Origin of the sequence: Psychrobacillus sp. FJAT-21963, from assembly GCF_001420585.1 — a bacterium.
Taxonomy (GTDB): Bacteria; Bacillota; Bacilli; order Bacillales_A; family Planococcaceae; genus Psychrobacillus.
In genome coordinates this window covers 57672-114941 of record NZ_LJIY01000007.1, presented here as the reverse complement: position 1 = coordinate 114941, position 57270 = coordinate 57672, and the positions used below count along the sequence as shown (strand labels likewise).

The window sequence follows — 57270 nt, the reverse complement described above, 5'->3', positions numbered from 1 at the left end:
CCCCGTTAGCTATATTGAATCTTTTATATTGCTTTACCGTATATAACGTAAACAAGAGCAAAATATTTGGAGGGATGAAAATGGGTTCGTTAATTTTATTATTTATTCCCCTATATGTAATAATGATTTGGCAATTTTTTAACCCTAAAGAGTCAATTTTATGGGGAAGACGTTGGATGTATAAAGAAGAACCGAATGTTACCGAAAAGGCTATTACACACGCCAAAGTTACTTCAGTAATTGGCATTGTATTTTTAACAATTGTATTAATTATTCTTTTTTTTATTTAAATTAATGTTACCGTAACCACCTACTTGTTGTTCATGTAAAAAAATAGACCATCGAATGATGGTCTTGTTTAACTAAAGCACCCGTTAGCTTAAGTACATTTTTTCACAATCTTTACAGAAATGCTTCCCTTAGTTCAATGAGAAAAAACTACCTTAATTGCAGCCATTGCCTCTCCTTTTGTGCGTGGTGGGTGGTACTACCATTTTACCAAAGGATGGTTTCTTTTTGTTTTTCTTGACATAAAAAGGGGCAAAATCCCTCAGCCAATTTCCCATGGCTTTTGGGATAGCCCCTCTAATTCCTTAACTGATAGAAAACCTGTTCAATTTTGCCTCAGTACCAAGTATGACAGTGTTAAGCACATTCCCTCGGCTATCTTGTCCCCTTCTGAAATAGAGACTGCGTAAAAAATTCTTGCTGTTCACGCGAGCAATAACCTGACTACGACTACTCGGCAAATTGCAGCATTGCGCTAAGCCGCTAATCCAATCAGTGATTTCTTGATGTGGAAGTAACTCTTTGTCAATCATCGTATCTACGATGTTGACTAACCGCTCATCATCCTCATCGCTAAAAATGTGTCTCCCATTATGAAGCATGTCAGAAATAGCAACAAGAACCTCACGCAGCATTGCGACGCTGCTTTCCTTGCACTGCACCAGCTCGACAAAAACATCCGCACCGTGAGACGCGCTGTGAGCCCAGCCTCCTACTAAAAGGTAACCTCGCAGATCCTTCTCCTCTTTATAATATCGGAGCATTGCATGCATTAATTGCTCAATTTCATCTTGATCAAAAAATGGATTCTGCCTGTGGCGTTGCACAATCAAAGCGATAGGTAAGGCAGAGAACGTCCTTGTAAAAACTGACTGATCATCCTTGCTGCCAATACTATAGAACAAATGGTTCTCATCAGTCAGAACAGTTAAGAGGCTTCGTAACTCCTCTTCACTGAACCTATTCTCTTCCTTAATCCACATATAAAACATCGGATAAATCAGGTTATCCCGTAATTCTGGCTGAGGATCGCCAATATATTGAAGTAACAAAGGTAAGAAATCTTGATGCTGCTCACCTTCGCGTAACTGATACTCATCCTTCTCAATTCTTTGCAAATCCAGCATCAATTTGGTCCTTGTATCGCTCATTTCCCCATCTCCTTCATCATTAACATAATCTCCTCTATAACAACGTCTGGCTCATCATGATGAATATAATGTCCACTTCGACTAGCAATCCGGTACTTGCTTGACGTTGATAGCCATTGGAATTCTGCTTGGAGTCTTTGCTCAATTTCCAATATTTCTTGAGATGGCCATCCCTCTTCAACATTGTCAGGTAAACCTCTTGTAATAATTGCGAGAGGGAGGTTACTTTGCTTTGAATGATCAACGATTTGCTTATAGCTTTGTATTTTATCAATCTTCTCACTATTCAACATAGGATTCTTGTAATATTCCCTATTTCTTGCAAGCAGATTTTCGGGTAGAACCTTTTCATAGGCAAGTTCTTTATATTCTGGTGCAGCGTCAACCAAAACCATACCGCAGATGTTCAGTGGATAAAGGCTGGCATATAATCTAGCGACCAAACCACCAAAAGAATGTCCCACCAATATATAGGGCTTCTCCACTTCTAGCGCTAGTAACAATTCGTTGAGCTCCTCGACTAGATCATAGCAAGTCGTCGGGACGGATGCGACTTGACTCCTGCCAATACCCGACCTGTTATAGGAAAAGGTTGATGTTTTTTGCGATATTCGGTCTTGGATTTTTTTCCATGTCTCAAAGCTATCGCCTAACCCTGCTATGAAAATTACGCTTGGGGTACTTTTACGTGAATTATTATTGAATAGTCTGCGGTTATCACAGATATCAATAATCTTTTTATTTTGTATAGTCACTTTTAATCACCTAGTTCAATTATAAGGTTCACACTATTAATGTTTCCATAATAATTGGATTATTATATAGTTTTGCGAACTTTTCCATTTTTTATTTTGTAACTTCAGCTGAAACCACTCCAAAAGAAATCTGTAGAATACCAATTGATAATTTGCTTACTTCCAAGTTTTTTGTCGTTTTAAACATTTCACACTGGATCGTCGAAATCTACTTGATGTCCTATACATAAAAATAAACCATCGAAATGATGGTCTTGTTTAACTAAGCACCCGTTAGTTGAAGAATAACCTATTTTTCAAATTTCACTAACGTTTTTTCAGGCATTTTTATCTGTTCAACGTCAAATTTATTGATGCGAAGAGTTATCTCACCTTCTCGCTTATCGGCTTCTTCTCCAACCCAGCAACTATACAATTCAAAATAATCACCTTTATCAATGTAACTGTCCATAATTTTACACAGTGCGATTAGCTTCTCTTTTGATTCAGCACACGTTTTTGGGTTCATATATTCCGAAATCTCTATTCCCCAGTCACTTGATACTTCATAAATAAAAGGAGTGGTAAATTAATGTTTTTTCACATCTCGTCGGTTATACTCGTTCGAAAAACAATCTCCAATAATAATTAAATCGTCTGACTCTTCATTAATAAGAGGTATTTCTATATTGCATCCAATATAACTTGCTAAACTCATATTCACAATCTCCTTTTAACCCTGACTAAATTTTACAAGCTTATTCAACTAACCTGCCCCGTTAGTTGAATAAGATATTTCTTTTAAATAAAATATGGGTTATCTATTTCATTATTATTAATGACTACATCTGCAATAAGTTGAGGTGAGTGTTGTTCTAAATAAAGTTTTGAAGCAACGTGATACCTTTTTAGGAACATTTCTTCAGCTTTTTCATAACTTCCAAATGCACGTTCTTCTCTTTTAGCTCCTCTTTTTCTGGCTAACTCAAAGTCAGTTTTAACAAATATTTTAAAATCGTATAGGTCACTTATGTCCTTTTTAAATAAAAAAGTTCCATCAATAATAAAAATCGTATCCCTTTTTGCTATTTTTAATTCTGGGTTCACATACTCGTCCTTTGCTAAATCTAAAGAACTTGTTTGATAATGCAGGTTTCCCCCTGGACCTAAAGGTATTAATAGTTTCTGCTTAAAGGAATTGTAGTCGTGAGCATCCTCGTAATAACCAATAGCAGATTCCTTACCCTGTCTGTATCGAATAACCCTTGGATTATGAAAATTGTCTATGCTAGTCCTAATCACATCCATCTTTCTCTTTCGAAGTTCTTCCATAAGCTCATTAGCAAGCGTTGTCTTACCAGATGAAGTTATTCCACTAACTCCTACTCTAATTGGATGATATGTTTCTATACACAAGATTCTATTTGCTATTTCTGAAATAAGTTCACTCCTTAACATCTAACTCCCCACTTTCCAATCATATTCTTTTATCATTCTTCAATCTTCATTAGGAAAATCCTTATTCAACTAACCTGCCCCTTAAAAGAGCTGCCAAAACAGCTCCATGATCTTCAATTAAAGCACCCATTAGTTTAAGTACAATACATCACAATCTTTTTTACGCATTTATAAACTTAATTCCTAAAAAATCAAGAAAATTATTTATTTTATACTGTGAAAAATAAAAGATTTTGTATTTGAAGTTGCTTGTTTAAACTCCCAATCTCCATAAACTTGAATCTGTGAAAAACCTGCTATTTTTAATGATTCATAGATTGTTTCCTGTGTTCTAAATTTTATTTGCATTTTTTCATGAATAACTACTTCCCCCGTACGTGCTTTTTTCACCGTTTCATAAAACGTAAAAACATCGTCTACTAATCCTTCATATTGCGTCCATATTTCAAGTGGTTCACCGTTCACCAAATCTGTTGCAACTTCCAGTGCCGTGTCCTTTTCCCACTGTTCCCACGCCTTTGCTAATGGATTACGTGTATCAAAAATAAAGTGTCCTCCGGGTTTTAATGCTCGATACGCATCAGCAACGACATTTTCCCAACTTTCCTGTGTAAGAAACACTTGTGCAACATTCGCTGTCATAATGATAGCTTCAAACGCATTTGTTTGTAAATTTGTACTATCACCAATAATCCATATCACTTCTCCTGGATACTCTTTACTTTTCGCATATTCAATCGCTTCTTCATTCGGGTCAATAGCTGTAATCTGATATTCTGCTTTCGCAAAATGAGTTGTAAATCTCCCTGTCCCACAGCCTAAATCAGCTATAGTTTTTACATTAATCTTCTTCAATAGTGCTAAAAAAAATTCATCGTCTTTGCCCCAGCCATTAACTTGGTCATACACTAGTGGAATCATTTATTTACCTGCTTCCTAAATCATACTTGTTTGTCCCCAAAATGAATCTATTCTTTCGTTCCCAGACCACTTTGTAAAACCTATACGAACTAACTATTGCTTTGAAAAGAGAAACTATATCTACTTTTCAATCACCTTTGTTACCTGTTTCATATTAATCAATCCTTTGTAAATAAAGTCACTCTTATTATATCTTAATTTTCTAAAATAATAATCTATTAGTGATATGTAGAACAAAAATGTGCCCAAAGCGTAGTTTAGTAACATTTCTTTACTTAGCGTTGTAAATCTGTCGATAGTCCTTGTTGCACTAAACTGCTACGTTAGTTCTATAAGAAAAAGCTACCCTTACAGGCGGCAGCCACTTGTTTAACTAGAGCAACCGTTATTTGAAGACGATAAATACAAAAGAGCTCACTTTTTGAATAAGTCTGATAGTTCAATTTTCCATATATCATTTTCTTTTTTTAATCCCATTAATGTTGACACTGTGTACCTTCCATAATTAACCATCAATTCGACTAATATGCCATTACTATCTTCTTGTTTTATTTTGATTGAATCATAATATCTGAAATCTAGGGCTATTTCCAAGTTGGATATATTAAGATTTTTGTAATATTTTTCTTTAAAAGTATCAAAATCAGGTAGTTCACCATCAATATAAGTCAACGAATAGATTGCTTCTATATCATCGATAACTGCTGAATGAATATATATAAGTATAATCTTTTCTGGTGAGAAACCTTTTAAGTAATTTGTGTCATATTCCTTGCCAAATAGTTCATATGACTTTAATTCTTCTTCCGACAAGCCGGTTAAATATGAAAACTCTTCTTCTGAGTCATCAATTTTAATACTTTCTCATCTACTATATCGATTACATTTTCCTTTTTTGTTTCATATGTTTCTACCGAATTACTAGGCTTACAACCAGTTATTAATAATAATGAAGTTAAAAATACAAAGAGAATATTTGATTTCAAATGAGTTACTCCTTTTATGCCTCCCCCCAATGTTAAGGAAAAGAGACACTTACTTGAAATTTAAATAGTGTTCTATTCAAAAGTATAGTTCTTTAACTATATATTCAGCTTTTCCCTAATTATTCCTTCTTCAACTAAGCTGCTCCTAAAGTTGAAGAAGAAAAAAGAGCTGACTAAACAGCTGAATGATCTTCAAGTAAAGCACCCCGGTAGTTGAATTAGATTTTATTACCTCGAACTTTTAAATAGACACATTCCAACCGAACCAAATACACTTGTTACAGCAATCACAGTGACAGCAAATATTACTTCTGAAGTTGAATGAGCTCTATTAGTCAACAAACCAAACCACAGTAGCTCAATAAATAAAATAAGCCCCCATAATATAAAGAATGCTTTCAATATATCATTTTTCATACTATCACCATCCCACAAATATAATAATCCATCTTCAACTAACCTGCTGCGTTAGTTGAATAAGAAAAAGAACTGTCTAATCAGCTCAATGATCTACAACTAAAGCACCCGTTAGTTGAATAAGAACAATTTCATTATCCATAGCCAAATCCTTTATAATGAGATTTATTCATCCATCTTAACTGTCCACTTTTTACGGAGATTGTATCTATGTGTAAGTGTAACCTCTCTATTTGAAATCCACTTTAAATCCCCTAGTTTTTGAACAAATGATAATTCATGAGGTCTATCTTTAAATAGTAATTCACTTTTTCTCATCTCATTTGACTTTCGTTCTCTAATAATCATCGAAATAGTAATAAAGTCAATATCATGCTGGCAAAAAATCTCTGCCTTATGTTTTCTATCGGGTGAGGATTTTGGTTTCAACAAATATTCATTAACATAGTTTCGATCCATTATTTCTTTTGAAACTCGATTAAAAGGACTAATATCCCAAGAATAATGATTTGCAACCTGTATTATTCCTTCGTTAATTTTTCCAAGTACAACTTTTTTCTTTTCCATATTGGATAGCTTCCAATAGGATTCTAAGTCTATGTATACATATACATCTGTAAATCCAAGTGCAGTTTTAGGTACACTATTTATCTTATCTAAATCAGTTACACAATAGATGTTTATTTTTTTTGTCTCTTCCGTTTTAAACTTTCCTAATATATCTGTATACAATCTAGCTATACATCGTACTTGGTCACCAAATAAAACATGAAAATCCTTACAATTCTCCAAATAATCTAGTCTCATTGCCTCTTCTTTAGTTAAATTTTGAGTTAACATTACTTCATCTATATATTCTTTATTTGGTTTATACTCCAAATACAAACCTATATCCCTCAAATACATTGGAATTCCTCTTCTTTCTTTATTTAGGTGAGATATGTATTTTATTGAACTAACCCGCCCCTTTAGTTCAATAAGAAAAAAGGCTTTACTCCTTCTTGAAGTAAAGCACCTGTTAGTTCAACAAGAACTAATTAAGAGCTAGCAAGTATTGAAATAGTAAAAACAATATAGGCTAAAGATAAACTAACAATTATAGTATTAGTAGAAGTATCTTCATTATTTTTTACTTTCTCCATAATAGAAACTAAATTTACGCATATAATTATCGCAAGTATTGGATTAAAGAAAATTCCTAATTCTGCAAAGCGAATCACAATATTCACTTCCTTCCATTTTTCTTGTTCAACTAACCTGCCTCGTTAGTTGAATAAAAAAAGAGGCTGCCTAAACAACCCTTGGTCTTTAACTAAAGCACCCGTTAATTAAAGAATTTCAATTTAAATAGCATCAACTCTTATTGTTATTATCTCTTTTTTTATATTTTTCAAGCACGTCTTCAATTGTTAAACTTTCATTCACTCTTTCATTTACTCTTTCTCCGTTTTCTTTTTCAAGTAATTTGCCAATAGCTGAATTGTTAATCCCTTTTGTAACTGCTATCTGAATCACATAATATAATATAAGAAATCCAATAATCATAAACCCAATACTTATATATCCTTCCATAATTAACAATACCCTCCCAAGTAAATATTTTTAAATAGACTCCAACAAATCTGCGCTTTACTTGAATACGTTTGAAACGAATTGAGGTTCCAGTTTTAAACAAATTCCCCATTTGCTTGTTGAACTAACTTGCTACGTTAGTTCAAAAAGAAAAAGCTACCCTTACAGGCAGCCCCTTGTTCAACTAAAGCACCCGTTAGTTGAATAAGCACCTTCTCTTTTATTACACATTATGTTTGTACTGCGCTGCTGCTGCTATAAAAAAAAATAATAAAAAGCTGTTTTTATTGACAAAATTATTCATATATGCTATAATTTACAACTAAATAATTTTGTTTTATAATAAGATTCTCCTGGCCAGGGGAATCTTATTTTTGTTTATAAAGGAGGATAAATATTTGAAACAGAATGAATCCAGTATCACTTCTTTAATATCAGCTTTTGGGAGAGCATATCACAGTAAATTTGATTACCCTAAAATTTTCGATGATTTTATTGTAAATGATCTTATTTCTGATAAAGAGTTTTCCGACATCAGAGAGAATATGATTCAAGGAATACAGTTTTTCATCAAAGATATTGCACAAAGGTTTAAAGATGATCCAGATGAAATTTTAAAATGGATTACACAAGTACAACTTTCTCCGACTACCTTGGCACGAACGGCATTTTGCGAAAAAGTATTAATAAACGAAATAAAATTGGGGTTAAAGCAGTATGTAATTCTAGGTGCTGGAATGGATACATTTTGTTTCCGTCATGCTCAATTTAAAAAAATCCTAGAAATATTTGAAGTTGACTATCCAACCACTCAGGATTTTAAAAAACAACGGCTGGCAAATGCTCAACTCGAAATTCCAAATAATCTTCACTTTGTCCCAATGGATTTTACCCAACAATTTTCAGATGAGAGATTGGTGAAACAAGGATTTAAAAACCAAAAAACTTTTTTTAGCCTGTTAGGTGTTTCATATTATTTAACTAAAGATGAAATCATTAATTTAATTAAGAATTTGTTTACTAAAGTCCCGCCCGGTAGTTCAATTGTGTTTGATTACGCAGACGAAAAGTTATTTCATGAAAAAGGTTTATCCAATAGAGTAGAGAACATGGTGAAAATGGCATCTGTCGGTGGAGAACCAATGAAATCGTGCTTCTCCTATTATGAAATCGAAAACTTATTAGATGAGCTAGGATTACTCATTTATGAACACTTATCTCCTGATAATATAAATGACCTTTTCTTTAGTAATCGAACCGATTATTTGACCGCATTTGAAACGATCCATTATATTCACGCTGTAAAAAAATAATATATCTTTCAGCTTGCCGCTCATTCATTACTAAGAATAGAGCGGTTTTTAGTTATTTCTATTTATTACACATTTTGTGTCAAATACGACATTACAACTCCCATTTTCTTCTTCAACTAAACTGCCGCGTTAGTTTAAGTGTAACATTTCACAATGCATATCTGAGATCAATTTAATATTTTGGACATAAAAATAGACCATCAAAATGATGGCCATATTTTGCTAAAGCACCCGTTAGTTTAAGTGCATTAGTTCACAAAGACTCTTTATAAGTAACAAGAAAAGGTGCCAACAAAGAACCAATTATTAAAATAAAAATAGCTATACCAAGTGTCACAAGACCATTGTTAAAAGGAGACAGAAAATAACCGAAGGTAAGCATTGGAAGAATAGTAAAAGAGACAAAAATTAACCTGCTTGGTATTGTTATCTTATGTGTTGTATCGCATTCGTTACATTTAATAGGTTTATAATTCAGCCAGAAGGATTCATAGATTTTACTCCAACTAAAATGTGCATTGCATTTCTCGCATTTTTGCAAAGCTAATAACCTCCATTATAATTTTCGAATTTTCTAAGGCGTTGATTTATTAACCTGCCCCGTTAGTTCAATAAGAAAAAGCTACCCATACAGGCACCATGTTTAACTAAAGCACCCGTTAGTTGAACAAGGGGTACCAATATTGTTTAGCCAATAAATTGACTAATTTACTACTTTCCCTTTGGCATTCAATATTTTAATTTCATAAGAGTCAATATTAGATACAGAATTTAGTTCCTTAGAATGTAGGATTTCATGCACTGTCTCTTCAATTTCCATTGCTAACTTATGTGCATCTTTATCTGAACCTATTATTGTTGTTTGAATGGTAATAGATTTTTGATACTCATTTTGATACTCAGTATTTATATTTCCGAATACGTCGTAATCTTTAAGACCTTCCATTAAAGTCGATGCTATATGTGAAAGTTCTTTGTTTATATTTTCAGTTTCTTCGGTAACAAAAGATAAATCCATTCTTTCTACAACAACTGTATAGTCTTTTAATGTGGAAGATCTAATTGCATTTTTTGCAATGGACTCAATATCCTTTTTTACTGAATTAAAATATTCTTCATTCTCTTTAACTTGTACCCTCAATTCTATCTCCGAGTTTGAACTTACACCAAATTCCAACTCATCATATTTCTCATGGATTTTTTCAGTTACCTCGTTCAATGTAGAAAAATGTAGTTCTCGTTCTTTAGTAGATAAAGGTTTTGGTTCCTCCTTATTAGCAATAGCGGTATCAACTTCTGAAGGTTTATTTAACAGGCTAAATGATCCTATTCCCACTATAAGTATTCCAGTAATAATCAATATCCTTTTTAACATATAATCCCTCCTGTTAAGAAGGTATGTCATAAATCCACCAAAAAGTCCCCAGAAAAACACAATGTCCTTCTTGAAGTAAAGCACCCGTTAGTTTAATAAGATTTTTTTAAGTCAGAGATAATGATTACATTTTCTGCAACTTGCTTTTGGTCAGTAGAATTTGGGTTTTCAATTAAATCAAAGGATACTTTTTGACCTTGTTTAAGGAATATGAATCCATTCGGAAATCTTTCTTTATCAGGTAAAATCGAACTGAAATGAACAAAAACATGATTTCCATCCTCACCGTCAAGCATAATACGACCATAACCCTTTTCTTCTTTAAACCATTTAACAATTCCCTCTCGTTTCATATCTGTTCGACCTCCAATTCATTTTTTTACTCAACTAAACTGCCCCTTTAGTTCCATAAGAAAAGTGCTTCACTACTTCTTGAAGTAAAGCACCTGTTAATTGAATAAGGATTATAAAAACTCAACTTTTTTAATTACACCTTCATATTTAAGGGTAATTTGAAAGTTGCGTTCTTTATTTAGCTTTTCAAGTTCTTCCTTGGAGTAATCTCTATACATTGTTTCAAAGACAAGGGTTTATAAGTAACCATCAAGTGTGTCTGTTTGTATTGGTCCCAATGATTCTCTCAAACCCAAGGGTTGAATTGGTCCCAATGATTCTTTCAATAAAGAAGAATCAGTTACAACTTCAAAGTTAAAAGATATTCTTTCCTCATTTGTGAGTTCTTTTTCAGAAAACAACGATACTTCATACCTCACCCCTCTAAGAGGAGTATCTGAAGCACTATCATTCAAGTTAGCAAAATCACTATTAATTTCACTAATCTTAAATGGAACAGTATAGGTTTCGTTTTCTCTAACATTTAAATGGTCACTTTCCACTTCTTCCTCAATCTTTACTGATTGCTTAGTATCATTAACTACTTGTTGATTGGTACATCCTGATAAAAATAATAGTCCGAGTACAGTAAATAAACTAGTATAAATTACTTTCATGATTCTCCCCTTTGTTCAATAATTTACATATATTAACTTATTCAACACATTCGCAAAAAAACCTTCTTCTTCAACTAACCTGCTGCGTTAGTTTAAGTGTAATATTTCACACATGAACACCGAAATTTACTTTGTTTTGGACAAAAAAATAGATCATCCAAATGATAATCTTGTTTAACTAAAGCACATGTTTTTTGAACAAGTACCTTCTCTTTTTTACACATTATTCTGGATATGAGACCTAACAGATAAAAACAATTTTTCCTATTTGTGCTATAATCCTCTAAAATACGAATTATAATAATATATACAATTGTTATTTAACCTATTATATGAGGAGATGGATTAATGAGTATAGAAAAACTAATTGTTTGGGAACCTATTAAAGCAAAAGAAATTCAGTTTAGCAGATTTTATAACGAGTTACTTTTTTATGAAATGCACTATCGCAAAGATTTTGTACTCGTTGTTGAAGATGCAAAGCATTCAAAGAAATATACTTTTACTTACGAAAATAAAAAGTCCCAAAAATATGCAATCATCACATTTCGTTTCTTTGATGAGATGACAAGGCCAGATATTGAAGAACTAATATCAAAAGTGGGTAAAGATAGAGAAAAAGAAGGACTAAGTAAACTTACTTTTGAACCTACTTTTTATAAAGTTGAAAACTCTAGTTTTTTATCTTGGTATGACAATATTTTTCCCGCTAGGGCTGTTCTACAACCCAAAGCTGAACATCATTTATATATTACTTCAGACTATATAATTGATGTGCTGAGTGAGTACGAACCAACAGTCGCAGTAGAATTTCAATAATAGTGAGAATTAAATTTTTCTCACTATCCCTCCCCTTATTCTTCAACTAAACTGCCCCGTTAATTCAACAAGAAAAAGCTACCCTTACAGGCAGCCAATTGTTTAACTAAAGCACTTGTTAGCAATTATTGTATATGAAAATTAGTATCATTTGGCATAATTGATTTAATGAAAGAAATATCATTTTTATTAACAGCATGTGCAAAGAATTCCGTTCCCCAATGCTCTGAGCTAAAAATGGATTGCCCCTCTTTACTTAAAAAAATGGAGAACCACTTTAGTCTTCCGTTGGTGGTTACGTTGTTTCTCAAAATATGCTCTACAATTATGGGGTTTAATTTGCCTTTATAGCAAGTTAATTTATGTTCCGTTGGTATTTCCGTGAGATTGGATAAGTAAATGATTTCTTCTATTACATGTTTTTCATCGTACCATGAATGTATTTCTATGGTGTCTGATCCTTTTAAGAAATATTCCATCAATGGAATCCAATATACATAGTTATCTGTCATTGGAAAGCTGTCATTTTCATCAAACGTAAATGTAGGTACAGCAAAGTACAAACGATAATTCATAAATTAACACCCCTACCTTATTTTACTTTAATTACTTATTCAACTAAACTGCTTCGTTAGTTGAAGAAGAATTATTTAGCCTACTCTAATTCACCAATAAACCAAATATCTCTTCTATAAACATCACTGTCTTCATCGGTTATTTCTTCTTCAAATCCTAAGACATCCATATCTTTGGGGATATTTATTCCCCAATCATTCTCAAAACTTCTTTCTTTGGACAGGGGAATCCATTTTTGAAATTCGTCATTTCTATTAAAGAACCAGCCGAAGTGAGAATCACCAACAAACACTATAATTTGAGAATCAAACAATGCTTGAAAACTAATATAAACAACCACTCGACACTTATCAGGTGTATTTGGTTTGATTTCAATCAAATGTTTAACTCGTTCTAATAAAGTTTGAACACAAAGTCTCTTAATTCCAAAAGGAGTCCTGTCGGAATCAATAAAAGCTTGGGCAACTGGTAAATGAAGATGCCAATACCCATTATAAAAATCCAAAGGAAAATCAGAAGTTTTCTCCCAGATTCGCTTTATCATATTTCTCGTTTTTCGCTTTAAACCCCTTAACTTCTTATTACGCATTTTTATCTCCTATCTATTTTCCATTCAAATTTACCTTTTTTTGTTTAGTAAATAATTTTTTGTCCCCGTTTCCTTCTTCAACTAACCTGCTGCGTTAGTTTAAGTGTAACATTTCACAATGGATCACCTAAATATACTTGATGTTTTGGACGTAAAAAAAAGACCTTCAAAAGAAGGTCTTCTTAACTAAAGCACCCGTTAGTTGAAGAATATCATTAATTTCAACTTCCTTCTCAAAAATTCCTTCTGATTTTTAACAATACGACCCAATTACTGAACAGAATTAATTAGTTTCTTAACATACTAATACTCCCTATGTCTTTTCAATTAAATTCATAGCGCATTGTATGGCTCACATCTATAAATCCTTGCTTTTCATATAAAGTAATAGCACCAATATTTTCAGACAGTACATTCAACTCTAAGTAATCTAAATTTCGATTTTCAGCCCATTTTTTTGCTTCTAATAACAAAGCTGAACCAATTCCTTGAGATTGATATTTGGTTCCAACAATTATATCTGGAATAAATGCGTATTTATGTTCAACCAAACACGTATATGATGGTGTGATTAGTTCTTGAATAAGTAAAAAACCTATAGTACAGTTATCAATTTCAGCTAATAAAATATCCGAATCCTTTTCATTGATTGTTTTCCTTATAAACTCTACATCCTGCTTTGCAGGCTTTATATATTTGGGCTGAAAGTTTGACATTTTAAAAAAAAGCTCTTGATATAAAATTTCTATTTGATTAACTTGCTCTAGCGTAGCTAACTTTATATTCATATTGTTCCTCCAAAGTTCTTTTAAAATTATTTAAAGCAATATACTCTTATGTGAAATAATAACATATTTCTAAATTTAAAATAAACTATTCAAAATCTGATATTTATTAAGCTAACCTGCCCCGTTAGTTCAATAAGAAAAAAGAGCTTTACTCCTTCTTGAAGTAAAGCACCGATAGTGAAAAGTAGAACTAAATTTTCCTTTTTAATAAATTTATTAAAAAGTACATGATTGAAATCAAATATGATAGAAGTAAAACGATTATTGTACCAAATGTATAAACCGCTACTTCGGTATTATCACCGCCATCAAATACACCAGCAAATAGAAAAAATAAAATTACACTAGCCATTAATGTTAAGAAGAATATACTAATATACTTGGACATATAATACCCCTTTACAATTCAACTTTATTTACTATTTCGCCGCTCTGTCAAATATCCCTCCTTGTTGAACTAAACTGCCGCGTTAGTTTATTAAGAAAAAAAGGGCTGCCTAAGCAACCCATGTTCTTTAACTAAAGCACCCGTTAGTGAAAAGTGTTAAGCCTCTTCTTGATATAAATTAAATCGAAGTGGGGTATGGTTCAATGGAATTTTGAATTCATCTAGTTTTTCTATTTCATTAAAAAAATCTTCTATTTCACCATCTGTGTCAAAATACCATTCTGATGCTTCTAATTTCTTTAACTCTTTAATTGGTTCAAAAACGAATTCACAATGTAGTTGTTGAATATCACCATTTCCATCAGTGAACTGTCTAATAAAATCATAATAAAATAGCTTTTCACCTGTGAAGTCATACACCCCACACTGAAATAATATGGTTTTTTCTTCTTCACCTACAACAGCTTCTTTTGCGAATGACTTAAACTCTTCCCATATTTTTTGCCCATCATTTGTGATTTCACCAATTCTATTTTTAAGGTGGTTTTCAGCATCTGCAATTGTAATCATTAACCTACATCTCCAATCAAAAAAATCATTTAAAGGTTATTATGCCGGTATGGCTTATTAAAGTATTCTGCTACGTTAGTTTAAGTGTAACATTTCACAATAGATTTCTGAGATCGACTTGATGTTTTGGATAAAAAAATAGAACATCAAAATGATGGTCTTGTTTAACTAAAGCACCCGTTAGTTCTATAAGAAAAGCGATTCTTATTAATGAATCGCTCCCGATTACGGAAAATATGTAACTACTTCCTTTTATAAGTTGATCCAAAGAAAGTAACTGAATTATTGGTCTAAATCCATATGTTATTTTCAGCAGTTAGTTTTAAATTAGTTTCACCAGTGTTGACTACACCTTTAGGCTCTACCAGCATGCGAAAACTAAGCGATGAAATACGACGTTTAGCCAAAATATCCTGCCGTTAACAAAAGAGTTGAATCTTATCATATAAAAATAGCTATCTATTGTCGCATTTCTGCCATTACTTGTTTTGCATAAGCAGAATAGATCAAAAATAGAGTTAACCTCTCAAAAAGAGCCAAATTTCTCTATCAGGAAATTTGGCTTATTAGTTATACCTCGAAAGTCCGTTAGCCAAATTGCTGACTAGGCTGTTTACAAAAAAACTCACCACGTTGTACTGGGCTTCCATTGTTTGTTTTGTATCTAATAATGAGGTCCAGTGCATTAAGGAATGCTCTCTAATACATTCTTCACCGCTGAAGTATTTCCTCTAATTAAACTAAACTACCCCGTTAGTTGAAGTATATTCCTTCACAAAAATTATTGTTATTTTAATATAAATATCTATTTGAGATGAAACTTCTTTTATTTGATGTAGGGGAGACGACAGCAATAATACCATTTACAAGTTGCTTTAAACTTAGAAAAATCATTCTGAATTTTTTTTGTTTTTAAGTAACTGAAATGCACTCAGATTTTTAAATTTCACATTTAAGTCTTCATCTACAGTTTTTGCTACCCGCTCATCTGTTAACAAAACATTTTGTAATCCATCTAATATACATTTTGCAGCTAATATTAAAACAGTTAATAGGATTATAGGTATTAACGATATCCAAGGATATGAAGTCCATAGGAAACTCCACCACATTCCTAAGGTACCTGCCCATTCACTTGATGGAGAAACAGGTCTAGATATCCCAAATAAATCTTCTTTAAAAGTGATTCCCCCAATAAATACTTTCAATACACCTAAGTGAGCCATGAGAATGAGTGACTGCATAAACTCTTTTATTAAAATTAAATATAACTTTGGAACTAAAAAAGTTCTAATATGCTTTGAAATGATATGCCATGTGGTTGCCCCTAAAGTTCGAGAGCATTCAATAAATTCCATCTTACTTATTAGTTGGACTTCATTTGCAATTAATACTGAATTGAAAGGAATAAAAAAAACAGATAGAACTAAAATATATATTAATACTAATTCCCAAATCGAATAAATACCTTCTTGCATTAATATCGATTCAAAACTTATCCAGTTTAATATTAAAAAAGCAAAAAGGGTAACTGGAAAATAATTAATAGAATCAGCAATGTATTTAATTGGTTTCTTGAATTTTCCTAAGTAATAATGAATAAGAAATCCAAAAAATATAGAAGGGACAACTCTTATTAGTGTAATAGCAATAGCTGCAAATATAGTATATTTCGCACCTATAAGCATCACTATTGCAATATTTCTTCCAAAGTTATCAGTACCAAAGGGTGGATAAAGTATTCCACTATACGGTGCTGGTATTGGTTTCCCGTTATTATCAAACAATAATGGAGCCGTAGGTATACGATCATGATAAATTATAAAATATAAAATGCTAGCTAACAATAGGCCGCTGATTATGATAAATCCAAATAGGAATAGTTTATTTCGAAAAGTTCTCTTCGCTATACTCATTTAAATCACCATTCCAATCTTTGCCCTGTTTTTCTATGAATATATTCAATCAGCGATGTATTAACTATAAAGATAGGCAAATAAATCATAATAAGTGTAAAAGCAATGATTTCAGGTTCTGGATAAGTTATTAAAAACGTGAAAATTCCATTTATATTAAAAAGTTTTTCAAAGATTACCATGGAAGATAACAAAATTATGATGACAGACTTACTTTGCAGAATAATACTTGGAGTAATATTTCTTAAAACATGAATGAAAAATACTTGAGATTTGTTGAAACCTATACTCTTTGCTAATTGTACGTATGATTTCTTCAATTCTTCATTCACCAGGAAAAGAACAACTTTATAAATCATTAAAGATGGGATTAACGTCAAAGCTACTGTTGGTAGTATATAGGATCTATTCTGGGCCGTACCAACAATTGAAAACAATTGGATCCCAGTTTGTTTAAAATAAAATAAAACAGAAAACTGAATTACTATAATTATAAACAAGTCTGGTAACGACTCTAATAGTGAGGCAGTTCTTATAGTAAACAAGTTAATTTTTTTAGGTAATAATGTAGTTAGATAAGCAACGAAGATACCTAGTACTATTGATAAGAATAATGCAGCAAGAAATATATATGCAGAATATAAGTAGGAATCCCAGAAGTTTGTAAATATAGAATACTCAAATCCTGTTGGTCCTGTGAATTCTATAGTTTGTGGAAGAATTAATGATTTAATGATAAGAAGAACTATGTCTATATATGAATTAAAATCCAATTGAAGTCCATTCATAAATACCCCTACAAAGGCACTTAGGAGAATTAAACCAATAACTACGCAAATAAAACGACAAATATTATCCCATATAACACTGATCAGAATCCCCTCATTCCCAATAATAACCATTATGTATACTTTCAATTATAAACTAAGAGATAGTATTTTCAACCTACTGATTCAACTTCATAAATTACCTGTTTCGATTCAATCACTGAATATTTACTTGTTAACACAATTTATTAACTGCTTCTTTTAAGTCGACCTTGTTGATACCTTTACTCACCGGACATTTAAAGTGTCCCCTTAAATTTCATTGGCTTTTTGACATAGCTTTCAATAATAATTCATCACTTAAAGTACAGCAATGCAACTCATTTGTGAGTGATGGAGCCCTTAGGAAGTCATACAAAGTCTTATGAGTCATGAGAAAAGTGAAACTACCAGGTTTTACGCTCAGTTATACGGAAGATTAATGAAGGAGTATTATCAGGAGTAAATTTAAATGTAAAAGGAGCAACGTATTAAGGACGTTTCTCTACTTGAATAATGCACCCGTATAGCAATCCATGCAGCTCAAAATAGTACTGCACCACAGAGAATGAAAGGTTAAAAGTTGTCTATAATAATAGTCCACCGAAACCCATAGACTTATTAATGCACGCTCTCCTCATTATTTAACGATTTAGAAGGAGAAATTTATTTTCATGGTAGCTCAATCTCTGAAACTTATCCTAAGTTCATTCAAAATTTTTATATATGGTTTATTTAACTTGTCATTAACTTAAATTGCTATTGCCTCTTCGATATTTATATCCTTTACAGGCTGATTCCTACCAACCCTTGTTCAACTAAACTGCTGCGTTAGTTCTAAAAGCTAACTAAAAAACAACCACCTTCCGAATTATTAACGGTTGGTGGTTTCTCTTTCATCTAGTATACGGCAATATTCTGCCAGCTCATCAAAGTTTTCATTAGGCATATGTAGTATTTGATTTAATCTATCCATTACTTTTCCTCGAGGCATCTTCTACAGCAATGCCTCTATTAATTGATTTACCTCTTCTTTTTGATTATTGTCCATTTATAACACTTCGACTCTATTAGTATGGACGTTCTCAATTATATATTTTTTTCGAATAACATTTATTCATCATCATTAATCACTTTGATTCCCGTTAATAAAGTTTTTGCATCCTCATTAAGATAGTACTTTATATCCTTTCTCACTAACAGTTCAGGATTATTTTTAATAGAAAGTTTTAATGCCCTAATATCAAAATTGGAAGCATGAGCATTAATAGAATAAATAACATTCATTTCTTTACGAGACAAAGTGTTGATTGCTGACTCCGTATTATTTTTTAGTATTTCAAATAGCGACCTTGCATTCCTTCTAAGAAGATGCCTGTTATCACTAATTAAATCTAAATTGTTTTCGATTAATCTTCTGGCAGAAATCAGATCCAATTTCTCCATGCTTTCATTTATTGTTTTCATCAATTCATTTATATCCATTAGGAATCCCCTTTAACGTATATATAATATAACTATCGGTATAAGCAGATAATTATTAATTGTTTTTATGATTTTCCAATTTATAGGTATAAATACTTTAATTGTAGAGAAAAAAGATATATCTATTTAAACACAAAGAAGACCATGGGCGCTAAAAGGCGTACCTTAATGGACGCCGTGATAATTGATAAGCTGATAAACCTTGCCAAATAAAAGGGACTGCCTGACCCTGACAGTCCCCAGATGTATGTTTTAAAAGAAAACGAAAAAAAGACATTTTAACGTTTGCTTTCAAATTATACTATTCTGATACATACAAAATTGATATAGAAATTTTACCCAAAGTTAAAAAAATATTTAGTTATGAATTTTTTCACAACCACTATGCGGCGTAGTGTATCTAACTTTAAAAATGTGATTTCTCTTTTGATTTATTAGAAAAACACCATCATAAGAGATGCAAAAACAGATTCACTATTTAACCACTAAATTTAACAAACTTAAAAAGAAATTAAATAAGGATGCGACTCAGTGACAGTAGATTAACTACTTTTCTCATATCCACTTTTTTTCTCTAGTATCTTACGAGAAGCTTTTTTGTTTTGACGAATGTTGCACTTTGTGCCCCATCTTGTTCGAAATGTGACACTTCCTTTAGGCTCTTGCCTAAATACAGCTTAATATTGGGAATACTCTATAAAGCAACTATGGGGAATCACCTAACCTCATGATTCGTCCTCCAGTTGAATTAAACACCCTTTTGCTGCCTATACTTTAATAACTAGATCCATATCAGTCGGGAAAGTCTGATATTGGTTCTAGTCTTTTTTGTTCCTTATACGTGATTATTTTAGTGTTCCTTCTTCAACTAAAGCACCCGTTAGTTGAATAACAATGTAAATAATTTTATAAAATCAGCCATTTAAAAGAGATGAAAAATTATAAAAAGCATTTAATACATCATCACCTAATGGATGACCCGTTTTTTGAGTTTTTAAAGTTTATGAGCAACTTATGGCGTATCAATTGTTTCAAGATCGTACATATGACAAGTTGGTAAGTCCCAAAAATTTCAAAGATAAATATATACAAGGTATTTGCAAAGAAGTATTAAGTAATATTTACTCCTATAGCTAAGCTTCAAATTTCCTTTCATTTATTTGATATAAGGGGCTACTGTTGAATATGACAAGTGCGAAGAATACTACTTTCTAATCTCCGGTTTCGATTAATTCTTCACACTTGTTCTTTTTTGTAAGTACAATGCGAAGCATTATTTACAACTTGGAAGTTTCCTAAAAGAACACCTTATTTTCCTGTTCGTATATTAGGCTAGTTTAAGTATAAATCTTCACAATTTCCATAGAAAGAAGCTGATTTATAAATCAGCTTCTTTCTCATTTCTAACAACTTATATTTATTAATGTTTATTAAAATGATGCTCCAACAATAATTAACAAAATAAACAATACAACGATCAATACAAAGCTAGAACCGTATCCGCCGCTATTAGTCATAATTCACACTCCTTAAAAAAATTTTGTAAGCTTACTTTATTAAACTATTCTTGTTAAACAGAAATAATATGGACAACTATCTTGCCGAACAAAAATAATTAAATTTTCTCTTCATTACTATCGGTATATATACGCCAAATAAATGTAGCAACCTTTATAATTTTCTCCATATCCAATTCTAAATCTTTCAAAATATTAAAAAGTGATTTTGATGGTCGAGGATCTTTTCTAATTTCCAATAGAATTTCATTCAATAGTTCTTGTTGCTTTTCCATATTCTCATATAACTCTTCTAGTGTTGATACTCTTTTATCTAATGCATTTAGTGTTTCATGTTTATCATGTTTATCATGTTTATCATGTTTATCATGTTTATCATGTTTATTATGTTTATTATGTTTATTATGTTTATTATGTTTACTGTCATTATCCATTTTCTCCCCTCCTTTGCTTAATAGTANGTCTAAATCTTTCAAAATATTAAAAAGTGATTCTGATTGTCGAGGATTTTTTCTAATTTGCAATAGAATTTCATTCAATAGTTCTTGTTGCTTTTCCATATTCTCATATAACTCTTCCAGTGTTGATACTCTTTTATCTAATGCATTTAGTGTTTCATGTTTATCATGTTTATTATGTTTATTATGTTTACTATGTTTACTGTCATTAGCCATTTTCTCCCCTCCTTTGCTTAATAGTAATAAAATATATAAATAGTCAAATAGCGATAGGAAATTGTTTAAGATAGAGAATATTCTTTGCGATGAGGTACATAGAATATAGGTGTTAATTTGGTTTCACTTACTCATTATATTTAGAATTTCTCCCACTAACTGTACGTATGACCTTACTTGTACATAATAAAATTAATAAATTATATGTAACATTCATGTGTAGTTCACTATTTCAAATATAATTCCTACGAGAATTGTGTTAAAGACAAAAGTAGAAATACGTATTCTTGATAAAAAACAAATAATCTAATTCGAAACTTTTAAATGGAACCTGGTAAATATGGAATCTATTTCTTAAAATTTATTTGAAAAAAGAGTAGCAAAAGCTACTCTTTTTTTTCACTATTCCATCTAAAACTGATTATCAACTTTAGGTATAAGAGGAAGGTCTTTTTTATTTGTATTTCCATTTCCAATCCAGTTATCTATATTTGAATCGCCTTTACATTAAAAAGAAGTATGTAAAATACCTTTTTACTTTTTCTTTTAAGGAAAATAGTTCATACTACTAACTAAGACCTGCCTTGAAGGAGAATAAGCTTATGGAACTCTTAACAAAGGAACTCAATCAATTGTTATTTGACTATGACAAGTGTCCTAATGAATCAGTAAAAAAACAAATTCTTCAAGATATAATTCTCCTTCGTGAAGCACTGGCTCTTTTAAAAGACGAGAATGAAACATAAAATTTTTGATCCAAGTAACCTTTAGAGACGAAATAGCTTTAAAGCAATGAATCATCTACTATAATTAAAATATGTGATACTTCATTTAACAATCCATTAGCGTCATTTTCAATTGGTTAAATTTTTTTGTCAAATGCGAAATTCCATCTCCACTTCTCTTATTCAAACTAAACTGCCCCGTTAGATTAAGCATTGTTTTCCCCTCCGATGTCATTCACATATCCCCCTTATTTTCTCTATCTAATACAAATAAAAAGAACGCCCGTGTGGACGTTCTAAACAATCATTTATTCATCAGCGTTAATGACATTCATACCAGCTAATAAAGTTTTTGCATCTTCATTTAAGTAGTGTTTTATACCTCTTCTAACTAAAAGTTCACTATTATTTTTAATTGCAAGCTTTAATGCCCGAATATCAAAGTTAGAAGCATGAGCATTAATTGAGTAAATAACATTCATCTCTCTACGATTTAATGTATTGATTACTGATTCCGTATTATGAAGTATTTCAAATAAGGATCTTGCGTTTCTTCGAAGAAGATGTCTGTTTTCATTTATTAAATCTAAATTATGCTCTATCAATCTTCTGGCAGCTACTAAATCCATTTTGTCCATGTTTTCATTAATTTTTTTCATAATCTCACTTATATCCATTAGGGCCTCCTTTAAATTATATATAATATAACTATCGGTANTATTTTTATTGCAGGGTTTTGTTTTAAGCAAAAATAAAAAGCATTCCTCATTCAAAGAAATGCTCTATAACTTTAAACCATTAAATTATAACTTGTACAGCTAACCTGCTGCGTTAGTTTAAGTGTAACATTTCACAATGGATCGCCGAAATCTACTTGATGTTTTGGACATAAAAACAGACCATCGAAATGATGGTCTTGTTTAACTAAAGCACCCGTTAGTTGAAGAAGGTGTGCCAATATTGTTTAGCCAATAAATTGACTAATTTACTACTTCCCCTTTGGAATTCAATATTTTAATTTTATAAGAGTAAATATTAGATACAGAATTTAGTTTCTTAGAATGTAGGATTTCATTCACTGTCTCATCAATTTCCATTGCTAACTTATGTGCATCTTTATCTGAACCTTTTATTGAAGTTTGAATGGTAATGGATTTTTGATACTCAGTATTTATATTTCCGAATACGTCGTTATGTTTAAGACCTTCCATTAAACTCGATGCTAAATGTAAAAGTTCTTTGTTTGCATTTTCAGCTTCTTCGGAAATTAAAGATAAATCCATTCTTTCTACAATAACTGTATAGTCTTTTAATGTGGAAGATTTAATTACATTTTTTGCAATGGACTCAATATCCTTTTTTACTGAATAAAAATATTCTTCATTCTCTTTAACTTTTACATTCAATTCTATCTCCGAGTTCGAACTTACAGCAAATTCCAAATCTCCATATTTCTCATGAATTTTTTCAGTTACCGTATTCAATGTAGAAACATGTAGTTCTCGTTCTTTAGTAGAAAAAGGTTCTGGTTCCTCCTTATTCGCAACAGCAGTATCAACTTCTGAAGGCATATTTAACAGGCTAAATGATGCTATCCCCACTATAAGTATTCCAGTAATAATCAATATCCTTTTTAACACATAATCCCTCCTGTTAAGAAGGTATGTCAAAAATCCACTAAAAAGTCCCCACAATATCCTTCTTCTTTTAGTAAACTGCTGCGTTAGTTCAATAAGAAAAAGCTACCCTTATAGGTAGTTACTTGTTCTACTATAGCACCCGCTAGTTTAAGAAGAAATCTTTAAAGTTGGAAGTCAAATCATTTAAAGTACCATTCAATATTTATCTGATTTTCTCCGCCAACTCTAAAATAATTCCCTCTGGACCACGAACGTAGCATAACTTATAACTTTCTTCATATTGCTGTATCTCACTAAAGATTTCCGTACCCCTCTTTTTCAATTTTGCAACAACAGCTTCAATATCTTCAACAGCAAAGCAAATATGTCGGATACCCAGCGTATTTGCAAAAGGTTGCTGAATATCTTTTTCATCTGACGGCGTATAAAATTTAACTAGCTCTATCCATGCCTCACCATCTGGCATCCCCAATCCTACACCTGCCGTTTTAACATCATTAAGGCCAACTATTCTGTCCAACTGTTCTCCATCCAATTCCCATTCCGCTTGCACTTGAAGTCCTAAATCAAGAAAAAAAGCTTTAGCCTCTGAAAGATTATTTACGTTTATACTCACATGATCTATTCTATTGATTTTCATATCTCATACCTCCTATGTTCCTATTATTTTCAATATCTGTATTCATGTAAAGTTTGTTTGAAATTCTATTTCACTTAAAACAGAAAATATCCTCCTTCAACAATCCTGCCCCGTTAGTTCAATAAGAAAAAAGCTTCACTCCTTCTTGAAGTAAAGCACCCGTTAGTGAAAAATTAAAATTCAGGCTTACTACTTAGTAGCATTCTTTAAAATCTGAAAGAAATCACTATCATTTTCCATTGTATAGTTTTCATACGTATCAAGAATAATTAGTGATTTTTTATCCGAATCAACAAACATTGCATATCCTGTATTTAATGTAATATTGATTCGGTAATCGTAGTCACTTGAAACATCACTTGCTTTTTTGAATTTTGCATTTTTAAAAGCCTCTATAAGTTCCTGTTGCGTTTCTTCTGGAATTTCAATTGATGTGAATATATTCTCTGTTTCATGATCAATACTTTCAATGTCTACAAATGGGTTTTCTGAATTTAAGTCAGCATAATCACCTAATATGTCTGATGCTGAATAAGTCCTATTAGCATTAGCAAAGATAAAGAAACCCACCATAATAAGCAATAAAACTATAATTACGATTCCAATTTTTTTGAAATCCCACAAATTTTTCTCCATTTGACACCGTCCTTTTTTATTCTTATTGGACTAAACTGCACCATTAGTTCAATAAGAATAAAAATGCTACCCCTTCTTGAAGTAAACCACCAGTTTGTTGAATAAGCACTCCTTGGTACCATTAAAGCAATCACTCTCTAGCGGATGTCAAATCAACTTCAAATTGTCCTATATCATCAAACCCTTTTAACCTAAATAAATGTTTCCCATAATTATCAGTTCCGGTTATTTCTAAAACGACTACTATCTTACTAGGTTTATAAGACGGTACATAAGCGAGGCTCACAACATCTGTCTTATTCTTGTTAAGTGGATATTGTAAATACAGACTTCTATCATTACCAACGTCTTTTATTTGATGACTATATAGAATAGTTGTTTCTCCTGGTTCTAATTTATTGATATTACCTAAATTCTGATGTACATGAGTTTTATAAAATGAAAAATAAAAGTTTAAATCTGTTATTTCTTGTTTACTTGAATTGTAAACCTCAATTGTCACACCATTATCGTACTGAAAAAACTCTCCTTGCCAACTTCTTATTATTAAGTAGTAAAAACCGAGCAAAATAAGAAGGAAAGTAGCAATACCGATAATTGTGTATTTAAATATTTTTTTCACTAAGACACTTTTGATCTTACTTTTATTCCACTTATTAATTGCTAATAAAATTCCTCCTAGAGCAAAGAAAACGAACCCAATTAATTTTATTATGCTTAGGGTGAATAAAAGCCCTAAATGTATAAAAAGAGCACCAATTACAATTAAACCTGTTGTAAAAATAAAACGGTGTGATCTGAAATCATTGATTGCTAATTTTTTATCATCAGAATTCATTTTTAGATAACCTCTAACAACAATGAAAGTTGGTATTCCCCACAAAATTATAAATGAGATAAAAGAATAAGTATCTATTTTCAATATACATGCCTCCTATCTACAGCTAGTTATTCATACTATCCATCTTCAACTAACCTGCTTCGTTAGTTGAAGTGTAACATTTCACACAGCATCATCGAAATTTGCTTTGTTTTGGACAAAAAAATAGACCATCTAATTAATGGTCTTGTTTAACTTAGGCACCCGTTTGTTGAACAAGATCAATGAACAGTTTGTTCCTATTGTGTAATAAAAATGAACCTATAAATGTTGATTTTAATTGGAAACTTCCTCTTACTTAATAGAGATAACCTAGAAAATCTAAGTCTCCTTCAGTCCATTCATTCATACCAATTTTCTTAATCATCAATTCATTTCTTTCTTCATAGCCTATGCCTAGTATAGTTTGATTTCTAACATCGATTTTCAACCATTTACATTTGTTCTTAACAGATTTGTAGCCGTTCTTTAAATACAATGTCTTATTGTCGGCAAATAAAAGTAAAAAATCTATATCCTTCTTTTCACAGTATTTATCAATTTCTAATAGTAAAAGTGAAGCTATTCCTTTTGTACGTGATTCTCGTGAAACACATAAGTCAATTATCCCTAGCACTTTTATAATTTTTCCACTAAGATTCATAACTCGGTAATCTAACCCAACCTGTGCAAGAAGGTGTTTCTCCTCGTTAAAGCTAGAATCTAAAATGAGGAATTTGTTTAAAATAAATCCTATTATTTGGATACATATCCTGAAAACTCTCAGTCAATAACTTTTGAATATTCTCAGTCAGTTCATTATCAATTTCGCACTCTATAACCATTTTTAACTTCAAATTCTCTTCATTCTTTATCATAGATAAAATAATCCTTTCTTTTAGCTATCCTTCTTTTAGTAAACTACAATTATTTTTCCAATCCACATTACACAGTTATGTCAGTTTTCAAACTATAACTTGATAAAGCAATTACAATAATCGCTAAGATAATTCTAACTATTTTCAAAGAATATTTTCCTTTTAAAAATTTATGACCCACACAATTTTTTCTTTATCATTTCAACTAACATTTTGAATAAATGAAAATCCCTTATTCAACTAACCTTCTTCTTTAGTTCAATAAGAAATAGAGTTGCCTTAGCAACCCACGAGTTTCAACTAAAGCTCACCGAAAGTCAAGTATTTTGCAACCATAAATTCATTATATAATGTTCACCTTTAGGACCAATTATTCTCTTACCTGTATCTTTAAAACCTACTTTTAAGTACAGTAGCTGTGCAGGAAGATTTTTATGGTTTACATATAAAACGACTTCATCACAATTAGGAAATTCAGATTTAACAAAATCGCTTAGCAAGAGCATACCTTGTTTAGCATAACCTTTTCCTTGCTTCTCATGATTAACAGATAAGGCAGTTAACAACATAGCTTTCGGATTATCTGAATACTCCTTTACTCGTTCAGTTGAATGAAATAAAAAGAAACCTACAGGTTCATTCTCACTTAAAATAACAATCCGATGTTGTCCTTCTGTCGCCTCTAAGATTTTGCTTGGTAATGCAGTGAAAAACACTTGTTCTTCAGGAAGTTCAAAAGAATTTAATACATCTAAATATTCATTCGAAAAATGTTTTAACTCAACGTACTCAATTTTTTCCATAGACGTTGTTACTCCTTTGTTTTTTATTACATATTACTTTAAGAACATACATTCAAGAGTCATTTTTATTAAACCTCTTTAGTTAAAGAAGCTTGTTCATCAATATGGCCCAATTGTTGAACAAAGAACAAACAGCACTCTTTAACTAACCTGCTTTTTTACACTAAACTGCTCCGTTAGTTCAATAAGAAAAAAGCTTCACTCCTTCTTGAAGTAAAGCACCCGTTAGTGATGTAATTACTAATTATTAGGGTTTAATATAGGTGTATTTTTCTCCCAATCTCCGCCACCAATTTGTTCCCAGTAATCTCCCGTTTGTTTATCAAAAATTCTAAAATAGTCAGTAACTATCATTATATGTTCGTATCGGTTTTCGTTTTGTACTTTCTCATTTTGCCTTCCAACAATCTCACTATTATTAGTCTTCAAAGCCTCAGAAATGAACCAAGAACTAATAACAATACATACACCTAAAAAGATAATCGAAAATGCCTGTAAATTCTTATTCATTCAACTTTTCCCCCTTTATTTTACCTTCTATATTTTACCACAAATATCCAATCCCTTGTTGAACTAACCTGCATCTTTAGTTCAATAAGAAAAAGCTATCCATACAGGCAGCCACTTGTATAACTAAAGCACCCGCCAGTTAGTTGAATTACGAGTACTGTTAAACTTTTCATTTATTTTTCTACCTAATTGGCGGATTTTCATAATCATTATAATGAATCTACGGTTTTGATTTGAATCCCAGTTTTCGGCTTATTATGATCCTCTTTAAAATGAGGTTGAAAATACGATGATAACTGTTGTTTTATTTCTAACTGAATGGGTAACTGAGTTATTCCTTTTGAAATATATACTTCCCCAACATTATCGCCATCTACAAAGAAACAAAGATTACCTTGGTATAATGAATTGACAGATAGAAATTGTATTTTCACTCTGTCCTTATTATTTAAAGAGTGAAAATTAATTGAGTGTACCAGTGTGTATGCACTAGTTAGATACATAGTATCAACTAATTCAGGATCTGTATTAATTATGTCTAGCTCAACATCCCTTAAATCATTTTTCATTATTTCTCCACCTTTCTAAAATAAAGAACTGCCTAGTATATAGACTCGTTATACTTTCTATGTATTTCCTCATAATTTCAATAGCTTTTTCAACAGTTAGTATATCGTTCTTCACCCAATTCTTCCCGATTTCCAAAACTAAGGATTGAACAAAACCAGTTGTTCTTAAAATAATTTAAAGTATCGGAAAAGGAAAATCCTTATTGAACTAACCTGATCCGTTAGTTTAAGTGTATACTTTCACAATCATCCCATCTATTTAAAAAAAAGAGCTGCCAAAACAGCTCATTGATCTAAAATTAAATTTATTTTTTCAAAACTGGAATCCAAATTTCGCTCTTCACAGACGGTGAAGTTAAGTCTTTGGTTTTAATCGACAAGATTTCGGGTCCTTCTGTTACTTGATAACTGGAAGATGGAAACCACTCGGAATAAATCCTTCCCCAAGTTTCCTGTAGCGTACTAGGAAAAGGTCCCGTTGATTCAAATATCGCCCATGTTAAGGCAGGAACTTCAAGTTTTGAAAATTTTTCGGGGCATTCTTGTGTTGTTGCCACTCCTATATACTGATCAAGCTCTCCTTTTTCTTCCATGCGTCCTTCAGAAAAGTTTGTAGAGGCTTGAATCATCCCTTTAGGTTCGATATTAGAAAGTTTTTTTAATTGATCTATTTCTTCCATAGTCAAAGATTTCCACATTGTCGTAATTTCTGGGTTTTCTCCTTCAAAAATAATTGGAACTCTTTTCATGATACCAATTATGTTAAATGCCTCTTTTTGTTCGACTTGGTAATTCATTTCATTTCCTCCTCTTATTGATAATTGAAAGGTCATTAGTGGATAGGCTTTTAATTGATGTCCATTTTTCCTTGCTTCTGATGGGGTTACACCATGTAAATTTTGAAAAGCTCTAGTAAAAGAGTCCGGTGAGTTGTATCCATATTTAATCGCAACATCGATTACCTTTATGTTACTATTAGTAAGCTCTAATGCTGCCAAACTAAGTCGTCTACGGCGGATGTATTCTGATAATGTAATACCTGCAAGGAAAGAAAACATCCTTTTAAAATGATATTCAGAACAATGTGCTATACTTGCCACTATCTTTAAATCTATTTCGTTAGTAAGGTTTTCCTCCATATACTTCATTGCATCATTCATGTTCTTAAGCAAATCCACTTCATGACCTCCTTCCTTAATAGAATAGCAGGAGCTGAATCTATCCACCCTACATTTTGTGCACAGTTATGCAGGATTGATCTTTTCTTTGGCTAAACTGCTGCTGTTTAAGTTCAATAAGAGAAAAGCTATACTCCTTCTTGTAGTAAAGCACCCGTTAATTGAATAGTTCATTTGTGAAAAAGAAAATCGCCTTTGAACAATTCTCGAGCTATCTCTTTATTTTCTCTCTAAATCAATTTTTTCCTCTTGGCCACCCCAAGTTATGAAAACTCGGAAAGAATCATCTTTATTGTCAGGTCGCGGCACATCTAAAAAACCTGAAAAAATTCGTTTATACCCTTTGTTATCTAGTGTAAAATTGTGTTCGCATGATGAACTAGGAAATTCTGCTTTGAAGGTTACATCACTTTTTGGTTCTCCCCCAACAGACTGAATTTCAACTACTTGCCGCCTTATTTTCTTTTCATCATTGCTGATTGTGTAAACAACTTTCCAATCAGACTTTCCGCCTTCGTAAATCAAAGTCTTTTCACATCCGGCTAAAACTAATATAACTAAGCAGCAGAATACTAAACTGACTAAAGTCTTTTTATTCTTGGTCACCATATTCACCCTTTATGATTTTCTGCTCACTCCCTTATATTAACTACTTCGATATGATACCAAATATACCTGCTAATTGAACTAACCTGCACAGTTAGTTCAATAAGAAAAATGAGTTTCTGATGCAACTCATGATCTTCAACTAAAGCACCCGTTAGCTTAATAAGAAATTAAACTTACTAAGTAAGATGTTCTTTAAAAATCTGTTTAAAATAAGGCTTAAAATCAAGTTCAATCATTTGTTGAGAATCCTCATTATCAATTCTTAGTAGCACACTTGTCCGTTCTTTCTTATCTGATGTAATTTCAAGTTTTTCAACCCGTTTCAGCTCTAAAAGTGATAACAATCTATTTGAACTATGCATAGATACTTGTATTTTAACTTCACCATAAGAGGGACAAAGCTTAATAACAAAGTCTTCCTGTCCATTGGAGAATCGGTAGGTTGCTTCATTATAATAAAATGGCAAGTCTTTTGTAGTTGTATCTAATAACATTGGTTCCGATTCGAATAACGAAAGAAAGTCGTTTTCATCTGGAAATATTGACATCTTCACATCGCTTATTCAACTAAACTACCCCGTTAGTGGAACAAGAAAAAAGAGCTGTTTAACAGCCCCTTGGTTTTGTACTAAAGCACCCGTTAGTTCAAGAAAAGTTTATTATCCTAACACTTTAGAATATTAAATAACTATTTAATATGTTTATTGTACTCTAATTGTTTTTGAACCCCTGACCTATCAATTTGAATCCAATACTCGGAAATTTTTCCATCTTCTATCTTATATACTGCACTTGTCATTTGAGTTATTGTAAGTCCTGTAGGTTGATATCCATCGACTACTCCTACGTGTGCACCTACTTGTTTCCAACGGACATATACTTTATGTCCTTGTACCAATAATTCTTGAATTTCTAAAGAATAATTACCATAGGCTTCAATCATTTCTCTTACGTGTTCAGCATAATCTTTAGGCGTCCTTAAAACTGTTTGTTCTTCCTCGGATACAATTTGATGAGCCAATACTTGTTCGGACATTAATTGATTTGAGTAGTCTGGATTTTTTCCTGATCGTACTTCTTCAAAAAATTTTCTAATTATTTGTTCTGGTGTCATTGGAACACCTCCATATTTATTCCATTGCTGTTACCGTCAAATGCATGGTCTTCGTTTGAAGCTGATAAACGAATAGAGATTCTGTACTAGAATTGATTTCCTCTAGACTGGTTGCTATGTATCTCAGATTCATGATGGTATCAGAGATACATTAATACATATGCATACTTTAATGCGGAAACTTTAGGTTCCTTGTCATTGCCCAAAATAGAAGAGCTAAAGCACTAACAGACGCCCCGAGCAAGCATACTCCTTCCCAGCCGAAGTGCGCATACATTTGAGTAGAAGCAATTGATCCGCTAGCACTTCCGATAGAATAAAACACCATATACCCTGCAGTAAGCCGACTACGTGCATCCGGTCGCAAAGGAAGTATCATCGTTTGATTAGTAACATGTATGGCTTGCACAGCCAAGTCAAGCAGTACAATACCTATAACTAATGCGAATAGCGATTGCTCTGTATAGCTGATGAATAACCATGAAATCAACAATAAGATCAAAGAAATGCCCGTTGTTCTCTGTCCGTAACCCAGATCAGCAAGCTTCCCCGCGCGTGTTGCAGCTAAAGCTCCTGCAACTCCTACAAGACCAAGTGCACCAATTGCGCTGTGTGAAAGAGATAATGGCGGTGTGCTAAGAGGGAGTACTAGTGAAGTCCACAAAATGCTGAAATCAGCAAAAATCAGTAGGGCAAGTACAGAGCGGATGCGTAAGATCCGTTCTTGTTTAAACAATATAAACACCGATCTAAGCAATTGAGGATAGGACAGTGACTTTACCTCTCGTTCAATATTGGGCAATACCCTAAAAAACATACAAACCATAAAAAGCATTAGTGCAGCAGAGACTAGATATACGGAACGCCACCCCGCAATATCCGTTAATATTCCTGCAAAGGACCTCGCAAGAAGTATGCCGACTACAATTCCGCTTGTTACAATACCAACCACACGCCCTCGTTCTGCAGGAGCCGCCATAGATGCTGCGAACGCCACAAGAGTCTGAGTTACGACCGCAAGAAGTCCTACTAAAGCCATTCCTGCAAATAGTAACGTGCTGGTGGAAGCAGTTCCAACTATAACCAAAACTAATATGGATAATAACATCTGGCCGATAATTAATAGGCGCTGGTTCAGCAAGTCACCAAGTGGCACTATCAGTAGCAATCCTACTCCATAAAAGATTTGAGTTATGGTAATAACAATTCCTATGATGGAATAGTCTATACCAAACTCACTCGACAGCTGATCAAGTAGCGGCTGTGCGAAGTAGATATTTGCTACTGACATCCCACAGGCAGCCGCAAATAATAATGACACATTACGAGACATAGAAGAGACACGGATTGAATCAGATGAGATAAATGCTCCCTGAGTCGAATTCGCCTTTATCTCTGCATTGACTGCTATTTTTTTTTTAATTTCCTCCACTCTGTCACCCCTTTTTTCCCATTAATTTTAGATACAGAGAAATATACTGTACCGAACAGTATGTTATATTGCTTGGTTAATATAACTTACAGAAACTAATTCTGTCAACGTTTAAATTATATTTTGGGCAATAACGTCTTTGTTAGCGTTAAATCTCTTATTAGGATTAACTAGTCAACATTTGACATTATAAAGTGAATAATANTACTATTCAGTACAAAAACAAAGACAAGTGGCATTTTTATATGACAAAAATAATTAAACATAAAAATCAAAAGTAACGAGAGGTATTGATTATGGGACGAACCCGCGAATTTGATGAAGAAAGAGTATTAGATGCAGCTATGCAGCTATTTTGGGAGAAGGGATATGAAGCAACCTCGTTAAGTGATTTAACTTCCAGAATGGGAATTCAACGACCCAGTATATACTCTGCCTTTGGTGGTAAAAAAGAATTGTTTGAAGCCGCTCTACGTAAATACACGATGTCCCATGCTTCTGAAATCCGAAACAGACTTCAAAATTTTCCATCTGTAAAGGAAGCTTTTCACACTTTTTTTGAAGAAGTGGTTGCTGAGGAATACACAGAAAGTCTTAGTAGAGGATGCTTTTGCATTAATACAATGGTCGAACTTGCGCCTCATGATGAGAAATTTGAAATTCTTACAAGGGAACATCAAATGTACCTTTCGATCATATTTCAAGAAACCATTGAACGTGGTATACAATCAGGTGAACTTGAGACCAATGGAAACGCAAAAGCCTTAGCACAAGCGCTAATCTTATCGTTAATTGGACTTACAGTAATAATGAAATCTCGTCCAAAACGATCATTTGTTGATAATGCAATAAAAGAGATACTTACATTGCTTAAGTAGCTCGGAATGCTTCAATCTTATTTGTCTGGTTATATGAATCTAAAAATTCTAATTTCATTTCCCTCTTCTAATTCAAAACTAAAAGAAAAAACTCCCTCTTGTAAAAGAGAGAGTTTTTTAACTTGCTGTGTTAGTTGATGTGTAACATTTCACAATGGAACGCCGAAATTTACTTGATATTCTAGACTTAAAAATAGACCATCAAAATGATGGTCTTGTTTAACTAAAACAGCCGTTAGTTTAATATGAGGATGTATAAATTCTATCTGTGTCTGAGTCTATGTCTGTGTCTATATTCATTACAAACTTATAGCTACTATTTCATATGAGGGTTCGTTTTGGGAATTTGGTAGATCTTTTATTGTAGTTTGCTATCTGAATTGTTTCTTGCACAGGTACCTGTTTTTTATTTTAACTGACAAAAAAGGCAGCTCCCTAATGAGGGATAGCTACCTTCGTTTAAGATTATTATGAAAAGGTAGGAGCAGGGAATTCATCAATTCTCATACGAAGTAAACTGTATGGTTTTTCCCGCAGGTCTCTTCCATAATGAAATCTCGCCTGCCGATGTAATTGATTCACTATGACATATAAGTATTGATCGCGGCCAATCGAAAAAGTATCCGGCCATAAAATTCTCGGGTCATGTGCGATGGTTTCCATTGCGCCATTCGGCAATATCTTCCGGATACTGTTGTTCTCATAGTCTCCCGCATAAACGGTTCCTTTTGCGCCGGTGATCATTCCATCAGACGCACCTTTTTCCCCCCAATACTGCACATATTGGGATAAATTCAAGTCCTGTATCCTTCTATCTCTAAGGGCTTCTGTTGAGATCGAGAACAGCTGACGGCTGGTTAGCGGAGCATAAAATAAAACCTTTCCATCAGGAGAAATCGCTAAACTATCGGAAGCCAATCTAAATGGGAAAGTCGTGCCGTCCGGGTTTCGATTCATCAAAATTTCACCTTCTACTTTCGGTAAAAAATAGGGATCAGGTGAAGTTGATATTGCCCCATTTAACCGTCTAAACGCGTTCCCACTTTCTAAATCTACGACGATAATACCCCCTGGCCCTCTGGAAGAAGAATCCGTTATATATGCATAGCCTGCTCTTCCAACCCGAAAATCCAAACGGACATCATTCAAATAAGTTGTTGGCAAGACAACATCTTCTGTAAAGGTATATACTCTCCTTATTGTATTCGTGCTTAAATCAACAGCAACTAATTTTGCTCCCCCTTGAATAGGTTCAGAAAAATTTGGTGCGCCTGTATCTAGTACCCAAAGTGTTCCTCTTCCATCAGCAATGATACTTTGCACACTGACGAAAGACATCGTAATTTCTCCAGCATTATCCAAATTAGTTTCTAAACTCGGATAAGGTTGCAATTCACCCTCAACAATTTCCGCCACAGTAAATTGAACGTCGTCTCCCCATTTCGGAAAGCAAACAAAAATACGACCAGTTTCGGAAACGCTGACACCTGTTGGCATAGCCCCATAAAAAGCATGCACCAGTTCAAACTGCCCAAAATATTTTTCCATAGGTAATATAGGCTGCATGATATCCTCCTCATCAAATTCGATCGGATATCACCTATATATGTTGAAAAAATTTTTTAGTGCCTGGTTCTTGATAAATTTTTCTATCGTGATTGGATGGAACAATCCATGTATATACAACAAATTGATAAATGAATCAGATTGAACATGATGAAATACTATTTCATCATGTGCATTTTTCTTTTTATTTAGGAATACAATTTTTATTCTCTCAAAAATCTAAAGAAGCACCTCATAAGAGATGCTCAAAAACTAACCCGGTATATTTACGGTTTTAGTACAACTTTTATACAGTCTTCCATTTTGGTGTCAAATATTTCATAGCCATGCTTAGCTTGATCTAAAGGAAGTACATGAGTGACAATATCGCTTGGATCAACCTTACCTTCCGCAATTAAATTATATAAATGCGGCATGTAGTGAATAACTGGAGCTTGGCCTGTCCTAATATTCACATTTCGTTGAAAGATGTCACCCAATGGGAATGCATTATAACGTGCCCCGTAAACTCCTGTAATTTGAATTGTTCCACCTTTGCGAACAGCTTGACTTGCAATTACTAGAGCTCCCATTGCTCCTCCTTGTAATTTCAGACCAGATGCAAGAAATTCCAGTGGAGTCATTTTTCCACTCATTCCTACGCAGTCAATGACTACATCTGCTCCCCCCTGTGTTATTTCTCTTAAATATTCACCACAATTTTCATGATCTTCAAAGTTAACAATCTCCACGTTATTCGTACGTTTTGCATGTTTTAAACGATAACTAACGTAATCAACTGCAATAACTCTTTTTGCACCTTTTAACCACGCGAATTTTTGTGCTAACAGACCAACTGGACCGCATCCTAAAATTACGACCGTATCCCCTGCTTTCACTCCCGCATTGTCTACACTCCAAAATGCTGTAGCTGCAGCATCTGCAAGTAACACTAAACTTTCATCCGCTACTTCACTGTTTTCTGGAATCTTAAAAGGTGTAAAATTAGCATATGGAACTCGCATAAATTCCGCTTGACCACCTGGGAACCCTCCCGTCGTGTCTGAGTAGCCAAAATATGCGCCCATTTCTCCATTTTCATTCGCATTGTCACATTGACTTTCTAATTCATGATTACAGTACCAACACTGGCCACATGCTATATTAAATGGGATGATTACGCGATCCCCTTTTTTAACTTTCGTTACATCCTTACCGACTTCTTCTACAATTCCCATAGGTTCATGCCCAATAACATAATCTTCTCCAAGGTTTGGTATCATCCCATGAATTAAGTGTAAGTCTGATCCGCAAATGGCAGTAGTAGTCAGTTTAACTATGATATCATCCGCTTTTTGGATGCTTGGGTCTTTCACGTTTTTTACCTGAACATTTTTAACACCTTGAAAAGTAACAGCTTTCATTATTTAAATCTCCTTCTTTATTCATTAATTCTTCGGTGGACTTGGAAACTTTCCTTTCCGATTTGTAACGCCCGGAAAGAGATTTAAACTAGCTATATCTACTGCATTTTGAGCAGATTTAATATCCAATTGTTTTTGAAGTTCCAAATCGTATGGGTTTAACCATTGTTTTTTCATCATGAGATCTGCAATTTCGAAATATAATGCAATGGTTACATCAAGTTGTTCCTGTAATAACTTTCTAATTGTAGGTGTTGCTGTTTCTGTCAATGCAATTGAAAGATTTCTAACTCCAGTTTTTGTTGATAACAAAAATTCAAGGGCTATACCTGAATCAGTAAGTTCCGGCATGCCAACAGAATTTATAGGATCTAAATAGTCATTCATACGAACCGACCTCCGATTATTTTAACTCAGAATTTGAATATAATTTAATCATTGCAGTTAAAGCTGGTATAGATTGTTTTACGTCCTTCTCCATTAGTGCTTTAAGATCTTGGTCAAAAACGATACCTTGCATCATTTTAGATTTAAGTAAACATACTGTCTTAAAATTTATTACTTCATGAAATTCCAAAATTTCATGAAGTGCTAATTTTTTTTCAAACATTCCTCCACCTCCGAATTTTTTCATCCATTGAAGATTGCCCCAAAAATGAGGTTTATATTCAGTATAATTGAGGTTTTTAAATGGTTGTATGATAAAAAAGTTTTAAAATCTTTCTGAGAAATCTCTCATTGGATTTTTATATGACTAATTTTTTTCCATTTTGTTTAAAAAGGTTCTATCATGAACAAAATGGGTTGAAAAAGAAAGGTATTTGAGCTATGTTTTCATTTTTAAAACGAAAGAAACAAAAAAATGATAGAAAGATCCTAGAGATAAACAATCAAAATCAATCTAACAACAAACTACCGAACCTCATTGAAAGCTCCTTGTCCAAGAATCTTGAAGTCATTAAACAAAAAACAGGAAACAGTTCAGATATCGTAATCCGCCCGTTAAAAATTGGTCATAATTCCAAGATAAAAGTAGCTATTTTATATGTAAAAGGAATGGTTGACAATCAATCGGTTAACGATTTTGTTATAGATTCAATTATGAATAACCAAAATTTAAGTGAAAAGCTCATACCAAAAGACTTGTTGGAAGTTCTCACCGAAGATGTTGTTGCTGTAGGCGGAATCAAAGTAGTTAGTGACTGGGAAAAACTATTTACTGCATTAATGTCGGGTGAAACTATTACACTCATCGATGGAATAAGCAAAGGGATTTGTGCGAGCACACAAGGTGGACAGAGACGGTCTGTTCAGGAATCTACTACAAATGTTTCTATTCGAGGCTCTAAAGAAGCGTTTAACGAGTCAATAGAGACAAATATAGCCATGGTTCGTCGAATAATTAACAATTCAGATTTATGGGTTGAGTCCATTAATATTGGCAAAATGACAAAAACAGAAGTTTCAATTATGTACATAAATGGCATCGCAAAGAATGGAATCATAGAAGAAGTACGTAAACGTTTAAAAAGAATAAACATTGATGGCATCTTAGAATCCGGATATATTGAACAGCTAATAGAAGATCAAACAAATACTACTTTTCCTACGATACATCATACAGAGAGGCCGGATAGTGTGGCGGGAAATTTATTAGAAGGAAAGATTGCCATTTTTGTAAATGGGACTCCTTTTGTATTGCTGGTACCTGCCCTATTTATAGATTTTTTTCAATCAGTTGAAGATTATTATGAACGATTTGATATTTCAACAGCTATTCGCTTTTTACGTACTGTAATCTTCTTTATATCCCTTGTCGGCCCTGCAATTTACATCGCAGCTACCACCTTTCATCAGGAGATGATTCCAACAGAGTTGGCTATTATTATTGCTGCACAAAGGGAATCTGTTCCGTTTCCTGCATTTATTGAAGCACTCATAATGGAAATAACTTTTGAAATTTTAAGAGAAGCCGGTATTCGCATGCCCAAAGCTATGGGTTCCACTATATCTATAGTAGGAGCACTTGTCATTGGACAGGCAGCAATACAGGCTGGGATTGTTTCACCTGCTATGGTAATAGTAGTCTCTTTGACAGCAATCGCCAGTTTTGCAACCCCTTCTTATGCAGTTGCAATATCTGCCCGTTTGGTTAGATTTATTTTTATGGTAAGTGCAGCGACATTCGGTTTTTATGGAATTATTCTAGTGTTTATTCTGCTGATAGTTCACTTATGCAGCCTGCGTTCGTTCGGTGTTCCATATATGTCACCTCTTGCACCATTTATCCGTGAGGAAGCAGGTGATACCATTTTCCGAAGACCAATTTGGGCTTACAAGAAAAGACCACGATTAATGAGTGGCAAAAATAGGGTAAGTCAAGGGGAAAATCAGAAACCACAGCCTCCTCGTCCTCGTACTCGTATTATGAAAAATACTACTAACATGGAAAAAGGTGATCGGAATGAATCATAAATGGATTCTTCTTTTCTTGATTATGACAAGCACAGTTTTCATCTCAGGGTGTTGGAATCAAAAAGAGTTAAATGAACTGGCGATAATATCTGCAATGGCGATTGACAAAAATGAAGAGGGTAATTATGTCAAGACCATTCAACTTATCAATCCTGGAAACGTAGCGGGAGGACTTCAAGGTGGAGGAAGTGGCCAAAGCCCAGCAGTTACCGTTTACACAGCTATGGGAGACAGTGTTCTGGAAGCACATTTTCATGCGACATCTAAAATCTCAAGAAGGCTATATCACGCACATGCAAATCTAATTGTTATTAGTGAGGAGTTAGCAAAAGAAGAAGGCATTACAGATATTTTAGATGCCTTTGAACGTGATCCAGAAATTCGAATGACATCAAGGGTTGTAATAGCCCATCATACAAAAGCAGGTGATCTTCTTAAATCTTTGACTGCCATTGATAAGATTCCAGCCGAGAAAGTGAACGGAACTTTACAGACTACCGAAAGAGCAAGAGGAGAAAGTATGGAAGTTACCCTTCAGGACGTTATTACTACTCTCACCTCTGCAGGGAAAGAAACCGTTATTAGTGGATTTAGCTTAAAAGGAGATATCCAACAAGGAAAAAAGATGGAGAATATTCAACAGTCTGAACTGGATACCACTCTTGAATCTGACGGACTGGCCATTTTTAAAGAAGGAAAGTTGGTTGACTGGTATCAAGGTGAGATATCTAGAGGAGTAGTATGGATATTGGATAAAATCCAACAGACAGATGTGATAATAGACTGGGAAGGACAGAAAAACACCTTGACTTACAACGTGCTCCGTCAAAAAACAAAAGTCTCAGCTGATACATCAAACAACCTCCCTGTCATTACAGTTAGAGTACGAGCGGAAGGTGATATTCGCGAAGTAAGGTCACAAATTGATCTAACCGATCCATATGAGATTTTGGATATAGAAAAGGAATTAGAAAAAGAAATTAAGAAGCAATTGGAAAATACTGTTATACGAACGCAACAAAACAAATCAGATGTTTTTGGATTTGGGGAAGTGGTTCGTCGTTCTGACCCAGAAAAATGGAAAAAGATGAAGAACGATTGGAATGATTCATATTTTCCAAACTTAAAGGTAAATGTGAAGGTAGAAGCATTTATACGACGTTCTGGTAATAGAACCAATTCATATCTTTCAGATATGAAACAATAAGTGTCAAGAAATGGAGTGAAAAACATTGGAAAAGGCAAAAATCAGCACCTATCAGCTATTCATTCTAATTGTCTTGTTTGAACTTGGTAGTGCCATGTTGGTACCTATTGCAATAGAAGCAAAACAGGATGCATGGCTTGCTATATTAATTGGTATGGTTGGTGGTTTTTGCTTATATTTGGTCTATCATGGTCTCTACTCATATTATCCAGATATACCTCCAACTGATTATATACAAAAAATTATGGGAATTTTTTTTGGGAAAATATTTGCCTTCATTTACGTACTCTATTTTATATATCTTTCTGCAAGAGTGTTGAGGGATTTCGGAGAAATGCTAATTACAGTCTTTTATTGGGAAACTCCTTTGTTTATTTTAAATACATTGATGGTTCTTTTAGTTATATATACAATTCGTAAGGGCATTGAGGTATTAGCGCGAACAAGTGAATTACTATTTGTTCTAATCTTTTTACTTGGGATTAGCGTTCTTTTTTTAATAGTTGTTTCCGGGATAATACAAATTTCTAACTTAGAACCTGTGCTTGAAGAAGGTATCAAGCCTGTTATAAAAACGACATTTACTCAAACCCTATACTTTCCATTTGGAGAGGTGATTATATTTGCTATGATCCTCCCCTATTTAAATCGACCGGAAAAAGTGAAACGAATTGGTTTATTAGCAATAGGATTCAGCGGACTCATATTAGCTTCAGTAATGGCCATAAATGTTAGTGTACTAGGTGTAAATAACGTTACCCGTTCACCCTTCCCCCTTCTTTCTACTATACAAACAATAGAGGTAGCCGGTTTTTTAGAACGGTTAGATGTTTATTTTATACTAATATCGGTTATCGGTGTATTTATTAAAATGTGTGTGTTTTTCTATGCATCTGTAGTAGCAACAGCCAATTTATTTAAAGTCAAAGAATCCGCACGATTAGCTTTCCCATTAGGATTAGCAATCCTGATTCTATCCATAACAATCGCCAGTAATTTTTCTGAACATGTTAAAGAAGGGCTTCATGTTATCACTCTTTATTTGCATCTTCCGCTTCAAGTAATTATTCCAAGTCTGTTACTTCTGATTGCATTTATTAAGAACAAAAAAAAGAAAAGCAAGCATAGCAAAAATTTATTTCCAAAAAGGAAGTATCGATTAGTGGAGCGTGATAAAAAATGAAAATAATCGGTATTTCTATTCTGATGTTCGTCTTTTTAACTGTTTTTTCTCTATGCATGGACATTCTTTTAGGTTTTGACCTAAACACCTCCATTAATAATGCTATTAGACCTTTTCTAGTGATGGAAGTAACAGAAATAGTTATTTTCTTTCTCTTAATTGTTCTTATGGTTGTTGGTCCAGTTCGTACCTCTTATAATAAAAGAAAAAAGAAACAACAAAGATAAAAAATATGTAAGTATATTACTGTACAGTTCTATTGCTTTGTTTGTACATAAACTTCTTGGTTTTAGCTCGCGGTTTGCCCATTCTCATTTCAAAGTAAGACAACAATTTTAGGTTATTGCCTTACATACATATCAATCTTTCGATTAAGATATAAAACAACATCGAGGTAAGTCAATGCTTGGAATAAATTACTGAGTATTAAACACCCCAATTTCCGTTCATACTTTACAAACTAGATTAAATTTATCGTAATAAGATTTAAGAGTGGTGAACAAGATGTAAATGGTTCACCACTTTTCTTTCAAAAAGCTATTTCAGTTTTCGAAGGGGAAAACAAGAAAAATTCACCCTGCACCAATTTCCATAAAGATAGCTATATAAACGGCAAAAATAGTGTTTGCAATACCAACAGAAGTAACTTCATTTAATCCTAACCGAGCAATAAAAAGTGTATCCACGAAACCAACCACAGTCTGCAATATATTTTCGATTATTGCGGGAATAGACAAAGATAAAATAATCCCTACCTTCTGTTTGGTTCAGTGATCTTGAACCGTGTCATTTGAGGGCATTTGCTGTCACTTCCTTATTAAATTTAAAAAGAATAATAGAAATACAGCTGACATTACAGAGACTGTTTATCAGTTTCTTTTTCCAACTAACCTGCCTTGTTAGTTGAAGAAGATTTAACAGCTCATTATTTACATTAGCTTTCCTCTAGTCTTTTTGTATATTCAACGTAAGCCAATAAAGTCCTTGTTCAATTAACCTGCTGCGTTAGTTTAAGTGTAACATTTCACAATTGATCACAAATATCAAATTGATGTTTTGGATATAAAAATAGACCATCGAAATGATGGTCATGTTTAACTAAAGCACCCATTAGTTGAATAAGAAGTTAACGATTAGGTAATATTCTTTTGGATTTGTTATTCCATTTTCTATTAAAAATTTAGCTTCAGATTTAATTATTTCAATGTAGTTACCTTTTTAAAAGGTTTTGTTAATTCATCAATCCTTCTTAGATTTCCTTTTATCTTTGTTTTATTATTTTAAACATCCACAATTACAGTTAAATATGCTTTACCATTATATTTTACTACCCCTGTAACTTGTTTTTTCTCTAAATCTATATTTGTATATTCGGGTACGATTCTTATTGGAGCAAAGGTTGTCCATCCCACCGAACTTTGTTTTGATTTCAGTCCAATCTTAAATATTAAATAACTAACAAGTTTTTTTAATTTAGATATCATTTTTTCACTCCTAATTTACATGGAATATTTTATCACACCTTTTTGAACTAACCTGCACCGGTAGTTTAAGTGTAACATTTCACAATGTATAGCAGAAATCTTCTTGAGTTTTGGACATAAAAATAGACCATCGAATTGATGGTCATGTTTAACTATAGTACCCGTTAGTTGAAGAACAATAGTGCTTTCCCATCATTTAATTCAATCACTTAAATCTTTCTGTGAATTCATCAACGTGTTCGCTCATTTCCATATAATGAGTCCAATGTAAATAATGGTGTCCTTCTATAGTTACTAGATTATGAACATCTATATTTTGTATTTGTGCTTTATAAAAATTTATATTTGATTTACCATCTCCATTTACATTTTCTTCTTTCGTAGTAAAGATCATAACAGGTAGATCATGCGGGAATGTCATATCTATTGTTTTATCAATGTTATTATTTATCTCGTTCGCTTCATTAACTACATTTTTGTTGTAGCCTTTCCAAGAGGAGATAGCTTTTGTCATTCTTAGATTTTCTTCCGTATAAGTGCCTTTCTCAGAAATAGGTAGAAAATTATCTGGAGTTAAGTATAATGCTAATCTTGCAATTCCAGTTGGTGCCACATAACTCAAATATTTAGGCATAGTAGGAACAGTTTCACCGAAATATTCCAATGCCTGTGGTAGGGTAGAATCTATTCCTATGATTGCTTTAACTTCTTCGGGATATCTATTAGCATAATACATACTATAGATTCCGGAAATTGAATGAGGCATCAATATATATGGGCCGTTTATGTTTAATTTTTTTAGAGCAGTCCTTGTTTCTTCTACTATGTTCTCCACTGTTCGTGCCTTGTCGGTTATATCGCTCCACCCATATCCGAACGACTCTACCACTACTACCTTATTATTATTTGCCAATTCATTTATCAAAGGCTCAAAATCCAGTGCTGGCGCTGCGGTTCCAAGGCCACTTAATAAAACTATTGTATTATCCCCTTCACCCTTTGTATAGACGTGCATACTCTTACCATCTACTTCGACTAATTTCCCTATTGCTGGATATTTTTTTTGTTCATATGTAGTCATTACGTTACTGAAAATGAACCAAATAACAAGTGCTGCAACTATAGCTAATAAAATATTCCTTAAAACAGTCCAAAATCTAAACTTTATTTTGGTTTTCATTATTTTCACCACTCCTGTAGCTTTCATTCTTCTTGATTCCACTTTACTGTGTGGGGGAATTCCTAGTAATGTACCTAAGAATTATTTTAAGCTAGGTCTTGGGGCGTATTAAACTAAACCGCTGCGTTAGTTCAATAAGAAAAAAGAGTTACCTAAGCAACCCATGTTCTTTAACTAAAGCACCCGTTAGTTATAAATTAAATCCATCTATCTAATGTCCATCCTTCAGCTAATCTCTGTTTAAGTAAGGTGTCATTCCAAATTCCCCAAGGTGATAGTTGCTTTTGTTCCTCAGTCATTCTTTCGACTGTTTCTCTTTTCCAAGTATCATAATCAATGATATGCCAACAGATCAATTCACCATTAACCATATATTCACTTCTAATTTTTTTAGGTAATTTAAAATCTTGTGGGATTGGATAACTACCCTTTTTAGTTACTAACTTTTGATTTATGAGCTGTTCCTAAAGGGAAATGAATAAGATATAATTCTTTCCTTTTCAGTAATTCATCTTCTATAACATAACCCTCCTCAAATAAGTAGGGTAATATTCGGATTAACTCACCTATGGTTTCGTCTTTATGAACATATTGAAATAACCCTATCATTTGATGTAACTATCTCAAAAACATCACCATTTTTTAATCGTGCCACTCAAATCAGTCCCTAGTATTTTTCTGTATTTTAACATACGCCTTATTAAACTAAACTGCTGGGTTAGTTAATAAGAAAAAGGCTTTACTCCCTCTTGAAGTAAAGCACCCGTTAGTTGAATAAGATAAACAAATTAATTTCGTTAAATTTTGCCGACGATTGCATAAAGAAATGCACTAAATAAAACACCTAAAGAAATGGAAAGTAACGAGATATATTTCATAAACCCTTTTTCTTTTTTAAAGAAAGCACAGATACCAAGTACTATGCCTGTTAAATAGATACAAAAGCCAATGAATATTCCCCACCAACCCAAAATATCAATATTAATCGGTGGGAATGCCATATATGCAACAAAAATTCCAACAACAATTAATATAATAGAAAAATTACTAAACTTTCTTTCCATGTTTCCATCCCCTTCTATTTTATCTATTTCTCTAAGCAATATAGTTTCCCCTTGTTCAACTAAAGCACTCGTTAGTGAAATTAGAACTACACTTGGATTGATCTATATTCTTTTGAAAGAGTAAGTATTTTTTCTGCGATTTCCTGTTCGTAATCCCCACTCAATGAAATAGTTTCTTTTGCAAAAGGAGCTAAATCTTCGTGATAGCCAATCATCACTGTATGCAATGCGTTTTCAAACATTGATATATCATTCGCATCGTTCCCAAAAGCAATATATGTATTTTCTTTTATCCCAAGAGTCTTTAATGCACTCCATTTATTTATCCCACTTGGGCTGATATCAAGTACATTCTCTTTACTATGTTTATTTACATATACATTAAGTTTTGAAAGTTTTTCTGCTAATTCATCCATACTATTTGAGGTTAGAAGCAGAACTTTAACTACTGAGTCAAGAGACTCTAAACTAACCTTTGTCGCTAATTTTGCTGGGTCTAAATTTTGAAGTATAGGGTGTGTATCTGGACCAGTATAAGCATAGTCCCAATCACCATCTATTAGATAAGTAGCATTATATTGATTTATAAGATTCTTTATTTCATTAATTTCATTTGTTGAAAACGAATTGGATTTGATTACTTTTCCTCCTTTTGAGATTAAAGAGCCATTTCCCCCAATCATAGTGTAATGATGAAACGCTTCGTCTATGACAGGTAGCATATCTCGAATAGGTCTGGCAGATGCGAAAATGACTTCAATACCTGCTTCCCTTAACTGTGATAATGAAAGAAGTATCCTGTTAGATATTGGTTGTCCTTTAAAACAAACTGTTCCATCTAAATCAAAAACTAATTTCAAAAGTCTCACTCACTTTCATATTAAGAGTATAAATTATAATTTAATTATTCTGCGAAAAAGAAAATTAATTGTCTTCTCTTTCAACTAACCTGCTTCGTTTGTTTACGTGTAACATTTCACACTTGTCAAGATTCACCTCAGATTTATGTTTACTAGGTTAGTTTAGTTTACACTTATACCAAGATAAACTGATTGAACATCGCCTCCAAAAATGCTCTTCCGAATTTTCATTAATTATTTTTATCTAATTTTTCTTTTATTATCATCATCGAAATACGAATTTCATTAATCTCACTATCAGTTAGTCCTTTAAACAATTGATTTATTTGTTCATCTGACTGAATATTAATTTTATCCAGCAGTTCCTCTCCTTTTTTGGTCAAATAAAGAAAGTTTTTTCTACTGTCGATTATTGAGCTTTTTTTCTCTATTAATTCTTCTCTCTCTAATTTACGTAAAATTCTGCTCATATAGCTTCTATCAATATTCAGTTCTTGAACGAGATTATTGGCAATACATTCGGTTCTTTCCCTAATTTCAAATAGTACTCGTGCTTCAATTAATGAATAATCTGTATCTAAAATTTGGTTATTAAATAAACTTAGTAACTTTGTATAAAATCTGTTGAATTGTCTGATATCATAAATAATATCTTTATCCATATATTCTCCTTTAGTTGACTTTGTCCACATTTAATTTTAATATAACTATAACCCTAAAACGTGGACTTTGTCTACGTTTTTGAGGATGCCCATATTCAAAAATCTTTCGCAATCTTTATTTAAAGCGAATTGAAGGAGATAATATATGATCATTAGAGAAATTAAAAAAGAAGACAATGTAAAGGTAAAGGAAATAATACAAGACTCACTAAAATCTCTTGGATTAGCGATTCCTGGTTCAGCTTATTTTGACCCTCAACTCAACGACCTTCACCAATATTATAATAATTTTAAACATGCGAACTATTGGGTAGTAGAAATGGAAGGAGAAGTTGTTGGTGGAATTGGTATAGCACCGTTTAATGAACATGATAATGTTTGCGAATTGCAAAAGCTATATTTAAGTAAAAAAACACAAGGTTTAGGATTGGGAAAGAAGTTAATGGAAACGGCTTTGTCATTTGCCTCTAAACATTATGAAAAGTGTTACTTAGAAACAATGCATGAATTAAAAGCTGCATGTATATTATATGAAAAATTTGGATTTATACTTTTACACGAACCACTATCAGGTTCTGACCATTCTGCTATGGATGCGTGGTATTTAAAAGATTTGAATTAGAAGCAAGAAGTCCATTAATCAATTATAATTAGAAATTAATATAAAGAAAAAGCCTCCAATTGTCGAGTTCGGCTTTTTTTATAACTTTGTTAAGGAATGTACTTAAACTAAACTGCGTCGTTAGTTTAAGTGAAACATTTCACACTGGATTTCTGAGATCAACTTGACGATTTGGATAATAAATAGACCATCGAAAATGATGGTCTTGTTCTGCTATAGCACCCGTTAATTTAAGTGAAATCATTCACATTATATTTACTTTAGAATTGTATTTACTTTAAACCTGTTTCTTTTTCATATAGCTTGATATGCCCACCACTAACTCCGTATACGACGCCGCTATTTTTCCATCCATATTTTTCATAATAGCCATCAATATCTGTAGACAAATAAAGCTTATCATATCCTTTTCTTGCTGCTTCTTTCAAACTGTGTTGAAGCAACTTAGAACCTATTTCTCTACCTCTATATTCTTCCTTCACGAATAAGCAGGCGAGCCACGGGCATAGGTCTTGTCGGCTGTTAAGGTCATTTCTTAATAATGCATAAGTTCCAATGATTTCCTCCTTTTCTATCAACACATAAAACCTTGGAATATCTGATGAAATACAACAAGAATGAATCATAGCATCTTCATAAAATTTATAATTATGCTCATTTCCCCATTCTTTCCAGAATACTTGAATTGCTTTTTCGAATAGGTTATTCCTTTCCAGTAATTCAATAATTTGCATTCATTTTCCCCCTATCCAGTTATATTCATAAAATAACTTAACTAAAACATTTCTTCTGTTAAACTAAGCTTCTTCTTTAGTATAATATTTTCTACATTAAAGCACCCGTTAGCTTAAGTACATTTTTTCACAAATCTTATAAAGCAACTGTACTTTTAAGGTTGATTGTATCCTTTAAGAACTTCTCCGTTAGTATTTCTCGATTTTTATTGTTATATTTTCTTCGCTAATTGTTACGTTTTCTGTTTCAGAAACTTTCTTTATAGAATCTTCAACTATTTGTTGAATCATCGTATCATCAACTTTTACATCCTTCGGGAAACTTACTGATACAGAAATTTCTTTAACACTACCACCTAACATTATTGCTATTGACTCACTATCAAGTCCCGTTTGCTCTGTAATAGATACTATTATTTCATTTTGTAATTCTGATAAGAAATTTGCATCATTTACCCCCGTTTTTCGGAGCATATATTACTTCCACTTCCGGCTCTCCATTACACCCAACTAACAAAATTAAACTAAATAAAATCCCTGAAATTATAGCTTTTTCATCACTTCTTAATTCTCCTTTCAAAAATAAATTACACATTCCACAACAATTCTCCATACGTAAGTTTGACGGTATCTACTGGTAAAAGTTTCAAATTGAAACATAATCTTGTTAAACTAACCTGCACCGTTAGTTCAATAAGAAAAAGCTACCCCTAAAGGCAGCCTCTTGTTACACTAAAGCACCCGTTAAACTGAAGAAGTCGGTTACTTTCCAGAATCAACGATTTTGCGTTTATGTTTTTCATTGATTATTTTTTTATTAAAAATCCTAACTTTTCCAACCATTAGTAACCTCATATCCTCTACAATATACTTGGCTAACTCTTGGTCAGTGATGTCATCTCCATCAATATCAAGGCGGAATTCCTGCCCTTGAAGCCCACCGCCATTAGTAAACTCTATTTCAAAGTCAAATTGAACTCTTTTATCCATTTAGACCCTCCTAAAATATTGGTTGATACACTCCTTAAATGATTATTAATTCAAGTGCAATATTCAAATTGATAGACTTAAAGTACGGCAGGAATACTCCCAATAAAGAAATAGTACAAATAATGGTATTGTGCATACTTGTTTAAGTACATTTTTTCACAATCTTTCATCAAAAAAAGGGTTGCTGTTTGACCCTTTTTAAACTTATACCTACTATCTTTTCAAAAAGAACAATTTTAATTAATTACCATCAGTTTAAGCGGTGGACAATTTCATATTGATTGCCACAAGGGTCTTCGAAATATACTGCATAATAAGTTGGGCTGATTGGAAATTGTTGCGGTCCGCTTGTAATTCGCCCACCTATTTCTTTTATAAGTTGGGAAAGTCTATCAACTTCAATGCGGTCTTTTACCCAAAAACCTATGAGATTTTGATTTGGACTGTGCGAAACATCCTCCGTTATTGCAAAATATGCTACACTTGGGAGAGTTCCTTCCGCTGCGAAAACCTTCCAATTTGTACTGTGATATGTCTTAGTAAACCCAAGCTCGGGTAAAAACTTTTCATAAAACGGCAAAACCTTCTCCAAGTTAGTTACTCTAAGGTCGATATGACTAAATGGATTCATATTTAATTCTCCTTTAGAACAAAATTCTTTCATTAGTTTACAATGCAAGTTTTTAAGTAAAATTTGGTATTCTTTCCCTGACTTCATCTAATACTTTTTCCCAATACACTTTCATTTTTTCCCTCGTAATACTATCATTAAGATTCTCTTGATGAAAACTAATTGTAGTTTTATTACTATCTCTCGGAATAAAACGGATTTGTACTATAGAAGGTTTTAGCCACTCAACTTTTTGCCAAGTAAGACGAAGTTGTTGTTGTGTTTTAACAACTCTGATTTGACCTGTTACGGTTTTCGTCACGAATTTCTGACTTGGTTTTAGAAAAACATTGGTACTTTCTCCTAGCCATAATTTTAATCCTTCTTCACTAGTGATTAGTTCCCATGCTTTTTCCTGTGAAATTGGGAAGGTTCTTCTAACTCCAACTTGGAACCCAGCAGTTTTTGTTTGTCCAACAATTCTCCGTAAATCCATTATTTCATCCCCTCAATCCATAACATATATTTGCTGTCAGTTACTATTAAATAAAATATAAATTCTTATCTTTACAATTCTTGATACTAACTAATAATTCCTTTTTGCGATAAAAATTATTCGATATAGAATTTAACGAGAAATTCAACAATCTTGCCCGATTGCAGAATAGTATGACTGGCATTTCAAATAACTTTATTATTACTTAAAACCTCAACTAAATTGCTCTTTTTTGAATAACTATCGTATAAAAGTTGGACAATAATTTTATGTATACAAATAAAAAAGCCCTATTATTGCCAAATGCAATGATAGGATCTCTAATAATTTTTTAACATATATTTTCATAAAGTATTTTCAAACATAAGCTTTCATTTAAACACCCACTTATTAAGAGATGTTCAAAACAGCAATAGTATTCCTCCTTCTTCAACTAAAGCACCCGTTAGTTGAACAAAGTTGAACAAGATTAGCCTATTTCATCTTAGGCTTTATTCTCTGTTCAAATTCGTCTTTAGTAATGTTCCACACTTCATACTCTTCCCCAAACTTATCTCGAACATCTTGACCCATTAAATCAGAAACTATTTCATAATCATCTATTATATCTTCATTGAGAATTCCCTCAACTGTATTCCATTTAATAAATTTTTCATCATATGGACTGACAATATAAAAATATCTGGTTTCAAATCTAGTTATCATAATAGTCCCTCTAGAAATTGTACTATTATAAGCATTTTATAATATGTTTCTTCAACTAACCTGACCAGTTAGCTTAAGTGTAACATTTCACATTGGATTGCCGACATCTACTTCATGTTTTTGGATGTTAAATTTCCATCGAAATGATGGTCTATTTTACTAAAGCACCAATAGTTGAAGAAGCACCTTCTCTTTTATTACACATTATGTTCGAAATGTGACACTTCAACAGTCAGTTGCCCAGATACAGCTTAATATCTGGAATACTCTATAAAGCAACTGTGAGGAATCACCTAACCTCATCATCCTTTAGTTGAATTAAACACCCTTTTACTGCACATACTTTACAAACTAGATCCAAATCAGTCGGGAAAGTCTGATATGGTTCTAGTCTTTTTTGTATTATCTTTTGATTTTGTCTGCATATATTTCTAATAAAAGAGCAATTTATTGGTGAAAGTAAAACTTCCTTAAACCCTTGGGTTCTACTTATTATTTAGTACTTAGTGAATATAATAATAAAAGCAACTGTGAGGCATTCTTCTAACGTCTAAAATTATTGCCTCCAGTTGTTAAAATACCTAATTTGTTTGTTATGAATAAATATTTTCAATCGGATAATACTTCTAATAAAAGAAGGTGACAATTATGATTAAATAGAATTAACTTTGAATAACTTTAGTGTTGAAACCCTAAATGATATCGTTAAACAATTCAACCAGCTTATTCCTGAACAATCTTCTTGTTCTTATTCTGCTAAGGATGTAATTGAACTATTAATCATTCGGGAATATGTGAATAGTGAAATAAAACTTGTTAGACCCTGAAAAAGGTCTATTTATTTTTAATTTTCTTCAAATGTGATATTTTCTTTAACTTTTGGGCATTCTTATTCCAATAATCCTAAAAACACCTATACTTAGTTGAGTTAAATATAAGGAGTTGAAATTATTGAGTCTTATTTATCATGAGTTGAATCGATTAGTCGATGACTATTTTAAATGCGAAAACTTACTAATCAAAGAATATATACTAGTTGATATACGGCTCTTAACTGAAGCTCTATGTCTTATTGATTGACCTTTGAGAAACAATATTACCTGTCGCTTTTTGTCTTTTTTTATCTTATGAAGTTAGTTTTTGTAAAATCTCTTTCAAATAGTCGATATATAGTACATACTATGCTATAAGAACTATTGAAAGAGGTAATACCAATGGATTTTGGTTATACATGAAATTAATCGTTTAGTAGATGATTATTACAAATGTGATATTACCCAGATAAAGGAACAAATCATTAATGATATCGATTTTTTAACTGAGGCTTACCTTCTTCATGTGGAAAAGAGAGATATAGAACCTCCAATTAACCGTTAGGCTTTTAGTTTATTTCTCCTCTAGACCTTCAGTCGGAAGGTCTTTTTTATTTTGGTCTAACTTCTCTTAGGTCCTTATCATAAAAACAGCTTATTTTTAGAAAATGATATTAAACAACCGACAGGCAGCTCACCTCCCAGGTCCCTGTCTTCATTTTTTATTTATATTCTATGGAAATAGTGACATGCATCCAGTTGAAGCCTTTAGCACATCATTAAATTATCTATCTACATATGATAACTGCGTAGGTACAGCGAGCCCGATGTTACCAAATTTCAATTTTTACCTCAGTCCTCAGGGACATTAGACCTTCAGAGGAAGGTCTTCTTTATGTTTATTTGATTCAAATTTTTTAGTGATATGACATTTACCTCAAGTGCAGCTTCATTTTTGGAATAAGATATAAAACAACTGCGAGGTGGGCACTATCCTCATTGTCCTGCCTTCGGTTGATAGAAATTGCTCGTTTTTAATACCTTTTTGCTTCCCGTACTTTAGAATCGTTAAGTTATCTATTAGTAACTCACCTTCCTTTAGACCTTCAATCGGAAGGCCTTTTTTATGCTAGTTCGTACTAAGTACTAAACTCTTGTAAATTCACATCTTGAATTTCTCATACTATTGAATAATCTTTTAATTTTCGCACACCATAAATGTTGAATGAAATATTAAATAGACAGGGAGTGCAATTATGGGAATATTAAGCGGAAATCCAAAAGATGAACCATTACATTATGGTGAAGTATTTTCTATATGGACGAATGTAGCAACAAATAACGGGCTGATAGCTGCATACCAAACATTCATTAATCACACTGGCGACGAAGACCTAGCAAAAATCATCGATGAATCAATTGAGTGTATGAAAGATGAAAACAAACAACTGGAAGTAATATTAAAAATTAATGGTATAGGACTTCCTCCGGCACCACCTGAACGTCCAGAAGCTAGACTAGAGGATATTCCAGTTGGTGCTAGATTTAATGATCCCGAAATTAGCGCTGCACTTTCTATGAATTCATCAGCTGGTTTAGTTGCCTGCAGTCAAGCAATGGCAATGTGCATTAGAGAAGATATCGCTTTAATGTTCGGGCAATTCCAACTGAAGAAAGTGCAAATAGGTGCCAAGCTTCTGAGACTTAATAAAAATAAAGGGTGGCTAGTTCCTCCTCCACTACATGTAGGCTTTCCAGATAAATAATATTAATTCTTAGGGCAATCTAATTTTGATTGCTCTTTTTCATTTTGTTACACATTTTGTGTCTATTACGACGTTATTTGGTTCGAAATGTGACACTTCCTTTAGGCTCTTGCCTAAATACAGCTTAATATTGAGAATACTCTATAAAGCAACTGTGAGGAATCATCTAACCTCATCATCCGTCCTCTAGTTGAATTAAACACCCTTTGATTGCCTATACTTTATTAACTAGATCCAAATCAGTTGGGAAAGTCTGATATTGGTTCTAGTCTTTTTTGTATTATCTTTTTATTTTGTCTGCATATATTTCTAATAACTGAGCAATCTATTTATTGGGTGACGTTACACTTCCTTAAGACCTTCAATCGGAAGGTCTTTTTATTTTCTAGTCACCAATTTCTCTAACCATTTCCTAGGGTTCTACTTATAATTTTGTGATTTTTGAATATAATAATATAAATAACTGTGAGGCTTCCTATCTAACCTCTAAAATTTACTGCCTCAAGGTGTTAAAGACCTTCATGCAAAAGGTCTTTTTTTGTTTTAGGACATATTTTATTCGGCTTGTGTTCAGGATTTAACTATGAGAGTATTTTTTTGGCCTACTAAACCACACTAATGTGGTTAAGGAGGTGAACAGTCATGATGAATAGTAACAATGAATTTGGTGATGATTACAACAATGAAAATTTAAATTTGGAATATCTAAACTTAGATAGAAATGACCCAAACAATATTCGTAACAACAACAATAACCGAAATAGCAATAACAATAACAATATCAATCCAAATGATAGATCTGAGTTCGGTGAGGATTTCAACTTCGACAATTTAAACGAAATAATCCTAAATGATCAAAATCTAAATAAAAATAGTAATAATAATGACCGAAACAACAATAACAACAACACAACAACTAGAAATACTTAGTTAATACAGTCATCCCTAAATATAACATTAGGGATGACTGTTCCTTTAGAGAGTATAATCAGTCTCAGTTTTACATCGATTTTTGGTCGAACTGTTCATTAAGCTGCGACTACTTCTTCATAGCTTTTCTAAATAATTTATCTATTCCTCTTTCCTTTCATGTTCCCTTTCATACATAATTTCTTCGTCTCTCTTTGGTTGTAGCCCAAAAAAATCTCTTAGATTTTTAAAATAACTTCAAACCTTATTGGACAATCATACAGACACCCAGAGATAATCTGAATATCTTATAGAGATTTAAAATTTACTTTTGAAGGAGATAGAAATTTTGTCAAATAAGCATAGTAGTGGTGATTTAGACTGCCAATGTGAGTGTGTTGAGGGATTGGCAGAACAACTTGAGCAACATATAGGCGAGCTCGTTGTCGTTTTTGAAAAGAATGCTTTTGTCCAAGGAACCATAAGAGATGTTATCGATGATTCTATTCTTGTAATGGAAAATATAACCAAAAATATAGGCGTCGGAGCATTAGCTATAGGGTTTAGTGCCACTACAATATTTATTAGCATTTGTGAAATCACAGAAATCCTTACTTTTGTTCCAGGCTTAAGTACGATTACAACACTAGATAAATTAAATTTTTCGTAATTAATGTGAGATTAGAAGGTGGTAAACCAGATTTATATGGTTTACCCCTTTTTATTAATACAATCTTATTTTACTATGACACCTGAATTAGAACTTTAAAAGGTCATTTACTACCTGTACTGATGAATAGTTTGTGTCAAATGCGACATAAAAACTCCCATTCTCATCTTCAACTAAAGCACCCGTTAGTTCAATAAGGATTAAAGTTCGTAATATAATGAATATCATTTTTTATATCCTTTTTATTTATCTATTACTTCGATTTTTGTTCCATTACCAGTCCCAGGTAAACTTGTATCCATGGCGTCATACCAAACTTTTACTTTGTCTCCTATTTCAATACCAGAAATTTCTTCATCAAAGCCAAAGTAGGATGCTTGTATCGATTTTGAAATGACTTCTTCTTCTGATAGAACCCTTGTTTCTCCTTCTAATTCTTCATAAATAAAGACTACACGAGCATCTACTTTAGCCACAATGCCTTCCATAACCATTTCATTCTCCTTGCTCTCTTCTTCACAACCAAAAATAGCAACAATCCCAAAAACTATCAAAAGGCATAAATATAGTTTCTTCATCATTTAGCTCCTCTAATTTATTCTTCGACGCGTTAGGAAGCGAGTTTCTTGTTCAACTAACCTGCACCGTTAGTTTAATTACAACTCTTCACAAACTAATATGTATCTCTCAAGATATTTAATAATCCAACGCTAAATATTAAAGTACCTATTAACATGAATGAATGTATGAATCCATTTAATATTGAAACATATTCTCCAGTTAAGTTTTCATTAGAATACACTACATTAATTGAGAAATATCCTAAAGGTGTGCTTAAAATTATTACGATTAGCCCCAATATGAAATACCACACTTGCTTCTTCACTAACTATCCCCCCTTTTATATAGTGACTTATTGAACTAACCTACGTCGTTAGTTCAATAAGCTTAATAAAACAGTAGATATCCTAAAGAAATAAAAATAACAATCGATCCTATCGCCCAGATCCAAGTTATTTTATTACTAATTCCCGCTTTTTTCTCTAAATAATTTATGTAATTAATAATAAAAATAAAGCCAAAAAAAGCATAAAATAGGAAGAATTATCTTTGATAGAGAAACTACTCATAGCAGCTAATGCAACAAGTATAGTTCCAGCTGCACCTAATATTACATTGATATATAAGGAACTATGATTTTCTTTCACCTTTCTAACCTCCAATGAGAATAGTTTTTCAACCCTTAATTTTTCTTGAAATAACCTGCCCTGTTAGTTGGTAAGAAAGATGGACATTATGTTTCAATTGCTAAATAAAAAGCCAGCAAATCTCTGCTGACTTAAATGACATCTTTTTAAAATAATACGGACGTTACTTCAAAAAGAAAATTATAATTTCTTTTCAAAAAAGGTTAGAGATAGATTTTCATTTACTGTGACTTCTTTAATATTTTCAAAGCCATTCTTTATATAAAAACTAACTGCTGGAGTATTTTTAGAACCAGTCGCCACTTTTATTTTTTTAACTTCGTAATTATTTGTTACAAAATTTAAAAGTTTCTGGGCAATTCTTTTTCTAAAATGTGTTGGATGTACAATTAACCTGTGTATATCAACAACATTATTTTCTATTTTTAATGATATTGCTCCACATAGGTCTTCATCTTCGTAATAACCAAAGAATACTTCTTCGCATTCTTGCAATGTTTCAACTGTATCTCTCAATGGCGGTATTTCATTGGTACCGATTATTTCAGCCTCTACCATATAGGATGGTATTTGAATGTTTAATACATCAATAGCGTTATCTCTAACACTAATGTCAATTATTTTAATCAAGGTAAAACCTCTTCCAATTTTATTATTTTCAACTACCGGGAAGTTAGTTAAATTAGAAAATCCATTTCAACATTACCATATTTTTCTAAATTATACAACATAAAAAACACCACCAATTAGGTGGTGCTATTACACGTTATGTTCCAAGTGTACAACACAAAAAACCAACCTTTGATGAGGTCTAATAGTTCGTGTAAGCTGATATTAGGA

General features: G+C 32.7%; 73 protein-coding genes and 1 pseudogene. 13 read left to right on the top strand and 61 right to left on the bottom strand.

From position 1 onward, the window contains the following. The first annotated feature begins 80 nt into the window (after positions 1–80). On the top strand, positions 81–290 hold the full coding sequence (locus AN959_RS16400) for a hypothetical protein (protein ID WP_056832335.1): 210 nt from the start codon (positions 81–83) through the stop codon (positions 288–290). A 303-nt stretch (positions 291–593) separates the two neighbouring features. Here AN959_RS16400 and AN959_RS16395 read toward each other — a convergent pair whose 3' ends face one another. The 11 genes and pseudogenes from AN959_RS16395 to AN959_RS16345 all read right to left on the bottom strand — a co-directional run bounded on the left by AN959_RS16395 (position 594) and on the right by AN959_RS16345 (position 7527). Next, a complete protein-coding gene (locus AN959_RS16395) occupies positions 594–1439 on the bottom strand; it encodes a DUF2785 domain-containing protein (RefSeq protein ID WP_056832333.1) in 846 nt (281 codons plus the stop codon). After that, positions 1436–2194 carry an alpha/beta fold hydrolase gene (locus tag AN959_RS16390; RefSeq protein WP_056832331.1) on the bottom strand — a complete coding sequence of 253 codons (759 nt, stop codon included), beginning with the start codon at positions 2192–2194 and terminating at the stop codon, positions 1436–1438. The genes AN959_RS16395 and AN959_RS16390 overlap by 4 nt, the downstream gene beginning before the upstream one ends. Positions 2195–2483: 289 nt before the next feature. Next, positions 2484–2891: pseudogene (locus AN959_RS20800) on the bottom strand (hypothetical protein). A gap of 83 nt (positions 2892–2974) precedes the next feature. After that, complete coding sequence (locus AN959_RS16375; RefSeq protein WP_056832329.1) at positions 2975–3631, bottom strand: uridine kinase; 657 nt, start codon at positions 3629–3631, stop codon at positions 2975–2977. A gap of 204 nt (positions 3632–3835) precedes the next feature. Beyond that, positions 3836–4552, bottom strand: coding sequence for a class I SAM-dependent methyltransferase (locus tag AN959_RS16370; protein ID WP_056832328.1), 717 nt, complete (start codon positions 4550–4552; stop codon positions 3836–3838). 414 nt (positions 4553–4966) lie between these two features. Continuing rightward, a complete protein-coding gene (locus AN959_RS16365) occupies positions 4967–5365 on the bottom strand; it encodes a hypothetical protein (protein ID WP_056832326.1) in 399 nt (132 codons plus the stop codon). A 5-nt stretch (positions 5366–5370) separates the two neighbouring features. After that, entirely contained in the window at positions 5371–5538 is a 168-nt protein-coding gene (locus tag AN959_RS21130) for a hypothetical protein (RefSeq protein ID WP_156350816.1), read from the bottom strand. Positions 5539–5766: 228 nt separating this feature from the next. After that, positions 5767–5955 carry a hypothetical protein gene (locus AN959_RS16360; RefSeq protein ID WP_156350815.1) on the bottom strand — a complete coding sequence of 63 codons (189 nt, stop codon included), beginning with the start codon at positions 5953–5955 and terminating at the stop codon, positions 5767–5769. Between the two features lie 165 nt (positions 5956–6120). Beyond that, complete coding sequence (locus AN959_RS16355; RefSeq protein WP_056832323.1) at positions 6121–6861, bottom strand: hypothetical protein; 741 nt, start codon at positions 6859–6861, stop codon at positions 6121–6123. A gap of 131 nt (positions 6862–6992) precedes the next feature. After that, complete coding sequence (locus tag AN959_RS16350) at positions 6993–7175, bottom strand: hypothetical protein (protein WP_056832321.1); 183 nt, start codon at positions 7173–7175, stop codon at positions 6993–6995. Between the two features lie 133 nt (positions 7176–7308). Continuing rightward, positions 7309–7527 (bottom strand): hypothetical protein, encoded by a 219-nt coding sequence (locus AN959_RS16345; RefSeq protein ID WP_056832319.1) that lies wholly within the window; start codon positions 7525–7527, stop codon positions 7309–7311. A 398-nt stretch (positions 7528–7925) separates the two neighbouring features. Between AN959_RS16345 and AN959_RS16340 the strand changes: the two genes are divergently transcribed. Continuing rightward, a complete protein-coding gene (locus tag AN959_RS16340; protein WP_056832317.1) occupies positions 7926–8840 on the top strand; it encodes a class I SAM-dependent methyltransferase in 915 nt (304 codons plus the stop codon). A gap of 253 nt (positions 8841–9093) precedes the next feature. Here AN959_RS16340 and AN959_RS22055 read toward each other — a convergent pair whose 3' ends face one another. The 4 genes from AN959_RS22055 to AN959_RS16320 form a co-directional block, all read right to left on the bottom strand. Then, positions 9094–9381, bottom strand: coding sequence for a TIGR04104 family putative zinc finger protein (locus AN959_RS22055; protein WP_056832315.1), 288 nt, complete (start codon positions 9379–9381; stop codon positions 9094–9096). Between the two features lie 162 nt (positions 9382–9543). Beyond that, the gene (locus tag AN959_RS16330) at positions 9544–10215 is read right to left on the bottom strand and encodes a DUF4030 domain-containing protein (RefSeq protein ID WP_056832313.1); all 672 of its coding nucleotides are present in this window, start codon (positions 10213–10215) and stop codon (positions 9544–9546) included. A gap of 92 nt (positions 10216–10307) precedes the next feature. Beyond that, complete coding sequence (locus AN959_RS16325) at positions 10308–10568, bottom strand: cold-shock protein (RefSeq protein ID WP_082461058.1); 261 nt, start codon at positions 10566–10568, stop codon at positions 10308–10310. A gap of 237 nt (positions 10569–10805) precedes the next feature. Next, the gene (locus AN959_RS16320; RefSeq protein ID WP_056832311.1) at positions 10806–11225 is read right to left on the bottom strand and encodes a hypothetical protein; all 420 of its coding nucleotides are present in this window, start codon (positions 11223–11225) and stop codon (positions 10806–10808) included. Positions 11226–11573: 348 nt separating this feature from the next. Here AN959_RS16320 and AN959_RS16315 point away from each other — a divergent pair, with 348 nt between their 5' ends. Further along, positions 11574–12044: a hypothetical protein gene (locus AN959_RS16315; protein ID WP_056832309.1), complete on the top strand. Its 471-nt coding sequence runs from the start codon at positions 11574–11576 to the stop codon at positions 12042–12044. 125 nt (positions 12045–12169) lie between these two features. Here AN959_RS16315 and AN959_RS16310 read toward each other — a convergent pair whose 3' ends face one another. From AN959_RS16310 to AN959_RS21565, 10 genes are all read right to left on the bottom strand, one after another. Continuing rightward, positions 12170–12619: a hypothetical protein gene (locus AN959_RS16310; RefSeq protein ID WP_056832307.1), complete on the bottom strand. Its 450-nt coding sequence runs from the start codon at positions 12617–12619 to the stop codon at positions 12170–12172. An 80-nt stretch (positions 12620–12699) separates the two neighbouring features. Further along, positions 12700–13209, bottom strand: a complete 510-nt coding sequence (locus AN959_RS16305; RefSeq protein WP_056832305.1) for a DUF3916 domain-containing protein — start codon at positions 13207–13209, stop codon at positions 12700–12702. A 323-nt stretch (positions 13210–13532) separates the two neighbouring features. Continuing rightward, the gene (locus AN959_RS16300; protein ID WP_053477620.1) at positions 13533–13997 is read right to left on the bottom strand and encodes a GNAT family N-acetyltransferase; all 465 of its coding nucleotides are present in this window, start codon (positions 13995–13997) and stop codon (positions 13533–13535) included. A gap of 190 nt (positions 13998–14187) precedes the next feature. Next, the gene (locus AN959_RS16295) at positions 14188–14385 is read right to left on the bottom strand and encodes a hypothetical protein (protein ID WP_056832303.1); all 198 of its coding nucleotides are present in this window, start codon (positions 14383–14385) and stop codon (positions 14188–14190) included. 156 nt (positions 14386–14541) lie between these two features. Then, positions 14542–14955, bottom strand: coding sequence for a hypothetical protein (locus AN959_RS16290; protein ID WP_056832301.1), 414 nt, complete (start codon positions 14953–14955; stop codon positions 14542–14544). 890 nt (positions 14956–15845) lie between these two features. Continuing rightward, a complete protein-coding gene (locus AN959_RS16285) occupies positions 15846–16871 on the bottom strand; it encodes an ABC transporter permease (protein WP_056832300.1) in 1026 nt (341 codons plus the stop codon). A gap of 5 nt (positions 16872–16876) precedes the next feature. Further along, positions 16877–17788: an ABC transporter permease subunit gene (locus AN959_RS16280; RefSeq protein WP_253278937.1), complete on the bottom strand. Its 912-nt coding sequence runs from the start codon at positions 17786–17788 to the stop codon at positions 16877–16879. A 1002-nt stretch (positions 17789–18790) separates the two neighbouring features. Then, positions 18791–19162, bottom strand: coding sequence for a hypothetical protein (locus AN959_RS16275; RefSeq protein ID WP_056832296.1), 372 nt, complete (start codon positions 19160–19162; stop codon positions 18791–18793). A gap of 1430 nt (positions 19163–20592) precedes the next feature. After that, a complete protein-coding gene (locus tag AN959_RS20790; RefSeq protein WP_082461056.1) occupies positions 20593–20679 on the bottom strand; it encodes a YjcZ family sporulation protein in 87 nt (28 codons plus the stop codon). A 461-nt stretch (positions 20680–21140) separates the two neighbouring features. Further along, positions 21141–21353: hypothetical protein (locus AN959_RS21565; protein WP_216598644.1), on the bottom strand; the 213-nt coding region annotated here is incomplete at its 3' end. Between the two features lie 602 nt (positions 21354–21955). Here AN959_RS21565 and AN959_RS21425 point away from each other — a divergent pair. Then, positions 21956–22099: a hypothetical protein gene (locus AN959_RS21425; RefSeq protein ID WP_172794393.1), complete on the top strand. Its 144-nt coding sequence runs from the start codon at positions 21956–21958 to the stop codon at positions 22097–22099. An 85-nt stretch (positions 22100–22184) separates the two neighbouring features. Here the strand turns inward: AN959_RS21425 and AN959_RS21910 are convergent, their stop codons facing one another. The 15 genes from AN959_RS21910 to AN959_RS16200 all read right to left on the bottom strand — a co-directional run bounded on the left by AN959_RS21910 (position 22185) and on the right by AN959_RS16200 (position 32907). Further along, positions 22185–22313: a hypothetical protein gene (locus tag AN959_RS21910; RefSeq protein WP_256363934.1), complete on the bottom strand. Its 129-nt coding sequence runs from the start codon at positions 22311–22313 to the stop codon at positions 22185–22187. 73 nt (positions 22314–22386) lie between these two features. Then, positions 22387–22755 carry a hypothetical protein gene (locus AN959_RS16265; protein WP_056832293.1) on the bottom strand — a complete coding sequence of 123 codons (369 nt, stop codon included), beginning with the start codon at positions 22753–22755 and terminating at the stop codon, positions 22387–22389. Between the two features lie 303 nt (positions 22756–23058). Beyond that, positions 23059–23718: a hypothetical protein gene (locus AN959_RS16260; protein ID WP_056832291.1), complete on the bottom strand. Its 660-nt coding sequence runs from the start codon at positions 23716–23718 to the stop codon at positions 23059–23061. Between the two features lie 202 nt (positions 23719–23920). After that, positions 23921–24358 (bottom strand): VOC family protein, encoded by a 438-nt coding sequence (locus AN959_RS16255; protein ID WP_056832289.1) that lies wholly within the window; start codon positions 24356–24358, stop codon positions 23921–23923. A gap of 189 nt (positions 24359–24547) precedes the next feature. After that, positions 24548–24982, bottom strand: coding sequence for a hypothetical protein (locus tag AN959_RS16250; protein ID WP_253278936.1), 435 nt, complete (start codon positions 24980–24982; stop codon positions 24548–24550). Between the two features lie 142 nt (positions 24983–25124). Further along, the gene (locus AN959_RS21560) at positions 25125–25916 is read right to left on the bottom strand and encodes a hypothetical protein (protein WP_216598643.1); all 792 of its coding nucleotides are present in this window, start codon (positions 25914–25916) and stop codon (positions 25125–25127) included. A gap of 256 nt (positions 25917–26172) precedes the next feature. After that, positions 26173–26517, bottom strand: coding sequence for a GNAT family N-acetyltransferase (locus tag AN959_RS21775; RefSeq protein ID WP_253278935.1), 345 nt, complete (start codon positions 26515–26517; stop codon positions 26173–26175). 531 nt (positions 26518–27048) lie between these two features. After that, entirely contained in the window at positions 27049–27534 is a 486-nt protein-coding gene (locus AN959_RS16235; RefSeq protein ID WP_056832285.1) for a GNAT family N-acetyltransferase, read from the bottom strand. A 240-nt stretch (positions 27535–27774) separates the two neighbouring features. Further along, positions 27775–28044: a hypothetical protein gene (locus AN959_RS16230; RefSeq protein ID WP_056832283.1), complete on the bottom strand. Its 270-nt coding sequence runs from the start codon at positions 28042–28044 to the stop codon at positions 27775–27777. 209 nt (positions 28045–28253) lie between these two features. Next, positions 28254–28613, bottom strand: coding sequence for a hypothetical protein (locus tag AN959_RS16225; RefSeq protein ID WP_056832280.1), 360 nt, complete (start codon positions 28611–28613; stop codon positions 28254–28256). Positions 28614–28918: 305 nt separating this feature from the next. Then, on the bottom strand, positions 28919–29791 hold the full coding sequence (locus tag AN959_RS16220; protein ID WP_056832279.1) for an AraC family transcriptional regulator: 873 nt from the start codon (positions 29789–29791) through the stop codon (positions 28919–28921). A gap of 219 nt (positions 29792–30010) precedes the next feature. After that, positions 30011–30397, bottom strand: a complete 387-nt coding sequence (locus AN959_RS16215) for a hypothetical protein (protein ID WP_056832277.1) — start codon at positions 30395–30397, stop codon at positions 30011–30013. Positions 30398–30576: 179 nt separating this feature from the next. Further along, a complete protein-coding gene (locus tag AN959_RS16210; protein ID WP_056832275.1) occupies positions 30577–30948 on the bottom strand; it encodes a hypothetical protein in 372 nt (123 codons plus the stop codon). Between the two features lie 140 nt (positions 30949–31088). Continuing rightward, the gene (locus tag AN959_RS16205; protein WP_056832273.1) at positions 31089–31514 is read right to left on the bottom strand and encodes an ester cyclase; all 426 of its coding nucleotides are present in this window, start codon (positions 31512–31514) and stop codon (positions 31089–31091) included. A 169-nt stretch (positions 31515–31683) separates the two neighbouring features. Continuing rightward, positions 31684–32907: an MFS transporter gene (locus tag AN959_RS16200; protein ID WP_056832394.1), complete on the bottom strand. Its 1224-nt coding sequence runs from the start codon at positions 32905–32907 to the stop codon at positions 31684–31686. Positions 32908–33242: 335 nt separating this feature from the next. On the opposite strand from AN959_RS16200, the gene AN959_RS16195 reads away from it, so the two are divergent. Continuing rightward, positions 33243–33824 carry a TetR/AcrR family transcriptional regulator gene (locus AN959_RS16195; RefSeq protein WP_056832271.1) on the top strand — a complete coding sequence of 194 codons (582 nt, stop codon included), beginning with the start codon at positions 33243–33245 and terminating at the stop codon, positions 33822–33824. A 468-nt stretch (positions 33825–34292) separates the two neighbouring features. Here AN959_RS16195 and AN959_RS16190 read toward each other — a convergent pair whose 3' ends face one another. The 4 genes from AN959_RS16190 to AN959_RS16175 form a co-directional block, all read right to left on the bottom strand. Then, positions 34293–35390 (bottom strand): L-dopachrome tautomerase-related protein, encoded by a 1098-nt coding sequence (locus tag AN959_RS16190; protein WP_056832269.1) that lies wholly within the window; start codon positions 35388–35390, stop codon positions 34293–34295. Positions 35391–35656: 266 nt separating this feature from the next. Then, a complete protein-coding gene (locus tag AN959_RS16185; RefSeq protein WP_056832268.1) occupies positions 35657–36793 on the bottom strand; it encodes a zinc-dependent alcohol dehydrogenase in 1137 nt (378 codons plus the stop codon). 24 nt (positions 36794–36817) lie between these two features. Continuing rightward, positions 36818–37180: a spore coat protein gene (locus AN959_RS16180; RefSeq protein ID WP_056832265.1), complete on the bottom strand. Its 363-nt coding sequence runs from the start codon at positions 37178–37180 to the stop codon at positions 36818–36820. A 16-nt stretch (positions 37181–37196) separates the two neighbouring features. Beyond that, a complete protein-coding gene (locus AN959_RS16175; protein WP_056832392.1) occupies positions 37197–37403 on the bottom strand; it encodes a hypothetical protein in 207 nt (68 codons plus the stop codon). A gap of 218 nt (positions 37404–37621) precedes the next feature. Here AN959_RS16175 and AN959_RS16170 point away from each other — a divergent pair, with 218 nt between their 5' ends. The 4 genes from AN959_RS16170 to AN959_RS16155 are packed head-to-tail and all read left to right on the top strand — an operon-like array spanning position 37622 to position 41885. After that, on the top strand, positions 37622–39268 hold the full coding sequence (locus tag AN959_RS16170; protein ID WP_056832263.1) for a spore germination protein: 1647 nt from the start codon (positions 37622–37624) through the stop codon (positions 39266–39268). After that, entirely contained in the window at positions 39258–40475 is a 1218-nt protein-coding gene (locus AN959_RS16165; protein WP_056832262.1) for a Ger(x)C family spore germination protein, read from the top strand. The genes AN959_RS16170 and AN959_RS16165 overlap by 11 nt, the downstream gene beginning before the upstream one ends. Before the next feature lie 25 nt (positions 40476–40500). Further along, positions 40501–41658 (top strand): GerAB/ArcD/ProY family transporter, encoded by a 1158-nt coding sequence (locus AN959_RS16160; protein ID WP_056832260.1) that lies wholly within the window; start codon positions 40501–40503, stop codon positions 41656–41658. Then, positions 41655–41885: a hypothetical protein gene (locus AN959_RS16155; protein ID WP_056832258.1), complete on the top strand. Its 231-nt coding sequence runs from the start codon at positions 41655–41657 to the stop codon at positions 41883–41885. Before AN959_RS16160 ends, AN959_RS16155 begins: the two co-directional genes overlap by 4 nt. 345 nt (positions 41886–42230) lie before the next feature. On the opposite strand, the gene AN959_RS20785 is transcribed toward AN959_RS16155, so the two are convergent. The 7 genes from AN959_RS20785 to AN959_RS16130 form a co-directional block, all read right to left on the bottom strand. After that, positions 42231–42395, bottom strand: a complete 165-nt coding sequence (locus AN959_RS20785; protein ID WP_253278934.1) for an MATE family efflux transporter — start codon at positions 42393–42395, stop codon at positions 42231–42233. A gap of 543 nt (positions 42396–42938) precedes the next feature. Further along, positions 42939–43142, bottom strand: coding sequence for a hypothetical protein (locus AN959_RS21770; RefSeq protein WP_056832256.1), 204 nt, complete (start codon positions 43140–43142; stop codon positions 42939–42941). A 205-nt stretch (positions 43143–43347) separates the two neighbouring features. Further along, positions 43348–44322 carry an alpha/beta fold hydrolase gene (locus tag AN959_RS16145; protein WP_253278933.1) on the bottom strand — a complete coding sequence of 325 codons (975 nt, stop codon included), beginning with the start codon at positions 44320–44322 and terminating at the stop codon, positions 43348–43350. Positions 44323–44519: 197 nt separating this feature from the next. Then, entirely contained in the window at positions 44520–44693 is a 174-nt protein-coding gene (locus AN959_RS21120; protein ID WP_156350813.1) for a hypothetical protein, read from the bottom strand. Between the two features lie 426 nt (positions 44694–45119). Continuing rightward, positions 45120–45425, bottom strand: a complete 306-nt coding sequence (locus tag AN959_RS16140) for a hypothetical protein (RefSeq protein ID WP_056832253.1) — start codon at positions 45423–45425, stop codon at positions 45120–45122. A 47-nt stretch (positions 45426–45472) separates the two neighbouring features. Beyond that, positions 45473–46246 carry an HAD-IIB family hydrolase gene (locus AN959_RS16135; protein WP_056832250.1) on the bottom strand — a complete coding sequence of 258 codons (774 nt, stop codon included), beginning with the start codon at positions 46244–46246 and terminating at the stop codon, positions 45473–45475. 230 nt (positions 46247–46476) lie between these two features. Next, entirely contained in the window at positions 46477–46908 is a 432-nt protein-coding gene (locus AN959_RS16130) for a MarR family winged helix-turn-helix transcriptional regulator (protein ID WP_056832248.1), read from the bottom strand. A 145-nt stretch (positions 46909–47053) separates the two neighbouring features. Between AN959_RS16130 and AN959_RS16125 the strand changes: the two genes are divergently transcribed. Next, entirely contained in the window at positions 47054–47530 is a 477-nt protein-coding gene (locus AN959_RS16125; protein ID WP_056832246.1) for a GNAT family N-acetyltransferase, read from the top strand. Positions 47531–47802: 272 nt separating this feature from the next. Here the strand turns inward: AN959_RS16125 and AN959_RS16120 are convergent, their stop codons facing one another. The 6 genes from AN959_RS16120 to AN959_RS16095 all read right to left on the bottom strand — a co-directional run bounded on the left by AN959_RS16120 (position 47803) and on the right by AN959_RS16095 (position 51065). After that, complete coding sequence (locus AN959_RS16120) at positions 47803–48264, bottom strand: GNAT family N-acetyltransferase (RefSeq protein WP_053589258.1); 462 nt, start codon at positions 48262–48264, stop codon at positions 47803–47805. Positions 48265–48453: 189 nt separating this feature from the next. After that, positions 48454–48738, bottom strand: a complete 285-nt coding sequence (locus tag AN959_RS16115; RefSeq protein WP_253278932.1) for a topoisomerase — start codon at positions 48736–48738, stop codon at positions 48454–48456. Positions 48739–49026: 288 nt separating this feature from the next. Then, positions 49027–49254: a hypothetical protein gene (locus AN959_RS16110; protein ID WP_056832244.1), complete on the bottom strand. Its 228-nt coding sequence runs from the start codon at positions 49252–49254 to the stop codon at positions 49027–49029. A gap of 250 nt (positions 49255–49504) precedes the next feature. Further along, positions 49505–49885 carry a VOC family protein gene (locus AN959_RS16105; protein ID WP_056832242.1) on the bottom strand — a complete coding sequence of 127 codons (381 nt, stop codon included), beginning with the start codon at positions 49883–49885 and terminating at the stop codon, positions 49505–49507. A 52-nt stretch (positions 49886–49937) separates the two neighbouring features. After that, complete coding sequence (locus tag AN959_RS16100) at positions 49938–50360, bottom strand: SRPBCC domain-containing protein (protein WP_056832240.1); 423 nt, start codon at positions 50358–50360, stop codon at positions 49938–49940. Positions 50361–50834: 474 nt separating this feature from the next. After that, positions 50835–51065, bottom strand: a complete 231-nt coding sequence (locus AN959_RS16095) for a hypothetical protein (RefSeq protein ID WP_056832238.1) — start codon at positions 51063–51065, stop codon at positions 50835–50837. A gap of 2068 nt (positions 51066–53133) precedes the next feature. Here AN959_RS16095 and AN959_RS16090 point away from each other — a divergent pair. The 3 genes from AN959_RS16090 to AN959_RS16080 all read left to right on the top strand — a co-directional run bounded on the left by AN959_RS16090 (position 53134) and on the right by AN959_RS16080 (position 55222). After that, positions 53134–53643, top strand: a complete 510-nt coding sequence (locus AN959_RS16090; protein ID WP_056832236.1) for a DUF3231 family protein — start codon at positions 53134–53136, stop codon at positions 53641–53643. Between the two features lie 642 nt (positions 53644–54285). Then, the gene (locus AN959_RS16085) at positions 54286–54573 is read left to right on the top strand and encodes a hypothetical protein (RefSeq protein ID WP_253278931.1); all 288 of its coding nucleotides are present in this window, start codon (positions 54286–54288) and stop codon (positions 54571–54573) included. Between the two features lie 328 nt (positions 54574–54901). Beyond that, positions 54902–55222 (top strand): hypothetical protein, encoded by a 321-nt coding sequence (locus AN959_RS16080; protein ID WP_056832234.1) that lies wholly within the window; start codon positions 54902–54904, stop codon positions 55220–55222. 242 nt (positions 55223–55464) lie between these two features. Here the strand turns inward: AN959_RS16080 and AN959_RS16075 are convergent, their stop codons facing one another. The 4 genes from AN959_RS16075 to AN959_RS16065 all read right to left on the bottom strand — a co-directional run bounded on the left by AN959_RS16075 (position 55465) and on the right by AN959_RS16065 (position 57060). Continuing rightward, positions 55465–55803, bottom strand: a complete 339-nt coding sequence (locus tag AN959_RS16075) for a DUF3221 domain-containing protein (protein WP_082461054.1) — start codon at positions 55801–55803, stop codon at positions 55465–55467. A gap of 92 nt (positions 55804–55895) precedes the next feature. Then, positions 55896–56108 (bottom strand): hypothetical protein, encoded by a 213-nt coding sequence (locus tag AN959_RS16070; protein WP_056832230.1) that lies wholly within the window; start codon positions 56106–56108, stop codon positions 55896–55898. A 166-nt stretch (positions 56109–56274) separates the two neighbouring features. After that, positions 56275–56430, bottom strand: coding sequence for a hypothetical protein (locus AN959_RS21115; RefSeq protein WP_156350812.1), 156 nt, complete (start codon positions 56428–56430; stop codon positions 56275–56277). A gap of 180 nt (positions 56431–56610) precedes the next feature. Continuing rightward, entirely contained in the window at positions 56611–57060 is a 450-nt protein-coding gene (locus AN959_RS16065) for a GNAT family N-acetyltransferase (protein WP_056832229.1), read from the bottom strand. Positions 57061–57270 lie beyond the last annotated feature (210 nt).

What these genes read in the sequence shown, in the direction of transcription:
- AN959_RS16400 (WP_056832335.1), top strand. Translation starts at nt 81, where the DNA reads ATGGGTTCGTTAATTTTATTATTTATTCCCCTATATGTAATAATGATT.
- AN959_RS16395 (WP_056832333.1), bottom strand. Translation starts at nt 1,439, where the DNA reads ATGAGCGATACAAGGACCAAATTGATGCTGGATTTGCAAAGAATTGAG.
- AN959_RS16375 (WP_056832329.1), bottom strand. Translation starts at nt 3,631, where the DNA reads ATGTTAAGGAGTGAACTTATTTCAGAAATAGCAAATAGAATCTTGTGT.
- AN959_RS16370 (WP_056832328.1), bottom strand. Translation starts at nt 4,552, where the DNA reads ATGATTCCACTAGTGTATGACCAAGTTAATGGCTGGGGCAAAGACGAT.
- AN959_RS16360 (WP_156350815.1), bottom strand. Translation starts at nt 5,955, where the DNA reads ATGAAAAATGATATATTGAAAGCATTCTTTATATTATGGGGGCTTATT.
- AN959_RS16355 (WP_056832323.1), bottom strand. Translation starts at nt 6,861, where the DNA reads ATGTATTTGAGGGATATAGGTTTGTATTTGGAGTATAAACCAAATAAA.
- AN959_RS16345 (WP_056832319.1), bottom strand. Translation starts at nt 7,527, where the DNA reads ATGGAAGGATATATAAGTATTGGGTTTATGATTATTGGATTTCTTATA.
- AN959_RS16330 (WP_056832313.1), bottom strand. Translation starts at nt 10,215, where the DNA reads ATGTTAAAAAGGATATTGATTATTACTGGAATACTTATAGTGGGAATA.
- AN959_RS16325 (WP_082461058.1), bottom strand. Translation starts at nt 10,568, where the DNA reads ATGAAACGAGAGGGAATTGTTAAATGGTTTAAAGAAGAAAAGGGTTAT.
- AN959_RS16320 (WP_056832311.1), bottom strand. Translation starts at nt 11,225, where the DNA reads ATGAAAGTAATTTATACTAGTTTATTTACTGTACTCGGACTATTATTT.
- AN959_RS16315 (WP_056832309.1), top strand. Translation starts at nt 11,574, where the DNA reads ATGAGTATAGAAAAACTAATTGTTTGGGAACCTATTAAAGCAAAAGAA.
- AN959_RS16310 (WP_056832307.1), bottom strand. Translation starts at nt 12,619, where the DNA reads ATGAATTATCGTTTGTACTTTGCTGTACCTACATTTACGTTTGATGAA.
- AN959_RS16305 (WP_056832305.1), bottom strand. Translation starts at nt 13,209, where the DNA reads ATGCGTAATAAGAAGTTAAGGGGTTTAAAGCGAAAAACGAGAAATATG.
- AN959_RS16300 (WP_053477620.1), bottom strand. Translation starts at nt 13,997, where the DNA reads ATGAATATAAAGTTAGCTACGCTAGAGCAAGTTAATCAAATAGAAATT.
- AN959_RS16295 (WP_056832303.1), bottom strand. Translation starts at nt 14,385, where the DNA reads ATGTCCAAGTATATTAGTATATTCTTCTTAACATTAATGGCTAGTGTA.
- AN959_RS16290 (WP_056832301.1), bottom strand. Translation starts at nt 14,955, where the DNA reads ATGATTACAATTGCAGATGCTGAAAACCACCTTAAAAATAGAATTGGT.
- AN959_RS16285 (WP_056832300.1), bottom strand. Translation starts at nt 16,871, where the DNA reads ATGAGTATAGCGAAGAGAACTTTTCGAAATAAACTATTCCTATTTGGA.
- AN959_RS16275 (WP_056832296.1), bottom strand. Translation starts at nt 19,162, where the DNA reads ATGGATATAAATGAATTGATGAAAACAATAAATGAAAGCATGGAGAAA.
- AN959_RS20790 (WP_082461056.1), bottom strand. Translation starts at nt 20,679, where the DNA reads ATGACTAATAGCGGCGGATACGGTTCTAGCTTTGTATTGATCGTTGTA.
- AN959_RS21425 (WP_172794393.1), top strand. Translation starts at nt 21,956, where the DNA reads ATGGAACTCTTAACAAAGGAACTCAATCAATTGTTATTTGACTATGAC.
- AN959_RS21910 (WP_256363934.1), bottom strand. Translation starts at nt 22,313, where the DNA reads ATGACATCGGAGGGGAAAACAATGCTTAATCTAACGGGGCAGTTTAGT.
- AN959_RS16265 (WP_056832293.1), bottom strand. Translation starts at nt 22,755, where the DNA reads ATGGATATAAGTGAGATTATGAAAAAAATTAATGAAAACATGGACAAA.
- AN959_RS16255 (WP_056832289.1), bottom strand. Translation starts at nt 24,358, where the DNA reads ATGAAAATCAATAGAATAGATCATGTGAGTATAAACGTAAATAATCTT.
- AN959_RS21775 (WP_253278935.1), bottom strand. Translation starts at nt 26,517, where the DNA reads ATGAATCTTAGTGGAAAAATTATAAAAGTGCTAGGGATAATTGACTTA.
- AN959_RS16235 (WP_056832285.1), bottom strand. Translation starts at nt 27,534, where the DNA reads ATGGAAAAAATTGAGTACGTTGAGTTAAAACATTTTTCGAATGAATAT.
- AN959_RS16230 (WP_056832283.1), bottom strand. Translation starts at nt 28,044, where the DNA reads ATGAATAAGAATTTACAGGCATTTTCGATTATCTTTTTAGGTGTATGT.
- AN959_RS16225 (WP_056832280.1), bottom strand. Translation starts at nt 28,613, where the DNA reads ATGAAAAATGATTTAAGGGATGTTGAGCTAGACATAATTAATACAGAT.
- AN959_RS16210 (WP_056832275.1), bottom strand. Translation starts at nt 30,948, where the DNA reads ATGTCAATATTTCCAGATGAAAACGACTTTCTTTCGTTATTCGAATCG.
- AN959_RS16205 (WP_056832273.1), bottom strand. Translation starts at nt 31,514, where the DNA reads ATGACACCAGAACAAATAATTAGAAAATTTTTTGAAGAAGTACGATCA.
- AN959_RS16195 (WP_056832271.1), top strand. Translation starts at nt 33,243, where the DNA reads ATGGGACGAACCCGCGAATTTGATGAAGAAAGAGTATTAGATGCAGCT.
- AN959_RS16190 (WP_056832269.1), bottom strand. Translation starts at nt 35,390, where the DNA reads ATGCAGCCTATATTACCTATGGAAAAATATTTTGGGCAGTTTGAACTG.
- AN959_RS16185 (WP_056832268.1), bottom strand. Translation starts at nt 36,793, where the DNA reads ATGAAAGCTGTTACTTTTCAAGGTGTTAAAAATGTTCAGGTAAAAAAC.
- AN959_RS16180 (WP_056832265.1), bottom strand. Translation starts at nt 37,180, where the DNA reads ATGAATGACTATTTAGATCCTATAAATTCTGTTGGCATGCCGGAACTT.
- AN959_RS16175 (WP_056832392.1), bottom strand. Translation starts at nt 37,403, where the DNA reads ATGTTTGAAAAAAAATTAGCACTTCATGAAATTTTGGAATTTCATGAA.
- AN959_RS16170 (WP_056832263.1), top strand. Translation starts at nt 37,622, where the DNA reads ATGTTTTCATTTTTAAAACGAAAGAAACAAAAAAATGATAGAAAGATC.
- AN959_RS16165 (WP_056832262.1), top strand. Translation starts at nt 39,258, where the DNA reads ATGAATCATAAATGGATTCTTCTTTTCTTGATTATGACAAGCACAGTT.
- AN959_RS16155 (WP_056832258.1), top strand. Translation starts at nt 41,655, where the DNA reads ATGAAAATAATCGGTATTTCTATTCTGATGTTCGTCTTTTTAACTGTT.
- AN959_RS21770 (WP_056832256.1), bottom strand. Translation starts at nt 43,142, where the DNA reads ATGATATCTAAATTAAAAAAACTTGTTAGTTATTTAATATTTAAGATT.
- AN959_RS16145 (WP_253278933.1), bottom strand. Translation starts at nt 44,322, where the DNA reads ATGAAAACCAAAATAAAGTTTAGATTTTGGACTGTTTTAAGGAATATT.
- AN959_RS21120 (WP_156350813.1), bottom strand. Translation starts at nt 44,693, where the DNA reads ATGGTTAATGGTGAATTGATCTGTTGGCATATCATTGATTATGATACT.
- AN959_RS16130 (WP_056832248.1), bottom strand. Translation starts at nt 46,908, where the DNA reads ATGGATAAAGATATTATTTATGATATCAGACAATTCAACAGATTTTAT.
- AN959_RS16125 (WP_056832246.1), top strand. Translation starts at nt 47,054, where the DNA reads ATGATCATTAGAGAAATTAAAAAAGAAGACAATGTAAAGGTAAAGGAA.
- AN959_RS16120 (WP_053589258.1), bottom strand. Translation starts at nt 48,264, where the DNA reads ATGCAAATTATTGAATTACTGGAAAGGAATAACCTATTCGAAAAAGCA.
- AN959_RS16115 (WP_253278932.1), bottom strand. Translation starts at nt 48,738, where the DNA reads ATGCTCCGAAAAACGGGGGTAAATGATGCAAATTTCTTATCAGAATTA.
- AN959_RS16110 (WP_056832244.1), bottom strand. Translation starts at nt 49,254, where the DNA reads ATGGATAAAAGAGTTCAATTTGACTTTGAAATAGAGTTTACTAATGGC.
- AN959_RS16105 (WP_056832242.1), bottom strand. Translation starts at nt 49,885, where the DNA reads ATGAATCCATTTAGTCATATCGACCTTAGAGTAACTAACTTGGAGAAG.
- AN959_RS16100 (WP_056832240.1), bottom strand. Translation starts at nt 50,360, where the DNA reads ATGGATTTACGGAGAATTGTTGGACAAACAAAAACTGCTGGGTTCCAA.
- AN959_RS16095 (WP_056832238.1), bottom strand. Translation starts at nt 51,065, where the DNA reads ATGATAACTAGATTTGAAACCAGATATTTTTATATTGTCAGTCCATAT.
- AN959_RS16090 (WP_056832236.1), top strand. Translation starts at nt 53,134, where the DNA reads ATGGGAATATTAAGCGGAAATCCAAAAGATGAACCATTACATTATGGT.
- AN959_RS16085 (WP_253278931.1), top strand. Translation starts at nt 54,286, where the DNA reads ATGATGAATAGTAACAATGAATTTGGTGATGATTACAACAATGAAAAT.
- AN959_RS16075 (WP_082461054.1), bottom strand. Translation starts at nt 55,803, where the DNA reads ATGATGAAGAAACTATATTTATGCCTTTTGATAGTTTTTGGGATTGTT.